The organism is Blastopirellula marina (assembly GCF_002967715.1).
Lineage (GTDB): Bacteria > Planctomycetota > Planctomycetia > Pirellulales > Pirellulaceae > Bremerella > Bremerella marina_B.
Genome location: NZ_PUIA01000035.1, coordinates 344209 through 400445, shown reverse-complemented (window position 1 = coordinate 400445; position 56237 = coordinate 344209). Strand labels below are relative to the sequence as shown.

General features: G+C 57.3%; 54 protein-coding genes (2 of these 54 only partly in view). 30 read left to right on the top strand and 24 right to left on the bottom strand.

The features are described 5' to 3' along the window. Positions 1 to 222, bottom strand: partial view of a hypothetical protein gene (locus C5Y96_RS11585; protein ID WP_105353265.1) — the 5' portion only. The gene continues 348 nt to the left of window position 1, outside the view; 222 of the gene's 570 nt are visible here — the first part of the coding sequence; it begins with the start codon at positions 220 to 222; its stop codon lies beyond the left edge, outside the window. An 87-nt stretch (positions 223 to 309) separates the two neighbouring features. On the opposite strand from C5Y96_RS11585, the gene C5Y96_RS11580 reads away from it, so the two are divergent. The 3 genes from C5Y96_RS11580 (at position 310) to C5Y96_RS11570 (ending at position 3209) form a co-directional block, all read left to right on the top strand. After that, a complete protein-coding gene (locus C5Y96_RS11580) occupies positions 310 to 1332 on the top strand; it encodes a non-reducing end alpha-L-arabinofuranosidase family hydrolase (protein WP_105353259.1) in 1023 nt (340 codons plus the stop codon). 74 nt (positions 1333 to 1406) lie between these two features. Further along, positions 1407 to 2360, top strand: coding sequence for a sensor histidine kinase (locus C5Y96_RS11575; protein WP_233198922.1), 954 nt, complete (start codon positions 1407 to 1409; stop codon positions 2358 to 2360). Positions 2361 to 2417: 57 nt separating this feature from the next. Further along, complete coding sequence (locus tag C5Y96_RS11570; RefSeq protein WP_233198921.1) at positions 2418 to 3209, top strand: response regulator transcription factor; 792 nt, start codon at positions 2418 to 2420, stop codon at positions 3207 to 3209. Positions 3210 to 3274: 65 nt separating this feature from the next. Here C5Y96_RS11570 and C5Y96_RS11565 read toward each other — a convergent pair whose 3' ends face one another. Next, entirely contained in the window at positions 3275 to 4252 is a 978-nt protein-coding gene (locus C5Y96_RS11565) for an acyl-CoA desaturase (protein WP_105353256.1), read from the bottom strand. Between the two features lie 340 nt (positions 4253 to 4592). Continuing rightward, the gene (locus C5Y96_RS11560; protein ID WP_199188681.1) at positions 4593 to 5483 is read right to left on the bottom strand and encodes a DUF1080 domain-containing protein; all 891 of its coding nucleotides are present in this window, start codon (positions 5481 to 5483) and stop codon (positions 4593 to 4595) included. A gap of 140 nt (positions 5484 to 5623) precedes the next feature. On the opposite strand from C5Y96_RS11560, the gene C5Y96_RS11555 reads away from it, so the two are divergent. The 4 genes from C5Y96_RS11555 to C5Y96_RS11540 all read left to right on the top strand — a co-directional run bounded on the left by C5Y96_RS11555 (position 5624) and on the right by C5Y96_RS11540 (position 9174). Next, positions 5624 to 6073, top strand: coding sequence for a TraR/DksA C4-type zinc finger protein (locus C5Y96_RS11555; RefSeq protein ID WP_105353254.1), 450 nt, complete (start codon positions 5624 to 5626; stop codon positions 6071 to 6073). Positions 6074 to 6108: 35 nt separating this feature from the next. After that, on the top strand, positions 6109 to 6792 hold the full coding sequence (locus C5Y96_RS11550; RefSeq protein WP_105353251.1) for a hypothetical protein: 684 nt from the start codon (positions 6109 to 6111) through the stop codon (positions 6790 to 6792). 95 nt (positions 6793 to 6887) lie between these two features. Further along, positions 6888 to 7772, top strand: a complete 885-nt coding sequence (locus C5Y96_RS11545) for a phytanoyl-CoA dioxygenase family protein (RefSeq protein ID WP_105353249.1) — start codon at positions 6888 to 6890, stop codon at positions 7770 to 7772. A 148-nt stretch (positions 7773 to 7920) separates the two neighbouring features. Then, positions 7921 to 9174, top strand: coding sequence for a tetratricopeptide repeat protein (locus C5Y96_RS11540; RefSeq protein WP_158261189.1), 1254 nt, complete (start codon positions 7921 to 7923; stop codon positions 9172 to 9174). Here C5Y96_RS11540 and C5Y96_RS11535 read toward each other — a convergent pair. Next, on the bottom strand, positions 9171 to 10055 hold the full coding sequence (locus C5Y96_RS11535; RefSeq protein WP_105353245.1) for a CBS domain-containing protein: 885 nt from the start codon (positions 10053 to 10055) through the stop codon (positions 9171 to 9173). The two genes, C5Y96_RS11540 and C5Y96_RS11535, sit on opposite strands and share 4 nt — an antisense overlap. Before the next feature lie 368 nt (positions 10056 to 10423). Next, positions 10424 to 11314, bottom strand: coding sequence for an alpha/beta hydrolase (locus C5Y96_RS11530; protein WP_105353243.1), 891 nt, complete (start codon positions 11312 to 11314; stop codon positions 10424 to 10426). 177 nt (positions 11315 to 11491) lie between these two features. Here C5Y96_RS11530 and C5Y96_RS11525 point away from each other — a divergent pair, with 177 nt between their 5' ends. From C5Y96_RS11525 to C5Y96_RS11510, 4 genes are read left to right on the top strand one after another with little or no spacing between them, the layout of a single operon-like run. Continuing rightward, positions 11492 to 12526, top strand: coding sequence for a DUF3500 domain-containing protein (locus C5Y96_RS11525; protein ID WP_233198920.1), 1035 nt, complete (start codon positions 11492 to 11494; stop codon positions 12524 to 12526). Positions 12527 to 12559: 33 nt separating this feature from the next. Continuing rightward, complete coding sequence (locus tag C5Y96_RS11520; RefSeq protein WP_199188680.1) at positions 12560 to 13144, top strand: TIGR00730 family Rossman fold protein; 585 nt, start codon at positions 12560 to 12562, stop codon at positions 13142 to 13144. Positions 13145 to 13146: 2 nt separating this feature from the next. Beyond that, positions 13147 to 13731 (top strand): zeta toxin family protein, encoded by a 585-nt coding sequence (locus tag C5Y96_RS11515; protein WP_114322175.1) that lies wholly within the window; start codon positions 13147 to 13149, stop codon positions 13729 to 13731. After that, positions 13724 to 13936: a hypothetical protein gene (locus C5Y96_RS11510; RefSeq protein WP_105353239.1), complete on the top strand. Its 213-nt coding sequence runs from the start codon at positions 13724 to 13726 to the stop codon at positions 13934 to 13936. Before C5Y96_RS11515 ends, C5Y96_RS11510 begins: the two co-directional genes overlap by 8 nt. On the opposite strand, the gene C5Y96_RS11505 is transcribed toward C5Y96_RS11510, so the two are convergent. From C5Y96_RS11505 to C5Y96_RS11495, 3 genes are all read right to left on the bottom strand, one after another. Continuing rightward, entirely contained in the window at positions 13933 to 16782 is a 2850-nt protein-coding gene (locus C5Y96_RS11505) for a hsp70 family protein (RefSeq protein ID WP_105353237.1), read from the bottom strand. The genes C5Y96_RS11510 and C5Y96_RS11505 overlap by 4 nt on opposite strands. A gap of 331 nt (positions 16783 to 17113) precedes the next feature. After that, positions 17114 to 18901 carry an Hsp70 family protein gene (locus C5Y96_RS11500; RefSeq protein ID WP_105353235.1) on the bottom strand — a complete coding sequence of 596 codons (1788 nt, stop codon included), beginning with the start codon at positions 18899 to 18901 and terminating at the stop codon, positions 17114 to 17116. A 4-nt stretch (positions 18902 to 18905) separates the two neighbouring features. Continuing rightward, the gene (locus C5Y96_RS11495) at positions 18906 to 19451 is read right to left on the bottom strand and encodes a DUF2760 domain-containing protein (RefSeq protein ID WP_105353233.1); all 546 of its coding nucleotides are present in this window, start codon (positions 19449 to 19451) and stop codon (positions 18906 to 18908) included. A 362-nt stretch (positions 19452 to 19813) separates the two neighbouring features. Between C5Y96_RS11495 and C5Y96_RS11490 the strand changes: the two genes are divergently transcribed. From C5Y96_RS11490 to C5Y96_RS11470, 5 genes are all read left to right on the top strand, one after another. After that, the gene (locus tag C5Y96_RS11490) at positions 19814 to 21292 is read left to right on the top strand and encodes an MFS transporter (RefSeq protein WP_105353231.1); all 1479 of its coding nucleotides are present in this window, start codon (positions 19814 to 19816) and stop codon (positions 21290 to 21292) included. Continuing rightward, complete coding sequence (locus tag C5Y96_RS11485; protein WP_158261188.1) at positions 21222 to 23294, top strand: AAA domain-containing protein; 2073 nt, start codon at positions 21222 to 21224, stop codon at positions 23292 to 23294. The genes C5Y96_RS11490 and C5Y96_RS11485 overlap by 71 nt, the downstream gene beginning before the upstream one ends. Before the next feature lie 149 nt (positions 23295 to 23443). Continuing rightward, complete coding sequence (locus C5Y96_RS11480; RefSeq protein ID WP_114322174.1) at positions 23444 to 24718, top strand: Gfo/Idh/MocA family oxidoreductase; 1275 nt, start codon at positions 23444 to 23446, stop codon at positions 24716 to 24718. A gap of 385 nt (positions 24719 to 25103) precedes the next feature. Beyond that, positions 25104 to 25775, top strand: coding sequence for an SGNH/GDSL hydrolase family protein (locus C5Y96_RS11475; RefSeq protein WP_105353227.1), 672 nt, complete (start codon positions 25104 to 25106; stop codon positions 25773 to 25775). A gap of 234 nt (positions 25776 to 26009) precedes the next feature. Beyond that, a complete protein-coding gene (locus C5Y96_RS11470) occupies positions 26010 to 27158 on the top strand; it encodes a hypothetical protein (RefSeq protein WP_146115630.1) in 1149 nt (382 codons plus the stop codon). A 106-nt stretch (positions 27159 to 27264) separates the two neighbouring features. On the opposite strand, the gene rpsU is transcribed toward C5Y96_RS11470, so the two are convergent. Further along, positions 27265 to 27462 (bottom strand): 30S ribosomal protein S21, encoded by a 198-nt coding sequence (gene rpsU, locus C5Y96_RS11465; RefSeq protein ID WP_105336245.1) that lies wholly within the window; start codon positions 27460 to 27462, stop codon positions 27265 to 27267. 252 nt (positions 27463 to 27714) lie between these two features. Continuing rightward, entirely contained in the window at positions 27715 to 29202 is a 1488-nt protein-coding gene (locus C5Y96_RS27085) for a deoxyribodipyrimidine photolyase (protein WP_158261187.1), read from the bottom strand. 173 nt (positions 29203 to 29375) lie between these two features. Between C5Y96_RS27085 and C5Y96_RS11455 the strand changes: the two genes are divergently transcribed. Continuing rightward, positions 29376 to 30539, top strand: coding sequence for a hypothetical protein (locus C5Y96_RS11455; RefSeq protein WP_146115629.1), 1164 nt, complete (start codon positions 29376 to 29378; stop codon positions 30537 to 30539). 92 nt (positions 30540 to 30631) lie between these two features. Here the strand turns inward: C5Y96_RS11455 and C5Y96_RS11450 are convergent, their stop codons facing one another. Continuing rightward, complete coding sequence (locus C5Y96_RS11450; RefSeq protein ID WP_105353219.1) at positions 30632 to 31990, bottom strand: TIGR01777 family oxidoreductase; 1359 nt, start codon at positions 31988 to 31990, stop codon at positions 30632 to 30634. A 743-nt stretch (positions 31991 to 32733) separates the two neighbouring features. Next, positions 32734 to 33414: a hypothetical protein gene (locus tag C5Y96_RS11445; RefSeq protein WP_105353217.1), complete on the bottom strand. Its 681-nt coding sequence runs from the start codon at positions 33412 to 33414 to the stop codon at positions 32734 to 32736. Positions 33415 to 33751: 337 nt separating this feature from the next. On the opposite strand from C5Y96_RS11445, the gene C5Y96_RS11440 reads away from it, so the two are divergent. Then, positions 33752 to 34147 carry a hypothetical protein gene (locus C5Y96_RS11440; RefSeq protein ID WP_105353215.1) on the top strand — a complete coding sequence of 132 codons (396 nt, stop codon included), beginning with the start codon at positions 33752 to 33754 and terminating at the stop codon, positions 34145 to 34147. Positions 34148 to 34221: 74 nt separating this feature from the next. After that, the gene (locus tag C5Y96_RS11435; protein ID WP_105353211.1) at positions 34222 to 34635 is read left to right on the top strand and encodes a hypothetical protein; all 414 of its coding nucleotides are present in this window, start codon (positions 34222 to 34224) and stop codon (positions 34633 to 34635) included. 70 nt (positions 34636 to 34705) lie between these two features. Here C5Y96_RS11435 and C5Y96_RS11430 read toward each other — a convergent pair whose 3' ends face one another. Beyond that, a complete protein-coding gene (locus C5Y96_RS11430) occupies positions 34706 to 35719 on the bottom strand; it encodes an isocitrate/isopropylmalate dehydrogenase family protein (protein WP_105353209.1) in 1014 nt (337 codons plus the stop codon). A gap of 297 nt (positions 35720 to 36016) precedes the next feature. Beyond that, entirely contained in the window at positions 36017 to 36511 is a 495-nt protein-coding gene (locus C5Y96_RS11425) for a SixA phosphatase family protein (protein ID WP_105353207.1), read from the bottom strand. A gap of 146 nt (positions 36512 to 36657) precedes the next feature. Between C5Y96_RS11425 and C5Y96_RS11420 the strand changes: the two genes are divergently transcribed. Together C5Y96_RS11420 and C5Y96_RS11415 are read left to right on the top strand one after the other, a co-directional pair. After that, complete coding sequence (locus C5Y96_RS11420) at positions 36658 to 38298, top strand: Ppx/GppA phosphatase family protein (protein ID WP_158261186.1); 1641 nt, start codon at positions 36658 to 36660, stop codon at positions 38296 to 38298. An 11-nt stretch (positions 38299 to 38309) separates the two neighbouring features. Then, a complete protein-coding gene (locus C5Y96_RS11415; RefSeq protein ID WP_105353203.1) occupies positions 38310 to 39248 on the top strand; it encodes a CHAD domain-containing protein in 939 nt (312 codons plus the stop codon). Here C5Y96_RS11415 and C5Y96_RS11410 read toward each other — a convergent pair. After that, positions 39245 to 39811, bottom strand: a complete 567-nt coding sequence (locus C5Y96_RS11410; RefSeq protein WP_199188679.1) for a hydrolase — start codon at positions 39809 to 39811, stop codon at positions 39245 to 39247. The two genes, C5Y96_RS11415 and C5Y96_RS11410, sit on opposite strands and share 4 nt — an antisense overlap. A 320-nt stretch (positions 39812 to 40131) precedes the next feature. Between C5Y96_RS11410 and hslV the strand changes: the two genes are divergently transcribed. The 6 genes from hslV (at position 40132) to C5Y96_RS11380 (ending at position 45511) form a co-directional block, all read left to right on the top strand. After that, on the top strand, positions 40132 to 40671 hold the full coding sequence (hslV, locus tag C5Y96_RS11405; protein ID WP_105353202.1) for an ATP-dependent protease subunit HslV: 540 nt from the start codon (positions 40132 to 40134) through the stop codon (positions 40669 to 40671). After that, complete coding sequence (gene hslU / locus C5Y96_RS11400; protein WP_105353200.1) at positions 40671 to 42014, top strand: ATP-dependent protease ATPase subunit HslU; 1344 nt, start codon at positions 40671 to 40673, stop codon at positions 42012 to 42014. Before hslV ends, hslU begins: the two co-directional genes overlap by 1 nt. 46 nt (positions 42015 to 42060) lie before the next feature. Next, positions 42061 to 42399, top strand: coding sequence for a YciI family protein (locus C5Y96_RS11395; RefSeq protein WP_233198919.1), 339 nt, complete (start codon positions 42061 to 42063; stop codon positions 42397 to 42399). A 476-nt stretch (positions 42400 to 42875) separates the two neighbouring features. Then, positions 42876 to 43934, top strand: a complete 1059-nt coding sequence (locus tag C5Y96_RS11390; protein ID WP_105353196.1) for a DUF1559 domain-containing protein — start codon at positions 42876 to 42878, stop codon at positions 43932 to 43934. Positions 43935 to 44099: 165 nt separating this feature from the next. Next, positions 44100 to 44588, top strand: coding sequence for a hypothetical protein (locus tag C5Y96_RS11385; RefSeq protein ID WP_146115628.1), 489 nt, complete (start codon positions 44100 to 44102; stop codon positions 44586 to 44588). A 236-nt stretch (positions 44589 to 44824) separates the two neighbouring features. Next, positions 44825 to 45511 carry a hypothetical protein gene (locus C5Y96_RS11380; protein ID WP_146115627.1) on the top strand — a complete coding sequence of 229 codons (687 nt, stop codon included), beginning with the start codon at positions 44825 to 44827 and terminating at the stop codon, positions 45509 to 45511. On the opposite strand, the gene C5Y96_RS11375 is transcribed toward C5Y96_RS11380, so the two are convergent. From C5Y96_RS11375 to C5Y96_RS11365, 3 genes are read right to left on the bottom strand one after another with little or no spacing between them, the layout of a single operon-like run. After that, positions 45474 to 45848, bottom strand: a complete 375-nt coding sequence (locus C5Y96_RS11375; RefSeq protein ID WP_105353191.1) for a hypothetical protein — start codon at positions 45846 to 45848, stop codon at positions 45474 to 45476. The two genes, C5Y96_RS11380 and C5Y96_RS11375, sit on opposite strands and share 38 nt — an antisense overlap. 36 nt (positions 45849 to 45884) lie before the next feature. Next, a complete protein-coding gene (gene tsaE, locus C5Y96_RS11370) occupies positions 45885 to 46355 on the bottom strand; it encodes a tRNA (adenosine(37)-N6)-threonylcarbamoyltransferase complex ATPase subunit type 1 TsaE (protein WP_105353190.1) in 471 nt (156 codons plus the stop codon). 13 nt (positions 46356 to 46368) lie between these two features. Further along, entirely contained in the window at positions 46369 to 46584 is a 216-nt protein-coding gene (locus C5Y96_RS11365; protein ID WP_105353189.1) for a hypothetical protein, read from the bottom strand. 412 nt (positions 46585 to 46996) lie between these two features. Between C5Y96_RS11365 and C5Y96_RS11355 the strand changes: the two genes are divergently transcribed. From C5Y96_RS11355 to C5Y96_RS11345, 3 genes are all read left to right on the top strand, one after another. Next, positions 46997 to 48256 (top strand): hypothetical protein, encoded by a 1260-nt coding sequence (locus C5Y96_RS11355; protein ID WP_146115626.1) that lies wholly within the window; start codon positions 46997 to 46999, stop codon positions 48254 to 48256. A gap of 63 nt (positions 48257 to 48319) precedes the next feature. Further along, positions 48320 to 49168 (top strand): DUF1559 domain-containing protein, encoded by an 849-nt coding sequence (locus tag C5Y96_RS11350; RefSeq protein ID WP_105353186.1) that lies wholly within the window; start codon positions 48320 to 48322, stop codon positions 49166 to 49168. An 88-nt stretch (positions 49169 to 49256) separates the two neighbouring features. Continuing rightward, positions 49257 to 49571 (top strand): hypothetical protein, encoded by a 315-nt coding sequence (locus C5Y96_RS11345; protein WP_105353185.1) that lies wholly within the window; start codon positions 49257 to 49259, stop codon positions 49569 to 49571. Positions 49572 to 49630: 59 nt separating this feature from the next. Here the strand turns inward: C5Y96_RS11345 and thiL are convergent, their stop codons facing one another. From thiL to C5Y96_RS11315, 6 genes are all read right to left on the bottom strand, one after another. Next, positions 49631 to 50548 (bottom strand): thiamine-phosphate kinase, encoded by a 918-nt coding sequence (gene thiL, locus C5Y96_RS11340; RefSeq protein ID WP_158261184.1) that lies wholly within the window; start codon positions 50546 to 50548, stop codon positions 49631 to 49633. Positions 50549 to 50667: 119 nt separating this feature from the next. Continuing rightward, entirely contained in the window at positions 50668 to 52035 is a 1368-nt protein-coding gene (locus C5Y96_RS11335) for a S1C family serine protease (RefSeq protein WP_233198918.1), read from the bottom strand. 338 nt (positions 52036 to 52373) lie between these two features. Next, complete coding sequence (locus tag C5Y96_RS11330; protein ID WP_105353181.1) at positions 52374 to 52934, bottom strand: hypothetical protein; 561 nt, start codon at positions 52932 to 52934, stop codon at positions 52374 to 52376. A gap of 234 nt (positions 52935 to 53168) precedes the next feature. Beyond that, complete coding sequence (locus C5Y96_RS11325; RefSeq protein WP_105353179.1) at positions 53169 to 53942, bottom strand: 3-ketoacyl-ACP reductase; 774 nt, start codon at positions 53940 to 53942, stop codon at positions 53169 to 53171. Positions 53943 to 54518: 576 nt separating this feature from the next. Further along, positions 54519 to 55544, bottom strand: coding sequence for a flagellar motor switch protein FliG (gene fliG, locus C5Y96_RS11320; protein ID WP_105353177.1), 1026 nt, complete (start codon positions 55542 to 55544; stop codon positions 54519 to 54521). A 296-nt stretch (positions 55545 to 55840) separates the two neighbouring features. Next, a protein-coding gene (locus tag C5Y96_RS11315; RefSeq protein ID WP_233198917.1) for a chemotaxis protein CheX crosses the window boundary here: on the bottom strand, positions 55841 to 56237 show its 3' portion. The gene runs 122 nt beyond the window's last position; the window shows 397 of its 519 coding nt (coding positions 123-519); its start codon lies beyond the right edge, outside the window — the gene reads right to left on this strand; the stop codon is at positions 55841 to 55843.

Sequence of the window (56237 nt, the reverse complement as noted above, 5' to 3'; positions counted from 1 at the left end):
CAATGCCCCGAAGATCGGCCCTAACCACACAACCAGCGCCGGGTAAGGATTCGGCGAGACATCCGTTCGTGAAATAGCCACCGGGCTCAGAACGACCTTCGTCACGCTTCCGCCGCTGGCGATCGCTGCCGCGATGTGCCCCAGTTCGTGTACGGCCATCATCCCCAGCCAGCACACCCCAAGCCAGGCCAGGCAAAACAGCAGGACGAACAGCAGACGCATGAAAAAGGCTTTCCAAATATCGATTGACGGCTGCGTCTATGATAATGTGAAGAGCAACTCTCTTCCCCACTTGCGCCGAGAAACTTTATGAACCGTCTTCTCTCGCTGATACTGCTTCTATTGATGGGTGCGACCACCAACGCTCAAGAGACGTTCAAGCTACCCAAACGCTGGACGTACAGTGCTCCACTGATCGCTCCGGAAGTTCGCGAGAACGCCCCGAGCCATGCCCAGAAAGACCCGACGGTGGTCTATTTCGACGGCAAGTGGCACGTCTTCATGACGGCCAAATTGGAAGGGCGTTCGGTCATCGAGTACTGCTCGTTCGCCGATTGGAACGACGCCGATAAGTCTGCCCGCACTATTTTGCCGGTCTGCGAAAGTGACTACTACTGCGCTCCGCAGGTCTTCTACTTCACGCCGCATAAGAAGTGGTACCTCATCTACCAGGTGGGCATGCCGGGGCAAAAGAAGATGATGGTGGCCTACTCCACCACCGAAGACATCGCCGATCCCAATAGCTGGACCAAGGCCGCGCCCATTTGGGATGGCGGCCCGAATGATCCGCGGCCACAAGGGGGACTCGACTTCTGGATCATCTGCGACGATACCCACGCCTATCTTTTCTACACCACCCTCAACGGCAAGATGTGGCGATCACAGGCCCCGATCGAGCAGTTCCCCCACGGTTTCGAACACTGCGAGGTCGCCCTTGAGGACAAGATCTTCGAGGCCAGTCACACCTACCGCGTGCAGGGGCAAAACAAGTACCTGACCCTGATCGAGGAAAACGGCCGCCGTTATTTCAAAGCGTACGTGGCCGATCGCCTGGATGGCAAGTGGACGCCCCTTGCCGCGACCGCCAGCAATCCGTTTGCAGCGTACTCGAACATTAAGCCTGCCGAAGGTGTCGAACCATGGACCGACAACGTCAGCCATGGCGAACTGATCCGTGCCGGGCACGACCAGACGCTGACCATCGATCCGGCCGATATGCGGTTCATCTTTCAAGGGACGTGGGACAAAGACAAGCAAGGCAAAGCGTACGGCAAGTTCTTATGGCGGATCGGCATGCTGACGCCCATTTGGGAGCAGGCAGGTCCCAAGTGATGACCTCGGATTGCGGCCGATTCGCGTTATAATAGCGGCACGTTGATTTCGTGACTGAGCTTTCGTGATTGCCTATGTCCAGCCGCCGCACCCTGAGTTTACCGATTACGATCGCCGTGATCATGATCGTGCTGTTGATTGCACTGATCGTGGGCTGGGTGTTGATCACGGTTTGGGGGGCGACCGAGAACGAACAGGCCGCCCCCCTGTACTGGATCTTTCTGCCGATCGGGGCGACCTTTCTGGCCGCGATTTTGGCAGGCGTGATCTTCTACATGGTGCTGTCGATCAAGGCGATCAATCTCAGCCAGCGGCAGGCCAACTTTATCGATAGTGTCACGCACGAACTGAAAAGCCCGATCGCTTCGCTCAAGCTCTATTTGCAAACGCTTAACCGCCGTTCGATACCGCCCGAAAAGGTAGGTGCGTTCTACGAGACGATGCTCGAAGATATCGAGCGGCTGGATCACCTGATCAATCACCTGCTGGAAGCCGGTCGGTTGGATCGGCGGCGGGAAGATGCCGAAGAAGGGGACGTCCGGCTCGATAAGGTGTTGGCCGGTTGTGCCCAGTACGTCGCCCTGCTGTATCGTTTGCCGCCAGATACCATCAAGGTGAAGTCGGTCCCCTGCACCGTTCGCGGGCTGCATGGCGATATCGAAATTATCTTCCGCAACTTAATTGACAACGCCGTGAAATATTCCGGCAAAGATCCCGAAGTAAAAATACTTCTCCGCGTAAAATACAACGACGAAGCGGTCATTGAAGTAACCGACAACGGGCCGGGGATTCCTTTGTCGCAGCGGCGGAAGATCTTCGGCCGCTTCGTGCGACTCGGCCTGGAGCTACAGCGCGAGAAGCCTGGCACCGGGCTGGGTTTGTACCTGGTGCGAACGCTCGTCCGTCGCATGAAGGGGGACGTCCGCGTTAAGGATCCACCGAAGGGAACCGGTACCGTGTTTGTCGTCACACTTCCGGGGGCCAAGACCTTAGAAGAAGCCAAAGCCCCTGAACCTGTGCCGGCGTAAGCCCCTCCTGACCAACGTGCCGCTTAACGTCTTTACCACCTTAACCATGTCATGACGATGAAATCGAACGCCGACACGCACATTCTGGTGGTAGAAGATGAAGAGCATCTGGCCATCGGCATACGCTATAACCTGGAAGCGGAAGGATACCAGGTCTCGGTTGCGGAAGATGGCCGCACGGCGCTACGGATCGTGGAAGAAAACCCGGGTCGCGTCGACCTGGTGATCCTCGACCTGATGCTGCCAGGCATGAGTGGTTACGCCGTCTGCGAAACGCTGCGAAGTAACGGCGAGGATATGCCGATCCTCATTCTCAGTGCTCGCACGCTTTCCGAAGATCGTACCCGCGGGTTCGATGTCGGGGCCGATCAGTACATGATGAAACCGTTCGACTTGGACGAGTTTCTCAGCCGCGTGAAGAACCTCTTGTCGCTACGCAGGCGACGACAACCGCAAAACGATGTCCAGGAAGAACTCGTCCATCAGTTCAGCTTTGGCGACGTCGAGATCGACTTCGACAGCTTCCAGGCATTCGTCAGCGGCAAACCGATTCGTCTGACGCAGTTGGAATCGAAGCTGCTGCACTACTTCGTCAGCCACCCCAACCGCATCATCCCCAAGGGAGAACTGCTGCGAGAAGTGTGGGAGATGCCGGCGAACGTCTCGACCCGCGCGCCCGATCAGTTCATTGCCCGGCTGCGGAAGATGTTCGAGAAAGACAAGTCGAAGCCCAAACACTTCATTACCATCCGCGACGCCGGTTATCAGTTCATTCCCGATGGAGAAGTGACCAAGCCGGAAGAAGAGAAGAAGCCATCTTCCGACGAATCGGAGTCGCCGGAAGAGTAACGAAAAAAGGCCATGCGGTTTGCATGGCCTTCTTTTTGAATTCTATCGACTGACGATTCTGGCGGTTAAACCTTGATCGTGCCGTCTTTGGTCTTTTGCTTGTAGTCGACCACGTCCCAGACCAGGCCGCACGTCTTAAGGACGCGGATAACGTTCCAGGTCAGGTCGAATTCCCACCACTTGTGACCATGCACGGCCATGCGTGGGTAAGCGTGGTGATTGTTGTGCCAACCTTCACCGAAGGCCAACAAACCGACCCACCACAAATTGGTGCTCTTGTCGGTCGTTTCGTAGTTGCGGTAGCCCCACATGTGCGTTGCCGAGTTGACGAACCAGGTCACGTGCAGCAGCACCGTCAATCGCAGGAACATCCCCCATACGACCATCGAGATGCCGGTGTACCAGCCGCCGATCGCGTAGCCCAAAGCCAGCAGACCGAAGCCGAGTGCCAGGTGCCAGAAGATGAACGTCTTGTGCAAAAACCACAGCACCTTGTCTTTACGCAGGTCGGGTCCCCAACGCATGTGCAGTTCGTCCTTTTCAGGACCGGTATGATGCGGGAACAGCCAGATGATGTGGGCCCACAGTCCACCATCCAGCGGCGAGTGCGGGTCGTCTTCCTGATCGCTATGAGCGTGATGCTTACGGTGGGTCGAAACCCAGTCGATGGCCGAGCCTTCGCCAGAGAGTTGACCGATGAACGCCAAGGTCCACTTCACTGGCTTGGTGGTCTTGAAGCCGGCATGGGTCAGGTAACGGTGGAAGCCCAGCGTCACGCCGATGCAGCCGGTCAAGTAGAACAACACCACGGCGGCAATCAGGCCGCTCCAGGTGAAACAGAACGGTGCCGCCAAGGCACCCAGGTGAATCAAACCAATCCAGCCAATAATCGGCCAGGCACCACCGTGGCGGAAACGCTGAGCGTACGGCTTTGAATGGCGAGGCTTGTTGGGATCGGATTTCTTATTCTTGCTAGGTCGCTCTTTCGTGAGATTGCTCTCACCGAGTAGCGAATTCGTTTCGTTTTCGGTGACGATCGACATGGATAGGTCCTTACTTTCGATCCATTCGGGGGAGAGGTCCAAGTCGCGATTCTTTGGCAATGGCTCAAGGGTCGCGGGATTGAGAAGAATTGTAAGAGGAATCGTCGCCACGAGGGTAAATGGCGTGTCGAAGCTGTGTAATAGTTATGTAAATGCTGGCGAGAACTAGGGTTACCGCCTCGGCTCTCCTAGGAAAACACCCCGGTTAGGTGGGGCGATCTCCGCTGATTAGGTCAAATGGGACGCTAGCAGGAATTGGCAAGTTCAAGAAACAACGCGAGGGTGACCCACTGGGGTACCCTCGGCGTGATGGAATCTCGGCGAAATACGAAGTCTGGGCTTACTCCGGCTTCTCTTCCTTCTTCGCTTCTTCCTTCGGCGCTTCGGTCTTGGGGGCTTCTGCCTCGGCCGTTGCTTCGCTTTCCTTCGCGGGAGCGGCGGTGATCTTTTCGTTCGACCAGTCGGCACGCCAGCGGACCATTTCGGTGTCTTCCGGCACGAAGGTCGGTTCGATCGGCTGAATCTCGCGGACCCACATGTTACGGAAGCGGACCGGGTTGCCGTGGAACTGCAGACTGATGCTTTCGGCATCCTTGTGGCGATCGTAGGCCGGCGGCTTGTGCCAGTTGGTGCTGCCGCGGATCGGGTAGCTGTTTTGCACCACCACGCCGTTATGAATCACCGTGATGCGAGCCGGAGCGACGACGTCTCCCTTTTCGTTGCGGACAGGCTTGGTGAAGACGATGTCGTACGTGTTCCACTGGCCTGGCTTCTTCATCGCGTTGACCATCGGCGGCGACTGCTTGTAAACGGCACCCGCCTGGCCATCGAAGTACGTTTCGTTCTCGTACGAATCGAGCACCTGGATCTCGTAGTGATTCATCAGAAACACGCCGCTGTTGCCGCGTCCCTGGCCGGTTCCTTTAACGACATCCGGGGAGGCCCATTCCATGTGTAGTTGGATGTCACCGAACTTTTGTTTGGTGCTGATGCCCCCCTTGGCAGCCGTGGCGACACCGTCTTCAAACTTCCACTTTTCGCCACCTTCCCAGGCCGACATGCCATCAGCACCGATCAGTACGATCGCATCCGACGGGGCGTCCGAAGGCTTCTCGCCGGGGGTGATCACCTTCGGCTCGGGCCATTCGATACCGCTTTTGAACTCTTGGCCGCAGGCAACCGAAGCCACTGCCAGGCAACAAAACAGGGAAAGAAAACTACGCATCGACATCAGATGTCCTCTTCGGGGTGGGTGTTTTTTGCAACAATACAAAGATAGGGATGGCTGCGGATGTGGGTCCTTATTCTAACTTGCCCCGTTTTGAAAAACGATAGGCTGGCCATTGGGCCTCAATTTCCCCTGGATAAAGCATGCTGAAAGAGATTAGCTGCCCCGATTGTCACTGGCACCGATTGGTCGGAACGGCCGAGAAACTCCGCCTATTGCACCAGGTGGGGATGCTCCGCCGCGAAGAAAACCCCGATCAGGCGATCATCGAAGAGCTTTTCCAACGCAGCAGCCGCAAGCTGACCTGCGGCGAGTGTGGCCGGGTTGGCCTACGGATTGATTTCCCTCGCGACGAAGAGGAAGACTGGGGAGATGGCCGCGTCTGCGAGCAATGTCGCAAGACGATTCCGGCCGAACGGCTCGAGATCTTCCCCGATACCAAGATCTGCGTCGCCTGCCAGCAAAAGGATGACGACGGCCACGACGATACCCAGCCCGATTTTTGTCCTCGGTGCGGAGAGATTATGATATCTGGCACCTCCCGCGGCGGCGGACTGACCCGCTATCGTTTGCGCTGCCCTCGTTGCGGCTGACCTACCTACTGCACTTACTTTCCTGAGAAGATCGAATGTCGCGTCTCCTGTTTGTTGTTTTCGCCATCTCGCTGGCCGGCTGTTTCGTCAAACCACCCAGCCAAGAGGCTCAGCGGGCCGAGCCATCGTTCGAGCGGCAATTGCTGGACGTCTCGTCGGCGGCCACCGATAGCATTCACGTCACCACTTCCGCCGTGCCGCTGCAGCAACTACAGCACCTCAGTCAGGCTACCGACTTGCGTGAGCTTCGTCTCGATCAAACCCCGGTGACCGATGCCGAAGCGGAAGTCATCGCCGCCATCCCCACGCTCACCATTGTGAACCTGCCGGCCAGTGAGTTGACCGACGAAGGTCTCGCGAAGATCGCGGCGCTGCCCAAGCTGGAACTGCTGCGAGTTGGCTCGCCCAATATCACCGACGCCGGCATCGCCAAGGTAAGCGAGAGTCCTTCGATATTGTACCTGCATCTGCTCAACAGCCCGGTTACCGATGGCGCAGTTGACGCGATCGCCGGTATGGAAAAGCTCGAATCGTTCTACGCCGACGGCACGAAGCTGACCGACGACGGCATGTCGAAGCTGGTCAAAGCACGCCCCAAGCTGCATATCCATTTCAACGACATCCACCCGTCCGGCAGCCAGGCGGGCCATTCGCACGATCACGACGATCATGGCCACGACCACGATCACTCGCACGGCGATCACGATCACCAGCATTAGTCCTTAGGCGACTTGATTTTCGTGCTGCGGCTTGCGATAAACGATCCAACCGCACGAAACTCCTCCCCACGAACCTTCGCTCGAAGTGATGAACTATGGCCCGCGACTGGTCTGAACTGCATGAACTCGCCACCGATTTGTTTGCCTGGCCCACCGATGCCGCAGGCTGGGAGCAATATCGGCTTACGCCGGAGCAAGTCGAATTCTTTAACGAACAAGGCTACCTGCCCGGCGTGAAGATCTTGGACGACCAACAAATCGAAACGCTCCGCAGCGAACTGGCCGAGTTCTTCGAAGCCGATCATCCCGGGCACGAGCTGTGGTACGAATACCACACCAACGAATCGACCACGCCTGAAACGGTCCTGTTTCATGCCCTGGGTGCCTGGCGTTTGCGACCGGCATTCCACGATATTCTGTGGGCCCCGGGCTTTGTGATGGCGGCCAGTCAACTGCTGGGCGGCCCGGTTCGTTTCTGGCACGATCAGTTGTTCTGCAAGCCGGCCAGACATGGGGGCGTGGTGGCCTGGCATCAAGATTATTCGTATTGGACACGTACCAAGCCGATCGCGCACTTGACCTGCTGGATCGGGCTGGACGATGCCACCAACGACAACGGCTGCGTGCAGTACATCCCTGGCAGTCACAAGTGGGACCTCCTGCCGATCACCGGCCTGGCTGGCAATATGGAAGCCATCCGCGAGGTACTGACCGACGATCAGTGGGAACAGTTTCAGCATCCGGTGGGTGCCGAGCTGAAAGCAGGCGAAGCGACGTTCCATCATCCGTTGATGGTGCATGGCTCGTTTGAAAATCGCATCGATCGCCCGCGCCGCGCGACGGTGATCAATGCATTCCGCGATGGTGTCGTCAGCGATAAAAACGAAGAACTGCTGACCGGTGTTCCCCCAATTGCGCAAGGTCAGAAGATGGAAGGCCAGTTCTTTCCGCTGCTGTTCGACCCGGCCTCGATAGTCTAATTGCGAAAAATTCTTGTCATTTTCCCCGATCGTTCCTACGATACCAGTGGCTTCTTCTGGAAGAGCTTTTCGTTGGCTGATCGTGTGCATTGAACGTCTCGGGAGTCGTGGTATGGGGCATAATCCCCGTCGAATGGTATCTGTCTGGTTGTCGACTGCTCTCGTTCTCGCTGTCGGCCTGACATGGTCGGCTGGCCGTGCCCCTGCTGCGGAAGCGCAAGAGGTGATCGATCAACTGCTGCGCGAAGGTTGGCAGGTCGGTCCCGATGGAATGGCCGCTGCCCGCGAAGGAACCGCGGCGGCGCGTCGGCTTCAAAATGCCGATGCGATGTATGCCGCCGGTCTGGCACTGTTGCGACATCATCAGTACGACGAGGCGGCCGAAGTCTTTCAGGCCGCGATCGAGGTCGATCCGAAGCACTATCCCAGCTGGCGAGCCCTTATCTGGATTCGCACGCTGCAAGATAAATTCGACGCGGCGCTGGTTCAGGTGCAGCGTCTGTCGAAGCAACTTCCCCCCAACGAACTGGCCGCCGCCGAGGAAGCGAACGTGCTGGAAACGGTTCGCCTGTTGGGGCGGTTGTTCGGCTTCTACGAAGGCCCTCGCTCTGGTGACGTTTCCGCGGCGCTGGTTACGCGGGCCCGCGATGCCATTCGCCCTGCCCTGGTGGGGCAGCGTCAGACTGAGTTCGACAACAACTATCAAGACGTCGCCACGCTGTTCACTTCATCGTCAACCGACCAGCAAGATGCCAAGGACGACGCCAAGCTGAAAGAGCAAATGGAGAAGCAAAACAACCAGCAGCAACTGGAGATCCGCCGCAAGCAGATCCAGGTCGATCAGCAACAGGCCACCGATCAGATCGATAAGCTTCGCAGCGAATGGACGCAGGAAGAACAGCGCTTTGCCCAGTTGGAAGTCCCGCTGAACATCTCTATATCGCAGCTCGAGTCGCAGCAGAATGTCATTCGCCGAGAATTGGCGATCTTGATCGACGACGTCTTTCGCTTGACTGAAGAGCGGCGTCAGACGAACGACCCGGTACGGAAGGACCGATTAGATCGCGAGATCTTCCGGCTTGAACGATTGATCAACGACTACGAACGGGACCTGGCCCTGGTCCAGGCCGAAGGACGTCGATTGGTAGCCAGTCGTGATGTTCTGCGAACAAGTCGCTTGCAAACGCAGCAGCGGTTCGAGGCCGAGATCAAGCAGCATGCCGATCGAAAGCAAGACTTGGAACGAGCCGAGAAACGACTCACGCTAGAGACACGCCGCAATAACCGACCAGCCACCGGTAATTCAGCCAAGGTGCGTGTTCTGTCGGCGAAAACATCCAGTATTCGCACCTACTACGACTTCCCCTTGGAAGTCGAACGGCTGACCTTGCTAGGACGTTAGAGCGAAACGCCAGCCGTTTCCAGTTGCAAGGCCGCTTGTTCTACGTCGTAGATGCGCCGCAAGACGTGGTCTTCGGTAATCACGCCGAAGTATTCTTCCTCGCGCGGGCAGACCATCACGGCATTGATCTGCTGCTCGTACATCATCGTAGCGGCCAGGCCCAGGTTGCACGTCCGCTTCAGGCAACTGGTCGTCTTCACCAGGTCGATGGCGATACCGGTGTCTCCCAGTTGCCCATCGTAGAGTGTGCGTGCCATCTGACGGCAGCAGTGCCGGCGAAGATCGCGGGCCGTGATGACCCCCAGCGGGCTTTGCCCCTGAGCGACCATCACGTACGAGAGCCCTTTTTCGATAAACAACTTGCGTACGTCTTCGACGGACGTATCGATTTCGACCAGCAGTGGTTCACTGTCGTAGACCTCTTTTATGGCAACATCACCGACCATATGCGAGCTGTAAGCGAACTCGCGAATGAAGTCGGTCGTCGTTATCATTCCCCACAGGGCACCCTCTTTGGTGACCGGCAAGCAGTGAACGCCTTGCTCGAGGATCTGGTTCAAAGCCTCGCGAGGGCACGCCAGGTGATCGATCGTTTTTACGCGCCGTTTCATAAAACTACCGATACGTACCTGGTAGTTCTTACGGCATTGTTCGACCGAAGTGTTGGCAATGTAGCGCTCGGTCGCGGCGCGGACGATATCTTGATCCGAGATCATACCGATAACGTGCTGCTGTTCATCGACAACCGGCCAATGGTGAAAGCCGGTCGTGTAGAGCCGCTCGAGTAGCTCATCGAGTGTGTCGTCTTCATGAACGCTGATTGGATTAAACGTAACGAGCGTTTCCAATCCGCGTGTCAAAAACGATGGACTGACGATCATGTCAAAACTGTCCCAAAAGGTAAGCGATTGCGTAGGTCCTTTACCTAACGAAGCTTACTGCTTTACCCGTGGTTAAACCGGCATCGTGTAGGGCAGTTCATGGCAAATATGGGGGGAGATGCGTCGCCTGGTAACGGTTGTAGCGAACCTGTGGCCCTCGCCCAGGGGATTCGTTGCGGTTGCCCGTGAGATGTGGCAAGTCCCAAGAATTGGGGGGCACGTGATATCTAATCGTACCCTACAAGCACGGGCAAGAAAGACGTTTCGGCAGCTTACTGTAGATGTAGAGTCCACAGTAAGCTGCCGAAAACGATTGATTCGATTGTTAATTATCTACCCGCAAGAATTCCGCGTAGATAACGTGCGGCTTACTTCTTCGCGTCGAGCAGGCCGCGGTTCTTCAACCACAGGTAAGCCAGGTTGCCCCATTCGCCGGTGCCGGGGGTCGACTTGGCCAGACCCAGGCCGTGGCGACCTTTTTCAAACACATGCATCTCGGCCGGGACTTTGTTCTTAATTAAAGCCATGTAGAAGACCACGCTGTTCGCCGGAGGGACGGCGGTATCTTCGGTGGTATGAAACAGGAACGTCGGCGGCGTATCGGAAGTGACCTGCAGTTCGCTCGACATCGATTGAACCAACTCTTTGTCGGCGTCTTTTCCCAGCAGGTTATTTTGCGAGCCCTTGTGGGTGTATGGCTGATCGAATGCGATCACCGGGTAACACAGAATGGCGAAATCGGGACGGCTGCTGACGCGGTCGATCGGATCGGTTGCTTCAGGATTGCCGGCATCGAAGTGAGTGATCGCCGACGAAGCCAGGTGACCGCCAGCCGAGAAGCCTTGGATTCCCACTCGGTTTGGATCGACACCATATTCTTCAGCCCGAGCACGCACCGTGCGGATCGCTCGCTGGGCGTCTTGCAGTGGAATGGGGTGCTTGTAGCCGCGACCGGCATGGCGATATTCCAACATGAACGCGGCCACGCCCCGTTCGTTCCAGAAGTTGGCGATATCGAACCCTTCGTGGCTGGTGGCCAGGCCGCCGTAGCCGCCGCCAGGACAAACGACGATGGCGCAGCCGGTATTGATCTCGGATGCCGGCAGGAAGACGGTCAGCGTGGGAATATCTTTTTCTTCGGTTCCGTTGGCACCGGGGGCACCATCTTTCCAGAGCGGTCCTTTCTTACCTTCGCCCGCCCAAACGGCCGTGCACGAGAGAAGCAGAACAAGACAGCACAGCGCAAGATTCTTCAGCATGATGGTCTCCACAGGGTGAAATCGGTGAGAGTGGGGCCGAGTTTGGCAGGTTTGGCGGATAAGCGGGATGTAATTCGCCACCGCTCATGGTAATTTATATTACACCGAAACAATAGTTTCGCTTGATGGCCTGTCCGATATCCTACCCCCTATCCTTCCCCTACCAAAGGACTTCCTGTGCGAAAAAGTCTGCTTGCCGTAACCTCTGTGGTGCTCGCATTGGTCACCGTCTCGTCCGCCTACACGTTCTATCGCCTGGCCGGAACCGGCGAGAAAATGACCTCCGCGGCCGGTGCCCTGGTCGAGTCGCTCGATGCCGAGCAAAAGAAGGTCATGCTGTACCCCTACGATAGCGAGCAGCGCCTCGGCTGGCACTTCATCCCCAAAGACGAGCGTAAAGGCTTGCAGATGAAGAACATGACCGAAGACCAGCGCAAGCTGACCCACGCTCTGCTGCAGGTCGCACTCAGCGAAGCGGGTTACACCAAGACCACCAAGATCATCTCGCTGGAAGCCCTGCTGAAGCACATTCAGACGAAGGGCCCAATCCGTGACACCCAGCGTTACTACGTGACCATCTTCGGCGAGCCCACCGGCAACAACCGCTGGGGCCTGAGCTTCGAGGGGCATCACCTCTCGCTCAACTTCGTCGTCGAAGGAGACAAAGTCGTTTCCTCCACGCCGCAGTTCTTCGCCACCAATCCGGCCCAGGTCAAAGAGCAAGTTCTCGACGGTTACCCCAAGGGAATGGAAGTGCTGAAGGACGAAGAGCAACTCGCATTCCTGCTGGTGAACTCGCTGGCGAAAGAACAGCTTGAAAAGGCGGTCATCGCCGAGAAGTGCCCCTCCGAGATCCGCAACGCCGGCGAACCGCACCCACCGCAAACCGCCGCCGAAGGGATCGCCTGGAGCGACCTCAACGCCGACCAGAAGGCCACGCTGAAGACCCTGATCAACACCTACATCTCGGCCATGCCGCAGGATGTCGCTGCCAAGCGTTACGCCGATCTGGAAGCAGCCGGCTGGGACGGCATTCACTTTGCCTGGGCTGGCGGTTTTAAGGGGGGCGTGCCTCACTACTACCGCGTGCAGGGCGAAACGTTTCTGATTGAATTCGTCAACGCTCAGCCGGACGTCTCTGGCAACCCGGCCAATCATATTCACTGCGTATGGCGTGACATGCGTGGCGACTTCGCTTTGTCGGCGAAGTAACGCGTACGTGGTCATTCCATCCTAACGGAATTGATGATGGAAAGTTTGTGTGTCTTTTGCGGGTCGGCATCGGGAAGCCGGCCTGCCTATGCCCAGGCAGCCCAGCAGCTAGGCCACTTGATGGCCGAGCACAAGATTCAGCTCGTCTATGGCGGCGGCAAAGTCGGCATGATGGGTGCGCTGGCCGATGCGGTTCTCGCAGCCGGCGGCCAGGTGATCGGCGTGATCCCCGGGGCACTGGTCGAACGCGAACTGGCCCACCACGGCTGCACCGACCTGATCGTCGTCGACTCGATGCATCAGCGCAAAGCCAAGATGTCGGACCTCTCCGATGGCTTCCTCGCCTTACCAGGCGGATACGGCACGCTGGAGGAACTATTCGAGGTCATCACGTGGGCCCAACTCGGCTTCCACCACAAGCCGTGCGGTCTGTTGAACATCGAAGGCTTCTTCGATCCGCTGCTGGCGATGCTCGACCAGGCCACCGACCAGCAGTTCATGTCCACCGACTGCCGCGGCCTGCTGCTGACCTCGGACGATCCCGCCGAGGCCTTACAGCAACTCATCGCCGCCCACCCGCACGAACAACCGCGGTGGATTGATCGGTCGGAGACGTGAGGATGGCGCCAACCGTCTACGTAATCGCAGGCCCCAACGGAGCCGGCAAGACAACGTTCGCCTCGAAGTTCCTGCCTGACTTCGTCCACTGCAAAGAGTTCCTCAACGCCGACCTGATCGCCGCCGGTCTTTCACCGTTCGATCCGGAATCGCAGAGTGTGGCGGCAGGGAAGATCATGCTTCAACGGATGGATGAGCTGACGCAGAAGAGAGAAAGTTTCAGCTTCGAGAGCACCCTCTCTGGGCGTGGCTATATTAAGAAGTTTGATTCTCTCCGAGAGCGGGGCTATGAAATCGAAATCTTCTTTCTATGGCTGCCCCATGTAGAGAATGCCGTGATTCGTGTTGCTAACCGAGTGCGGCAAGGCGGACATAATATCCCAGAACAGGTGATTCGGAGAAGGTATAATTCAGGAGCAAGGAACTTTTGGAATACGTATCGCCATTCCGTTGATCGATGGCATTTGTATGATGGTTCTTGTACGCCGCCATCTTACCTCGCCAAATCTGCTCCTGGACATTTAACGGTGCTTGACGACGTTTCCTACAAGCAGTTCACATCATTCGCAGAGAATCTTCATGATTGAAAAGATGAATGACATCTCGGACAAAGCCGACGCTGCGTTCCGTGCTGCAATGGTTACCGTTATTGAAACGTGTCAACGTACGAAGACACCGCTGCTTGCAAAATTCGATGGTGAAATGCGCGAGATCCCGCACGATCAAATCGAAAAGTACATCGACGTAGAAGCCCTGCGAAAGCAAGTGGAACAAGAACGCCCCAATAGTTAACGCACCAGCGTCAAACCGGTCGGCAGACTCTCGCCAAAGATCTGCGACTGTTCTTCCTCATCCAACTGCCCCCCTTCCCGCACGATGCGGACCCAGTGCTCGGTTGCTTGCTGCTTTTCAAGCCATGCGGCGGCCTCGTCGCGGGCATCTTCGGCCAGGTCGCGGTAGCGGTCGTCGGTGCGGCGGGCTAGTTGCATCACCGCCAGTAGGTCGGCGCGGTCGGTCGTCTTTTGGGTGGTGATCGCTTTCAGCCACTGGGCGGCAATCTCTTTGGGAACCAGCGTATTGAGCGGCCCGTACACCGGCGTTCGTGTGCCGAGCCGGCCGATCGTCCAGGCCATCGCTCCCCGCGCCGGCTCCAGTTTCTTCTTCCCCAGCAAATCGACCAGCATGCGGCCGATCTCGGTTTTCTCTTGGGCTCCCAGCAGTTCCAGGCTCCCCAAAAGTCGCCACACTTCGATTGCTTGTTGTGGGGTGAACGTCGCTGCGGCCGTCCCTCCGCCGCCACCGCTGGTCATGCGCTTGTGCATCACACGCGTCGCGACCAGAAGGGGTTCGGCGATGGCCAACTGCTGCCCTCGATTGAGCCCGCCCGCGATTCGCCGCCAGAGAATCAGCGACTGGTTGCGACAGTTATCGTCGTTGTGAATAACTTTGCCCTGCAGCAGCTTCCACGTTTCCGAAACGCGCCAGTCATCCAGTGCCAACCCATACCCCGGCCGCAAACAGTAGCCGGTCAGGTTCAACCAACGCGACTCGTGCGTGGGGTCTTTGCCGCGGCCTGCTTCCAGGTCCATCAGGTGCTCCCACATCCGCCGCAGCAGCGACGTTGGCCATTGGTCTCGGGGCATCTCCAACGCCGCATCCAGGTCTTTCATCAGTGGCTGGGGTTTGCGGGTCGCCTCGCTGCCGAACGTTTCGCTAAGGATCTGGGCCGCATCGTTCCACAGCGACTCGTCGAGCATCCCTTCCGCTTCCTTGGCCGACTCGTGCGCGGCGACGTCGGTTTGCGTGGCGCTGCGAATGTCGAACTGCAGCCGCCAGGTGCGGTCGCTATCGACCTCGGCGCACCATAGTTCAATCGTGCCGATCTCAGTGAGCTTGGCGTGCAGGTGAACGGGGATCGTCTCTGCTTCTGCCCGGCGGCGTGCCCGCAGCACGGTGCGAATCGGCGGCAAGGCTTTGATCTGCTGCGGATCGATCGGCACCAACTGCCCCGGCTGGTCGATCAGGCGTGTGCTGGAAATGAACAGCGGGAACTCGACCGGCTCCGACACACGCAGTTGAAACGTCAGATCGAGATCGATCTCTTGCCCTGGCTCGGTCGTCGCAGGCAAAAGACACATCGCCTCAAGCGTGTCGCCGCTGCCGATCCCAATGTAATACGTGCGGGCCAGGTTGGCTGTGATCTTCACGCCAGTCCCGCGGCGAACTTGACCGTAATAGGTCGCCCCGCGCGAAACGGCCAGGTCCAGGTTCTTGTTCTCAAGTAGCACCGGCTGCCAGTTGGTATCGTCCTGGGTGAACCAGCGAGTCAGCACTTTCAGCAGACGCCCTTTGAGTACCGGCGATTCGAAGAAACCACCATTGAATAAAACGAGATCAGGCCGCACGGCCCCGCTCGCGTGACGACTTTCCTCTTCGATCACCTCGTGGTGCGTTGTCAGGAAGTGGGCCAGCCAGCGGGTAATCGCCGCGTCGGGGGCATACGGCAAACCAAATTCTTGAAAGCCAGACGTCCGCGTGTCCGGCATGTCTGTAAGCTCGCACTCCGGCAAAAAACCTTCGGCCAGCACCTGGTGGACTTCGTCGCGTGTCACCTCGCACTGCAGCGCACCACCAATCAACTTCGAGCCGAGTGCCGGCAGGCTAACCGTCTGCGACTGCGGCGCATCGGGGCCCAGGAACGACTCTTTAATCTGTCGACACCGCCGTACCAGGATCGACCACCGATCGGCCGGCAGTTTGTCCTTGGGCGAGAGCTTCTGTTCCAGGTGATGGGCCAGCGCCAGGTCCAAGTTGTCGCCACCCAGGATCAGGTGTTCGCCGACCGCTACTCGGTGGAACTGCACCAGGTTCTCTTCGCCGGCCCGAGCACGGATGAGGGTGAAGTCGCTTGTGCCGCCACCGATGTCGCACACCAGGATCGTTTGCCCTGGCGAAACGTGCTGCTGCCAGCTGTCGGCATGCTTGGCCAGCCAGTCGTAGAACGCGGCCTGCGGTTCTTCGATCAGCACCACGCGGTTGAGCCCTGCCTGCCTGGCCGCTTCGACGGTCAGCTCCCGCGCGATCTCATCGAACGATGCCGGAAGCGTCAGCACAATATCTTGCTGCTCCAGCGGTTCCTTCTGGAAGCGGTGATTCCACGCTTGCCGCACATGTTGCAGGTAACGGCTGCTCACTTCCACCGGCGAAAGCTTCTCGACATCGGCGCTGCCATGCCAAGGGAGTAACGCCGCCGTGCGGTCGACGCCTGAGTGCGAAAGCCAACTCTTGGCCGAGTTGATCATCCGCCCCGGCACGCTCGTGCCGTGATCGCGGGCAAACATGCCGACCGCGGAGTTCTCGTCCGATTTGCTCCACGGCAACCGCAGCGCGTCTTGGGGAAACTCTCCTTGCGCCGCTTGATAGTGGAACGACGGCAGCGTCGACCGGGCTTCGATCTGCCCCGGCGCGATCACCTGCGGAACCGCGAACGTTTCGATCTGCGCCCCTTCGGTCTGCGTATCGAGGAAGGTCACGGCCGAGTTGGTCGTGCCCAGGTCGATACCGACCAGATAACGACTCGGAAGTTCCTCTTCGTCGCCAGGCCGCGGCTGAGCAGAGGTTGCTTTGACGATTGACATGGTGGGAGTGATTTCTTAATTAGTCACAGGGCAGATAGAGATCGCAAAGAGGGAATCGAACTGCGGATTACGTGGATGAACGCGGATAGTAGGAGATGGAATCGTGTGTCAATACTGGCTTGTCCAGCAGTGGCACACGGTTGTGTTGCTTCATCTCTTATCCGCGCCTATCTGCGTAATCCGCGGTCGCTCTTCTTCTCTTTGCTCAGCGTTCTCTGTGAACTCTGTGGCTAAGTCTTCTCTGGTTTCGTAGGCCCCTCACCCTAACCCTCTCCCCTCGGGGGCGAGGGGACAAGAATGAGAGTAAGCGTGCCTGGTCCTCTTCGCGAACTTAGTCTTCTTCGCGGACGTTGAACTCTAGTTTCCAGCGGCCCGATGTTTTGCTGCTGACGCACCACAGTTCGAGCATCCCCAGTTCGGTCACTTTGCTGTGGAAGGTCACCGGTACGTAGGGCTCGTTGATCTTGTCGTCGCGCGGCAAAGAAGCTTCCAGGCTGTCGGTCTCCGAGATCTCGGCTTCGTCCCAGCGCTGGATCATCTGCCCTGGCTTGTCGTCTTTGCGGATCGGCGACGAGAAGAAGCGGAACTTCGTTGTCTCGCCTACCACCAAGCCGACCTCGGCGCTGGGGACATCGGTCTCGGTTCCTTCTTCCATGCCGATCGGCACGACGTTGAGCAAATGCAATGGTCGCGGAGCACCGGGAATAGCCAAGCCGGAGGTTTGAATCCCGACGTAATAGGCCTGGGCCGTACCGCCGCGGATACGAATGCCCCCCTTCTCTTTCTGATAGCCGTAGAAGGCCGCACCACGAGCCACCGCGTAGTCGAGGTCGTGATCTCCTTCTAACCGCTGCGGAGGTTGATCTGGCTGCCACGAGGCGATCGTTTCCATCAGACGCGTCTGGAATGGTTCGCTCTTGAACACGCCCCCATTGAACAGCACATGCGTCGGATGGATCGCGCTGCCAGCTTTCTCGGAATGCTGCGCCAGAAACTCGGCCAGGTGCCGCGTAACGGCTGGGTCCGATTCAAACGGCAACCCCAGTTCTTGAAAGCCTGAGACGAACCCGCGTTCCGGTTTATCTGTCGCACCACATGCCGGGAAGAAGCCTTCCAGCAGCATGGCTTTGATCGGCTCGCGCTGGACGTCGACCGAAACGGTCTTGGCGATCAGCTTGCTGCCGCGACCGAGAATGCTAACCGGGTGCTTATCGGGCCCGCCTTCTTGCAGCAGTTGTTCCTTCGCCGCCCGGCAGCTATGCCACAGCGAGACCGACTGCCACGGATCGAGCGTGACGTTCTTCTCTTTGAACAGTTCCGCCACGTGAAACGCCAGGGCGAGGTCCATGTTGTCGCCGCCGACGAGCAAGTGGTTGCCGACCGCCATCCGTTTGAGGACCAGTTCGCCTGCTTCTTCTTCGACGGTGATTAGCGTCAGGTCGGTCGTACCACCACCGACGTCGCATACCAGCAGCTTGTCGCCCACCTTCAGGGCCTTACGCCACTTTTCGCCCATGTGACCCAGCCACGAGTAGACCGCCGCTTGCGGTTCTTCCAGCAGGGTGAAATCGGCCGGGAAGCCAGCACCGCTGGCCGCTTCGTGCGTCAATTCGCGGGCACTGGCATCGAACGAAGCCGGCACCGTCAGCACGACCGCTTGCTGGGCGAAGGGATGCTCGGGATGGGCCTCGTTCCACGCCGCGACCATGTGTTGCAAGTAGCGCCGCGATGCTTCGACAGGCGAAACCTTGCCCACTTCTTCGGGCGCGTTCCAAGGGAGGATATTGCCTTGCCGGTCGACCTTATGATGCGAGAGCCAACTCTTCGCGCCGCCGACGGTGCGGTCTGGCGTATCGGCCGACTGACGACGAGCCCACTCGCCGATGGCGAACGATTGGCTTTCGTCCCACGGCAACCCGAGCTTGCCCCCTTCGGCGTCGGCTTGGGTAGCAAGGTACAGGAACGAGGGTAGCGACTTACGGTTCTCGATGGTGCTGGCCGCGACCAGCTGCGGAATTTCCAGCAACTCGACAACCGGCTGCTCCGCTTCCAGGTCGCTGAAAGCGATCACGCTGTTGGTGGTACCGAGGTCGACACCAATGACATATTTAGCTGCCACGTGGTTAAACCTCCACTTCCGCCGGGTTGAGAACCTGGGCCTGCTCTAAGGTGCCGTTGAACTTGGGGACGTCGCACTTGGTCGCACGCCAGCCGCGATGTACGAGCGTTCCGCCGGATGGCTTCTCGTTCTGCACGTTCCCTACCAGGCGAATCTCGCTGGCGTCGAAGGAGGCTGGCAGTTCGATGCGTCCACCTTCTTCTTCGCTAAGTACCGGGCTGATGGCAAACAACCGGTTGAGGGTCGCCTTGGTGTCGCGCTGCACGTCGCGAACGGCGGCACCGATCTGGGCGTCGTCGTACTCGCTCAGGTCTTCCTGAAACAGATCGAGGAAGCGGGCCTCGCGCTGCAAGGTTGCCAGCAGCACCAACGCGTCGATCCCATCGGGCCGCGGCGGCTTGGCCTTCGGTGGTGGTGGCGGCGGAGGAGGTGGCTCCGGCTTCTTCTCTTGCTGCGGGGCAGGCAGCGAAAGCGATTCCGCTCGCTGGGCGACTTCAGAATTAAATAGTATTTGGAAAAAGAGCTTGAAAGCTAAACCAATTCGGCTCATTCACTTCACGCTGTGGTTAAATGACTACTACGTATAACGGGTGCCTGGGGCGATGCCCACATCTTCTAATTGGGCGTGGCACCCAGTTTGATTTCTTCGTTCCTCAAAGTCACACCCAGACGGGTGTCCAAGACGTTCCAACGTATCGGTAATGTTATTTGCTTGCAATTGGCCTGCACGTGTTGGCGAAGATGCCGACGGTAACTCGGCTTACGGGCGTAAAGATGGGTGCTAGAAAATACGGTGAACCCGGCGCTCTTTAGACGTTTCCTAGGTGCGGGCCCATTGTTAGTATATGAGTCCGCGCGGGCAATGATTGACCTGCTTACCTTCGTTGGAACAACTTCAGGCATCCCTCCACTATGGCCACCGACGCCGCCTCGCTTGAGGCAGCATCTTTGCGACGCGATCCGATCGTTCGAGCAACGCCGTTCTTTTATGGCTGGGTCATGCTGGGGGTCGCGATGATCACTCAGTACTGTACCAGCCCTGGTCAGACCTACGGCGTGGCACTGTTCAACAAGCACATCGCCACTTCGCTGGCGACCGAAACGTTCAAAGCGGCCCACCCAGGCCAAGAGGTCGTGCTGACCAAACAGCTGATCGACGCCGAGATTGTGACGGTCACGACCGCCTATTTGTGGGGGACCATCCTGGCCGCGTTTCCCGTTCCCTGGATCGGAGCACTCGCCGATCGCTGGGGGCTGCGTAAGACGGTGACCCTGGTCATCGTGCTGTTCGGCCTGGCGTGCATGTTCATGTCGCAGGTCGAAGGGCCGTATGCCCTGTTCGTGGCATTTCTGGCGATCCGAACTTTGGGGCAAGGCTCTCTCACGCTACTGGCGACCAACACGGCCGACATGTGGTTTCAGCGGAAGCTCGGTTTTGCCAACGGGATTCGCAACCTGTCCGCACCGATCGCGTTCGGCACGTTCCCGGTCATCACCATCGCCCTGATCAGCTGGTTCGGCTGGCAGCAGGCCTACTTCGCATTAGGGGTGGGCGTGTGGGCGATCATGTTTCCGATACTGATCTTCGTGTTCCGTAACCATCCCGAAGAGGTCGGCCAACTGCCCGACGGAGAGAAGCGATCGGCACGCAAGGATAGTGAATCGGAAAGTCGCGGGTCGTTCTTCATGATGCCGCAGCTGACGTTGGGTGAAGCCCTCACCGAGCGTTCGTTCTGGATTGTCCTTTCCTTCATGACGATGTGGGCCATGATCGGCACCGCGCTCATGTTTATGGTGGTGCCGTATGTCGAAAGCCGCGGTCTTTCGGAAGAAGATGCCCAGGTGATTTTCTGGACGATGGCCATCAGCATGGCCAGTTGCCAGTTCTTCGGCGGCATCCTGGCCGACTACTTCAAGCTGAACTACCTGATGGTGGCGGGCTCGGTGATGCTGGGCATCGGCGTGCTGGTCTACCTGTCGATCGATTCGGTTTGGATGGCCGGTGCGTATGGGCTGACGTTTGGGATGGCCCAAGGGGTGGCGGCTGCCGGTTCGAACTCGCTGCTGGCTCGCTATTACGGCCGAGCCCACCTCGGGAAGATCAAAGGGTTTCAGATGATGTCGGTCGTGGGTGGCAGTGCCGCCGGACCGTTTCTGATGAGCCAGGGGAAAGAACTTCTGGGCAGCTATGACTCAGTGCTGTGGTTGTTTGCTACTATGTTGTTCGTTCAGGCGGTTGCGTGCTTCTTCGCGACCCCGCCCGCCGCACGCGAGGAAGTGGCGGACCCCAGCAAGTATTCCCATCCGCAAAGCACTACCCATGGCACGGCTCCATTTACGGGGACTTCCTCCGGGGACCAACCGCAACCAGCTCTTCAAACTGCTGATTGAACAGGCGGATATCCCCGGCAAAGAAATCGGCGCGATCGATCTGGTCCGCCGTCAGGCCAGTGTCGAAGTCGCTGAAGACCGCGCCAAACGCGCCGCCAAGACCCTCCGCGAAACGCTGCCGGAAGTCGACGCATTCTTCGAACCCGATCAGATCGAATGGCCGCAACGATTCGTCGACTTCCGCCGCTGGATGGCCTTGGAAGCGAAAGAAGAATCGCAGCGTCTGGCCGATGGCAAGCAGACCGATGGGATGCTCAAGGGGCTGAAGCTGCACGAACAGTGGTCGGCATTGGCGGGCCGCGTCATCTGCCAGTTTCGCCCCAAGACCCAAGGGGCCACGCTCCCGCCACATCGCTTTCGGACCGGCTCGCCGGTGGTGGTGCAGGACGTCGAACAAAACCAGGTTCGCGGGCTCGTCGCTTCGGTACGCGACGGCTCGATCGAAGTCGTCACGCAAGACTTTCTCGAGAACGATGACGACCCTTACAACCTCATTCCCAGCGACGACGAAGTGACGCGTCGCCGAATGGAGTTCGCCTTGAAGCGAGCCGCCAGCGCGGCTGGCAATCGCCTGGCTGACTTACGTGACGTGCTGCTGGGGGAAGCTGCCCCGCGGTTCAACGCCGCCGCAGTCACCGGCGATGCCCCGCGTAGTTTGAACCCATCGCAGTGGGAAGCCGTGGAGAACGCCCTGCGTGCCGAGGACGTGGCGATCATTCATGGTCCGCCTGGGACTGGCAAGACGGTGACGCTGGCGCATCTGATTCGCAGGCTTGTCGATCGAGGCGAGAAAGTTCTGGCGTGTGCCCCCAGTAATCTCGCGGTCGATAACCTCATGCTGCGGGTGATGGCCCAAGGATGCAACGCCGTGCGGCTCGGTCATCCGGCTCGTGTGTCTGAAGAACTGCACGACGCGACGCTCGATTACCTGGCTCGCTCGCATGCCGATGCCAAGCTGGCCGAGAAGCTCATCCGCGATGGCCAGGCCAAACTGCGAAGTGCCGGACGTTATACGCGAGCCAAGCCAGCCCCCGGCGAGCGGGCTGCCCTGCGCGATGAAGCCCGTCAACTGTTCGACGATGCCCAGCGAATCCAACGGCAGACGCTCGATCAGATTCTTACCAGTGCCCAGGTGCTGTGCGTTACGTTGACTGGTATCGACGACGATCTACTCGCCGGACGCATGTTCGATACGGTGGTGATCGACGAAGCGTGTCAGACAGTTGAGCCAGCTTGCTGGATTCCCCTTGCTCGTAGCGGGCGCGTGATCCTCGCCGGCGACCACTGCCAGCTTCCGCCCACAATCCTTTCGCAGGAAGCGGCCAGTGCCGGCTTCGCCGAGAGCATGCAGCAGCGACTGGTGAAGCAGCGGCCAGAGATCGCCCGACTACTCAAGCGGCAGTACCGAATGCACTGGTCGATCATGGATTTCAGCAGCCTCGAATTTTACGACGGCCAGTTGGAAGCGGACGAATCGGTCGCCACGCACGACTTGCAGCCGCTGCTTAATGGCGAAGTCTACGTCGATCCCAAGCCGTGGCAGTTCTACGATACCGCCGGGGCCGACTTCGTCGAGCAGGAAGACGACGCGAGCTCAAGCCGCTTCAACGATGCCGAAGCACGGTTCGTCGCCAAGAAGGCGGCCCAACTGATCGAGGCCGGCATTGAGCCCTCGGCGATCTCGGTCATCTCGCCGTATGCCGCCCAGGTTCAGCGGCTGCGGAATCAGTTGCCTGCTGGGGTCGAAGCGGACACGGTCGATGGGTTTCAAGGCCGCGAAAACGAAGTGGTAATCATCTCGCTCGTCCGCTCGAACACCAACGGCGAGATCGGTTTTTTGCTCGATACACGTCGGATGAACGTGGCCCTGACCCGCCCTCGACGAAAGCTGATCGTGGTGGGAGACAGCTCGACGATCGGCGGTAACTCGTTTTACGAAAGGCTGTTACAGTACGCCGAGTCGATCGACGGGTATCACAGCGTATGGGAAGAACTCGATTAATCCGATAACCGGCTGGTAGCGGTGTCTTCTTTGACTTTGCGCGACAACAGATTTCAGCTATTATAAGAAGTTTACCGCCTCGGCTAATCTTCCTACCTGGCTGCCGGGGCCTGCGTGAAGCTTGTTCGCTACGAACCCCAGAGGATTCCATGACCGCAAATCATCGCGTTTCGCGACGTACTTTCTTGAAGACATCGAGCGTGGCTGCCGGTTTGGCCGCGGCTCCGATGTTCATTCCTGCGACTGCTTTTGGTGCCAACGATCGTGTTCTGACCGGTCACATTGGTGTCGGCGGCATGGGCCGCGGCAACCTGGGAAAGTTCCTCGATAACGCCGTCGCCGTGTGCGATGTCGACTCGAAACATGCCGAGAACGCCGCGAAGATCGTGCTAGACAAGAAGGGTCGCGAAGTCGAGATCTTCGGAGATTACCGCAAACTGCTCGATCGTAAAGATATCGACGCCGTCGTGGTGAGCACGCCTGATCATTGGCACGCGATCACCACCATTCATGCCTGCCAGGCCGGTAAGGACGTCTACTGCGAAAAGCCGCTGTCGCTCACCATCGCCGAAGGTCGCAAGATGGTTGAAGCGGCTCGCGCGAACAAGCGCATCGTGCAGACGGGTTCGATGCAGCGATCGTCCGACAATTTCCGCCGTGCGTGCGAACTGGTTCGTAACGGCTATATCGGCAAGGTTCATACCGTGCATGTCGGTCTGGCCAATGCCAACGACCCTGGCAAGCTGCCTGCCGATAGTGAAGCCCCGGCGAACCTGAACTACGACTTCTGGCTTGGCCCAGCCAAGGTGCGTCCTTACAACGAGAAGCGTGTGCATTACAACTTCCGTTTCTGGTGGGACTACTCCGGCGGTCAGATGACCAACTGGGGTGCCCATCATATCGACATCGCCCACTGGGGGCTCGGCAAAGACGATAGCGGCCCGCTCTCGGTGCATGCCGAACAGGTTGCCTACCATCCCGAAATGGCTCACGAAGTGCCCGAAGCCTGCCGTATCACTTATGACTATGGGGACGGCGTGAAGATGATCGTCGGCCAGGGTCAGAAGGATATTAAAATGGGTACCCGCTTCATCGGCGACAAAGGCGAGATCTACGTCAACCGTGGCGTGTTCCAGCCATCGTCTGAAGAGATCGGTGCGATCAAGCTGAAGGATTCGGACATTCATCTGATCGACAGCAACAATCATCACCAGAACTTCCTGAAGTGCATGGAAACCCGCGAGCTACCGATCTGCGACGTCGAAGTCGGCCACCGCACGGCGACCGCTTGCCACCTGGGCAACATCTCTTGCCGGTTGCAGCGGAAGATCGAGTGGGACCCGGTTGCCGAGAAGATCAACGGCGACGACGAAGCGGCCGAAATGACCCACCGAGCTCACCGTGCCCCATACGTGCTCGGTTAAGCACTTTCGCAAAACAATCGCAAAAGCGGGATCGATTCGATCCCGCTTTTCTTTTGGAATAAACTAAGTCAGGATTCGGTGTCGTTTCCGTTACTATTGCTGAGCCCCAACGGGGCGGAATGTAATAGCCAGGGGCGTGAGCCCCTGGAAAGATTGATCAAAAAGCGATAGCCCTGAAAGGGCGACATAGTTCTGGCACGCTGGATAGGTTGTGCTGCTATGCCGCCCCGTTGGGGCTCGCATCGGGTTTAGTTCGTTGACCAGGGGCTTACGCCCCTGGCTATTTCATGTCGCCCCGTTGGGGCTCCACATCGAATTTGCCAATGCGTATGTCGCGTTCACTGGCCCTACTTCCTACCGCGATAACTTGTCAGGACTTCACCTCATGATTCGAATGCTCTCCAGTCTGTCTCTCGTATTGGTTCTCTCTGCGATGACCTTTGCCGCTGAAAAGGAAGTGCCTGCGAGCATTGCCAAGTGGAAAGGGGAAATGGACAAGTTCGCCAAGCAGGACGAAGCCAATCCCGTTAAGCCTGGCGGCGTGGTCTTTGTCGGCAGCAGCAGCATTCGCATGTGGGATCTCGATCAATCGTTTCCCAAGCTGCATGGTCTGAACCGTGGCTTTGGTGGTTCGCGCCTGGAAGATTCGGTTTACTACGCCGATCGCATCATCCTGCCGTACAAGCCACGCACGGTTGTTGTGTACGCCGGCGATAACGACATCGCTGCGAAATACACCCCCGAACAGATTCGTGAAGACTTCCAGGAGTTCGTTTCGACGATTCGCGAAGAACTGCCGGAGACAAAGATCCTGTACATCGCCGTGAAGCCGAGCCTGAGCCGCTGGAAGCTGATCAAGGAAGTTCGCGAAACGAACAAGCTGATCGCCGAGCAGTGTGCCAAGACCGACAACTGCGAGTTCATCGACATCGACGCCCCCATGCTCGGCGAAGATGGCAAGCCGCGTGCTGAACTGTTCAAAAAGGATGGCCTGCACATGACCGATGCCGGTTACGCCATCTGGGCCAAAGCCCTCGAGCCGCACTTGAAGGACTAAATAGCTTGCCTGCGGCGGCAGCAGTGCTGTCGCCGCTCTTCTTTACGGTATCGTCAAAGTCTTCTAACGACCCAGAAAAACTTGCCATAGCAGGGATTGGTGCCCCTCTTTCAGGTTGAGTGCGAGCTATGCATCGCACGATCTTTGGTAACGTTTTAACTTCGAAATCTTCCGGGTTGCGACGACTTCGTGGGCGGCGTTGGCAATCCTTGACGATGTAAGAGGAGCGTTGCCGTGCGATACATGAATGGATTAATCGTTGTTGTGTTTGGGGTATCTCTGTGCTTGGGCTGCACACATACCCAGTTGCGAAAAAACGCTGTACGGCAAGCAGGAACACTGACAGATATCTACGAGCAACAGGTGCTGGACAATCTGGCCCGGTTTGCTCATGACCCGAATGTGGCTCCATCTTTCATGTACCCTACCCAAGGCGGACAGGATGTTGTCGATGGGGCGGATGCTTCGAGTACAACCAATTGGAGCAAGGCAGGCTTCGCTAGTGAAGCCTTGGGGTTCCGAGCAGCTCGATCGATGAAAGAGGCCTGGGTGATGACCCCAGTGCACGATGTTCGTCGTCTCGAATTGATGCGGTGTGCTTACCAGCATGCGATGTATTGTGCCGGCCTCCACTCAACGATGAGCTCGTGCCCTGATTGCGACAAGCTACAGAGGAAGTTCTATCTTGGGTCTGCGTCAGGAAAGTACAACAAGGACGATCCATCGCTGGATAACCTTGCCTACTACAGTCGATCACAAGGTCGCACGACGCCTGCGTGCTTCGAACAAGTGTGCTGGTTGGGTTATGGGGACAAAAGTTGTGTTCCTAAGAATTGTGATTGTTTGAAGGTGGGCGAATATTGCGGAACTTATGTTTGGGTATTGCCGTGCGGTCAGAGTGAACTGACCAAACTGACGTTTACCATTCTCGATTACGCTTTGACACCTCAGGCACCTTCTCAGTCGAAGAAGGTAACAATTTTCTACGACGCCCAGGGGCACCAGATCGCTAACCGGGATAACGCTTCCTTCGTCGAAGAATTTACGACTGGTGGTGGCCCAGGGGTCGATGATTACGTCTTCAATCCCAAGGCAGACGCCGTTCGCCAAGAGCTGCGTCAGGCACGCGAGTCGAGAGCGATGCTGCGATTGCAAATGTCACAACAGCAGGACAATGGGGCGGCGAAGGCTGTACAGTCACAACAGCTGCAATCGATGGAGAGTCAGATAGATTCACTGCAGAATAAGCTGAATGCCATCGAGCGTGCTCAACCTCGGCCCGCTCCGGAAACGCCACCGATTCACGCACCTCTGCAAGGTCCATTCAACTACCAGCCGCTGGAGTTGCAACTGTATCAAGACCTACTGACGCCTCGCTTTTAGTAACGAGGTATCAACACTCAAGAAACGACAACGCCCAGTGTATTCACTGGGCGTCCTCTTTTATAGACTCGACTTTAGGTAAGTCGTGGGCCGTGCGGCAGGAGGTCTAGTCCTGAACCAGCAGGCGTTCTTTCATGGCGCGACGTTCGGCACGCAGGCGGGCTCGACGCTTCAGGTCGCTCGGCTTTTCGTAATACTTGCGGCGGCGCATCTCTTTCTTGAGACCGCTACGCATAACCAACTTACCAAACCGACGAACTGCTTCTTGAATCGATTCCCTGTCGCGAACGAGTACCTTAACCATTGGTTACCTAAAGATTTCCTTTGTTTCGATAGCCCGACTTGCTGCCGGAAAAATGTGGTTTATGGGAAGCACTACTTCAATATCGGTGGCGCTTGTCCTCTAATCAAACAAGTAATATACCGCCAGAGCAAGCGATGCATCTAGTCCATTTAGAAAAAATCGCCCCTCTATACCCTGATTCTTGGGCAAATCTTGGTCAATTTAGGAGGAATGCGGCGAGTTGGGGCCGGTTTTTCCGCGTCAAATACCCCCTCAGCCGAACAGCTTCGCCTCGCTGTACTCCTTAATATACCCCTTCAGGTTGAGCTTTCGCATGGCACTATCGCTGGTCATGTAGCGGATTTTGCCGAAGATCTCCCGCTCGGGACCCCAGGCCCGGTCGTACCGTCCGAAGCACCAGAAGATGCCGCTGTAGCTGTTAGGGTTCCGACCATCCAGGGCATACTTGTTGTTCAGGTGAATGAGAATCTTGGCGGCGTACTCCGGCGTGTTGGTCCAGTGCAGTACCTTCTTCCCCCATAGCATTCGCAGGTAATTGTGGATTCGCCCGTCGCGCACCAGTTGCCGCTGGGCCGCGTTCCACAGCGGATCGTGCGTCTGCGCTTTCTCGAACTGCTCGAGCGTATAAACGTACTCGCGGTCGTCCTGCTTATGCTCGCCGAGCGTTTGCTGAGCCCAGTCAGGCAGCGAGCTGAACTGGTCGTAGTCGTCTCGCAGGTGACACATGTTGTACCCCAACTCGCGCCAGGTGATGATCTCGTCGAGAAACGACTCGGCGTTGGAACTCATGTTCCACCACCCTTCCCGGCTGCCGGTGACCTTGGGGCTGATCTGGCTCGGTTCCCACTTTTCCTGCTTTGTCAGCTCGTGAAAAACCTCGTGCACCGAGAGATGACCGAAGTGCAAATAGGGGGACAACTGGCTCACGCATTCGCTCTCGACGTCGTTTCGCTGCTCGGCGTATCGCGGCAGGCCCTGTTTCAGGAACCACTGCATCTGCTGGCGGGCAGCGTGTGATCCTCCGTGCGTCTCGACCGGGCCCACCTCGTGATCGATCGGCAAGCTGGCGACAAAATCGGCCGGGCTCTCAAGCGTGCGTTTGTCGATCGAGGGCCACTTCTGCAGCACATCGGCAATCAGCTTATGGTTGGTGGCTGGGAACGACTTCTTCGCCAGCGGGTTGGCATTGGGGGCGATCTCCAGGTGCGGCGGCAATTCCTTCTGCAGAAATCGGCGGAAGCTGTGAGCCCGGGGGAAGTCGCGGTCGGCGGCTCGCATAGGTAGCAAACCATTGCTGTCGATCGCTTCGAGCTTTACCTTCATCCGCTTGCCAACCGCCGCGACCATCCGCGGCAGGAAGAAGCACGGGAAGTCGTCGGTCACCACCACGCACGCATCGTGGCCCAGCGCTTTGAGCAGCCCCTGGGCGGCGTCCGGCTTGGGTTCGACATAGGGATAGTACACGACGGGGCTGTCGGACAATGCGTTTAAGTTGTCGAGCATCCCCTGCAGCACGAATGTGTGCAGCCGATCGCTGGCCCACTGATAGCCCACGCGTAGGGCTTCGAAAACGATCAGCGGCTTCTTGAGCTTGTCGGCCCACCATGCTGCCCGCTGAAGCGAGAAGTTCCACTCGGTCCGCCGATTGGCGATCATCCAGTACACGACATACTTTCCGTCCTGATTGACGGGGGCATCGTTGATGTCGCGAATTCGCAGCTGCCAAAGTTCGGCGGACAAGGGAAATCCTTTTCAGGTGGTACGTGGGAAACGAGTCAGCTTATGGGAACCGGAAAAGCTTTGATCAATTAACGGCTCGTTCTCAAGAAAATGCTGGAATCGCCAGCGGGCAATTGGTAATTTGCCGTCAGTTGGATTCTAACGATTCTCATCTCAACTGGGCTCGAAGCGTTATGCAACTATTCTTACAGATCGTGGGCGGAGCGTTTGTCGCGTTGGTCCTCTTTGTGATCGTGGCCTATTTCCTCATTCGCTGGAAGCTGCGAAGTTGGCTGAAATCGCTGGGGGATTTGATTGCCCAGGGCCTGGGTGGCGGGGTGCCTCCCTTTCGGATCAAGCTCACTCGGCGCAGTGAACTGGGCGATCCCGAAGAGGAGTGGGTGCAGGACGAACACGCGAAAGCGTTCGAATCCCTCACCGAGCAGTTCCAGGACCTCGGATTCACCAAGCTCGAAGACTACGTGATGGAAGAGATCGCCACGCAGATGCGGATTCTGCTCGATCAAGATCAGGCGACCACCGCGGTGGTTTACTGCCATCCGGTGATTGGTGTCTGGTCCGATGTGACCCGCCGTTACCAGGACAAAACGAGCTGGACGTTCAGCAGCACCAAGTACCACGGCATGGACATCCCCCCCTACACGACGCAGAAATTCTTTCCCGACGAATCGGTCGAAGAGATCTTGGCCAAGTTCCGCGCGGAAGCTCCCGAAGCAGGCATGATAACGATCACCAAGCAGGAGTTTCCGAGCTTGTTCGAGAAGGCGTATGCTCGGGAAATGGACTGGCGGATGGAACGTGGCGGCGCGACCGAAGAGGAAATTCGCCGCATCGCCGAGATGAACGGCGACCAGTGCACCGACGAAACGGTGCGTCAAATCCAACTTCAGTGGCGGACTGCCATTCATGAGTTTGTCTCCGACAAGGCGCTCAAGCGGTATCGCAAAGATGCCGAGCTCAATTCGTTCGAGTGGGACCATGTGCAAAATTATGGAGTCGTCATTCACGAGCGGATGCAGGGGGAACAGTTGCTGCAGGTCTACGACGAAGAGTACTACCCGGACATTCTCGGCCAGTCGGACGACGACGATGATGAAGACGCCGCCGAAATGCGCGAGCAGCGGCAAAAGTGGAATCGACGGATCGACGAACTGAACCAGGCCCTGACCCGAGGCAACCCGCAGCAGGTCTTTCGCGACATGATCGCACTGCAAAACGGATCGGATACGCCGAAATTGAAATGGGAATACAAATCGTCCGTCACCGAACCAGTCGCCGCCGACATCTGGACACGTACCTACGAAGAGGAAGATGAAGACGAAGGTTGGGACGACTAGGATTTTTTATCCGTTGGGGCCGTCTCGATTCATCCGGTCCCCTCTTCACCGTCTGCGAGGGAGAGGGGACAGGATTTCGACACACAGGCTACTTATTGCCGGCCTAGTAGCTTTCGCAGGCACCGTTCCAGGTTCGGGTCGCGGTAGTGGTACTCCGTTTCTTCCAACACTTGCGGTTCCATCCGGCAACTGGAAAGGAGCATCTCGTCGGCCATTTCTCCCATCGCCAGTTTCGCCGCGAAGGCGGGCACCGGCAGAAACGTTGGGCGGGAAATCACTTTGCCCAGTGTTTTGGTGAACTCCTCGTTGGTCACCGCTTTGGGCGTACACAAATTGACGGGGCCTTGGATGGCGTCGTTCATCATCATGTGATGCAGTGCCCCCACGACATCGTCGAGCGAGATCCAGCTCCACCACTGCTTGCCGCTGCTGATCTTGCCGCCGACGCCCAGCTTGAACGGCGTGAGCATCTGAGCCAGCGCGCCTCCTTTGGGCGAAAGCACAATGCCCAGTCTCGCGTGGACGACGCGAATGCCGGCATCGCGAGCAGGCTGAGCGGCGGCTTCCCACTCTTGGCAAACGTCCGCCAGAAAACCGTCGCCTGGGGGCGAGGCCTCGGTGAGGATCTCGTCGCCGCGATCGCCATAGAAGCCCATCGCCGAGGCGCACACCAGGACCTTCGGTTTGTTCTTGAGTTTGGCCAGCGACTCGCATAAGAGGCGCGTCCCAGCGACGCGCGAGCTGCGGATGGCTTGCTTCTTTTTATCGGTCCAGCGGGCGGCCACGCTTTCGCCGGCCAGGTGAATCACCGCATCGAGCCCTTCGAGCTTCGCCGCGTCGATCTCTTGTTTTGGGATGTCCCACTGGATCGTGTTTTCGCCCGCCGAACGCGAAATGGAAACGACCTGGTGCCCGCCGGTGGTGAGGAACGGCCCCAACTGCGAACCGACCAGGCCGCTGGCACCGGTAATGGCAATCTTCATCGTGGGGCGTTCCTGATAGCGGGCATGGGCGATCAGATCGTAGGTGGTGGTATCGTGGCGGTAACGAAACATCTGCAGCAGCATCTTCTCGACCTTCGACCGGCCGAACCGCTGCCCCAGACTTCCGCCGGGGATATTGTAATCGACTTCGTCTTCCAGCACGCAGTAACCGTCGTCGCTGGGGAGGAACCGATGGGTGTGCTCCCACTTGGCAAAAGGGCCGGAGACCTGGCGATCGTGAAAATAATGGTTCGGTTCAAGGGCCGTGTGCTCGGCAACCCATCGTACCGGAAAGCCCCCGACGTGCATCTTCAGCACGACGCGGCTGCCAGGTTCGATCGAGCGGCTACGCTGTTCGATCTGCACGTCTTCCCACGGAGGAATCAACCGGTCCAACGCCCCAGGCTGCTCGTGCCAATGAAACGCGGTGGCGACCGAAACGGGAATTTTGCTGCGATAGGTAAACATGGGAACCCCTCCGAGAAGAAATACTCTCCTGCGGAATGACCGCGAGTTCCAACCGCGGTTAACCAACCCCCCTGATTTTACAGTAAATTGGGTAGGAGTGGTTACCGAGCCCATATGTCTGCCAAGAACGAAGCACGCACCTGCATCCAGTGCAAGATGCAGCGCGCACACATCCGGTCCCCTCGCCCCTGCGCACAAGAGGGGTAGGTTGAGGGGTTTCTGCGCGAGACGAATGCACATGGCAAACACACACCCAAGAAGACTTGAGGGTGGCACCCGGAAGCTTGTTACTGATGTGCCGTAGGGTGTGAGTAGCGCAGCGAATCGCACCAAGCAGCGCGTTCACGCATACCAATCAAAATAGAGACCGCATTCGGTGAGAAACGAGAGCATCGCGTTCGTGAGAACGCAACATTCACGAACGCGTAACGCTCACGAACGCGTAACGCTCACGAACGCGTAACGCTCACGAACGCGTAACGCTCACGAACGCGCAACATTCACGAACGCGTAACGCTCACGAACGCAATCTTCTGCCAGCCCCAACGGGGCGACCGTTAATAGCCAGGGGCGGAAGCCCCTGGTACCCGTGTCACAAACCATGAGTCCTAAGCCCCAAGGGGGCGGCCGAGTGCGCGCAGCATTTCGGCCGCCCATTCAGGGCTTAAGATGTCTTTAATTCGATCACTTTCCAGGGGTTTCCACCCCTGGCTATGAACGGTCGCTCCTTTGGATCTGACGAGTCAGGGTGGTCCGCGCTCGCTGGCTTCGGATGATACTCCCGACAACACCCCGGGGGCCACGCCCAAGTCCGCTTGGGCGTACTCTTCGATGGGTTGAACGGATGGTTTGCGCGGGTCTGCTGTGGTGGCTCCACTCGCACGCCCAAGCGGACTTGGGCATGGCACCCGGATGGTTGATTCGGTTTTGCGTCGTTCGGTTTTCAGTAGCTTCTTCAGCCGCTTGAATTCGCTCTCTTGGCGGTCGATCACCTTCAGGTGATACGTGATCCACTTGAAGGCCTGGTCAAGCTGTTTGCCGGTGGGGACGGGGATTCCGTCGACCGCTTTGCCGGCCCATGTGGGAAGTGTCGGCTTCTGGGGACGTTGGGGTTGCGGCGGCCGTTTGGGCCGTTGTTGGGTCGCCGCAGGCGGCGCTTGGGTTCGTACGGGGAAACTGAAGTCAGGCATCACGCGGACGCATCCTTGGGAGGACGCTTCGCCGGTGGCGCCATCTTCGGCAGAGGGTTGCTTGGGCAACTGCTGTTCCGCCCAGCCCAGCTTCCCGACGACGTCGGCCGGGATTTCGACGAGTGTTCCGCACGACGAACACAGATAGACCTTCCCCGCGCGCACGAAGGCCTGCGGAAGGTTCTCTGGCGAGAACGATCCGTCGGGATTCGGTTGTGCGCTGGGTGAAGACATTGGGGGAATACTCGTGATGGTGTGCGTTTCAGGGAAGCGTCCCTGCGTGAGATTTAGTTATAGATGAATACGTGAACACATGTCCAGTGTTTTTCTGGAAAAGCTTTTCCGGAGCGTGTGGCACTGCTGAGGGGAGCTGTGGCATACCGTCGGATCGAGTGTTGATGAGGAGCACAGGCACGCCCAAGAAGACTTGGGCGTAGCACCCGGCGAGAATCGCTTGCAGACGACTGGCATTTTATTTGAATTTTAGGCTAACATAGCAGCATGCCGAAATCGAATGCTCTTCGAGAGAACGTTTGCGTTGCCCCCAAGGATAGATCGGCCTGAGAATTCAATGAACCATCCATGGACCTTCCCCGAAGAGGTGCTGGCGATTCTTCGCCAGACAACGTGGGACCCCAAAGCGATCTGCATCTTCGATGGAGTCTCGGGCGGGCTGTTGTGGAGTGACGAGTATCCGCCGGAAGCGATGGCGGTTTGCTTTTCCAGTAACAACTGGGCCTTCCGGTATGTGCTGGCCTACCGGGCGTCGTTGATCCAGGGAGAACCCCGCGAGGAATTTAGTGCTCCGTGGGATCAACTGGTCGAACAGTGCCCGAACTGGCCCGGCCTAAGGCCTGAACGGCAATCACCGACGCTGCGAGATCATCTGATCGAGGCGCATGCCCGCTTCGCGCGGAAGTTCCAGGAAGTGGATACGAAGTACGGTGATACGCGGCGCGAGATGTAACGTCCGGAATCTTAGTCGCGAAGCAGGTGCAACCTCGTTTATTCCCAAGATCTTACTTTCGTTGGATGCATTGCATGAGCGATCCACGATTCTTTCCCGAAAGTGCGCTGGTGATCCTGCGGCAAACGAGTTGGGACCCAGACGCGAAATTCGATTACGAAGGCATGTCAGGCGGACTTGTCTGGAGCGACGAGTTTCCTCGCGAAGTAATTCGGGCGTGCCGCTGCGAAGATAGCTGGGCGTTCCGATACATTCTCGCGTACCGCGCGTCGTTGATACGAGGCGAACCCCGCGAGCAGTTCGGCGTGGTTTGGGATCAGCTCGCTCGCGAATGCCCGAATTGGCCTGGGCTGCGACCCGAGCGGCAATCGCCGGCGCTGCTCGAACACCTGAACGCGAAAGAAGATCGTTTCGTGCAAGAGCTGGAAGCATTTGACCAGTCTTGCCAGCAGACTTCGCAAGATGACCAGCGACCGGAATTTCCGTAGGGCCTCGCGCTAGCGCGGGTCGTATCGCTGGTACTTGGTATCGGACCCGCGGCAGGCAGGCTCTACTTACTTAGACCGTCAAGGAATCCAGCTTTCCGATAATCGCTTCCGCGAAATCGGTTGTCGAGGCCGAACCCTTCAGGTCGCCGGTTAGGGTGGTGCCTTCTTCCAGGACGGCGAACAGCGACGCTTCGATCTTCTTGGCGGCGTCGGTTTCTCCCATGTGTTTGAGCATCATCGTGGCGCTCAACAGCAGGGCCGTGGGGTTGGCCAGGTTTTTGCCGGCGATGTCGGGGGCCGTGCCGTGGACGGCTTCGAAGACGGCGGCATCGGTGCCGAGGTTGCCACTGGGGGTCACACCCAATCCGCCGACCAGGCCGCTGGCCAGGTCCGAGAGGATATCGCCGAACAGGTTCTCCATCACCAGCACGTCGAACTGGTGCGGGTTGAGGACCATCTTCATCGCGGCGGCGTCGACGATGCAGTCGTCGTACTCGATATCGGGGTAGTCGCGGGCAACCGTATTGCAGGTGTCGAGAAACAGCCCGTCGCTGAGCTTCAGGATGTTGGCTTTGTGGATGCACGTAACGCGCTTGCGTCCGAGGCTGCGGGCCGTTTCAAACGCGAACTGAGCGATGCGTCGCGAGCCGGCTTCGGTGATCACGCGGAGGCTTTCGACCACGCCAGGAACAACGGTGTGCTCGAGCCCGCTGTAGAGCCCTTCGGTGTTCTCGCGAACGACGATCAGATCGACGTCCTTAAACGGAGCAGGCACTCCCTTGAGCGACTTGGCCGGGCGATAGTTGGCATACAACTGCAGTTCTTTGCGCAGCGAGACATTCACGCTACGAAAGCCGGTGCCGCTGGCGGTGGCCAAGGGGCCTTTGAGAGCCAGCTTGGTGGTGCGGATGTTATCGAGGGTCTCTTGAGGGAGCGGGTCGCCATTTCTTTCGTATGAACTGAGACCTGCTTCACACGGAATCCATTCGATCTTCACGCCTGCTGCGGCGATGATTTCCTGCACGACATTGGTAATTTCTGGACCGATGCCATCGCCGGAAAGCAGACAGACTTGGTGTGACATGTGAGTGCTCCTCAAAGTTTTTTGCCGGTTCGCCGTAATCAGCCCCATGGGGCTTGGCAGCGGACGTAACGATTGTCTACGAACCTATTTTGGGCATATGCCGGGGGATGTCGAGGCTCTGGATGCCTACAGGCATTTTGCGCTTCTGCCGTGAAATGGCCAGCGGCGCGGCAGCGCACCGCAAGCAGGTTGATTGCGGTCATGCGAATGCCCTTGGTGATTGTTGGGCGACTGGGTTTCGGTTGAAAAAAATCTCGATGCCGACTCAGGTTGCCACTTCTGAGGGTGATGCAGGCGTTACGCGTCTAGTTCTTTGGGACGCAGTACTTCGATCAATTGCCACGGGGTGTGCTCGGCGAAAGCGGTCGACCAGTCCTGGGCAACATTCTCAAATAACGCGGCGTTAGCGGTTGTCATGCGGACGTTTTGGCTTGACAATTGATGAACCGCTAATTCCCACCCTGGGTTGTGCCCGATGATTAAACAGGTGCCGCAATCGGCAGGCAATGCTTCGGCGACCTGTCGAATATCGGACGGCGATCCGTGATACAGGGACTTCGCCGAAACAACCTGACGTACCTCGGGAAAATGGCTTGCCATCATTTGCCAGGTCTGGGTGGTTCGCAAGGCGGCAGAATGCACCACCACATCGGGGCACCAGCCTCGATCCGATAGTTCCGCAGCGATGCGAGGGGCATCTCGCAAACCGCGACGATTCAAAGGGCGATCAAAATCGGCGACATCATCTTCCCAAGAACTCTTGGCGTGCCGCATCAAAATCATGCGTATCATCCGTGGTCTCTTTCGGCCATCGTGTGGCGGATGAGGAGTCTTACGGTTGGCTTTGGCCAACAACGACAGGTGGGTCCTATTGTGCCGTGTGCTGCGATCTTTGAATATGCACCTCGACGAACTTTTGACGTAAGGATGGCATGCGTATGAGCCAACAACCGACCGAAATACGTCTGACCGGAATCGATTCGGATGGCCCAACGCCCAGCAGCGACGAACCGATTCGCTGCGCCGCGATCGATATCGGCTCGAACAGCATGCGGCTGGTGGTCGCTCAGAAGCTGGCCGGGTACGACTACCGCGTGCTCGACGAAGAACGCGAATCGACCCGCCTGGCCCACAGCCTGGCCGTCAACGGTAACCTCGATCCGGAGGCGATCGATAATTCGATCAACGCCTTGCGACGGTTCAAGAAGATCGCTGAAGGCTTTGGCGTGTACGACATTCGCACCATCGCCACCTGTGCGGTGCGCGAAGCGGGTAACGGCGGTTACTTCTGCGAGCGAGCCAAGAACGAAGTCGGAATCGATATCGAAGTGATCTCGGCCGATATGGAAGGGCAACTGGCGTTTCGCAGCGTGGCCCAGGCGTTCGACGTGCGCGACATGAACGTCGCCATCGCCGACATCGGGGGCGGAAGCACCGAGATCGTGTTTGCCTGCGGTGGGCATATCGAAGAGATTCTGCCGACCCGGCTGGGGTGCGTCCGCGTGACCGAGCAGTACGGTATCAACGAAGAGCTCTTCTCGACGCCGGATAGCTTGAAGAAGATGATTTTCGGCATCGATCGAGAGCTGAAGCCGCTGATCAAACGCCGTCCTTTCGTACCACAGGTTCTCTTTGGCACCGGGGGGACCTTCACCACGCTGGCCAGCATTTTGATGATGCAGCGCGGCGAAGTGGGACAAATGGAATGGGGCTATCGTATTCACCGCGCCGACGTCAGCCACACGCTCGATACGCTGAGCAAGATGACGCTTAAGGAACGCAAGAACGTTCCGGGGCTGAGTGCCGATCGGGCCGATATCATCGTCGCCGGCATCGCGATCATCGACCGCCTGATGCACCGCTTGGATGTGAACACGCTGCGGATTCACGATCGCGGCATTCGCGACGGGCTGATGCTGACGATGATGGAAGAACTGGAGCCTGGCTCGGCGGAAGACAAAGCGGCCGAAGAGCAGCGTCGCCAGGCAGCGATGTCGACCTTTGCCCGCAGCTGCGGTGTCGACATGATCCACACGCAACACGTGGCGAATCTGGCTATCAGCCTGTTTCGTCAGATGATGCCGCTGTTCAATCTGCGAGAGACCGACGACGAAACGATCTACGCGGCAGCCATGCTACAGGACGTGGGTTACCTGATCAATTACGAGAAGCACCACAAGCATAGCTACAGCTTGATTGTTAACAGTCAGCTACCAGGCTTCTCGCGTCATGCGCTGGAAATTGTGGCCAATGTGGCGCGGTATCATCGTGGGGCGAACCCCAAGAAGAAGCACACGAACTTCACGCGTCTGAGCGAAAGCGATCAAACGCGGGTCAAGCAGTTGGCGGCCATCTTGCGCGTGGCCGGGGCGCTCGATCGCAGCCACCGCCAGCAGGTTTCCAAGGTGGAAGTTACCAAGCATCCCGACCACGTCTATGTTTCGATCGAGGCGACCGGCGACCCCGAGGTCGATTTGTGGGCAGCCCGATCTCGCACCGAGTTGTTTTGCAAGGCATTCGAAACCGACATTCGGTTCGGGCTGCATCGCCCCGCCGTCGATCGTGTTATGAATGACTAGAGTTTAGCTCCATGGGAAAGAACACCAATTGGCTGGGTACCATCGAACCAGGGCACCCCATTTCTGAAGTGGCCAAGGAAGCGATCAGCACGCGTTCTGCCCGCATGCTCGAGTACTTGCCGCTGGCCGCGAATCGCTGGAAAGAAGATGTCGAGTATGTCCATTATTTGCGGACATGGTCGCGCCGCACGCAGGCCGCACTCCAGTTGTTTGCGACGCTGTTGCCGCTGAAGCGTTCGACGCTCGTTCGTAAGGCAACCCAGAAGCTGCGCAAAGCAGGCGGCGATGCCCGTGATTTGGATGTTTTCACCAGGCGGATTCGCAAAGCCAAGTTCGTTATCGGCGACGACGACAAAGCCGAGGTGCTGACGTTTTTGAAGGGCCTGCGTAAGGCCGCGCAGCCTGCGTTGGTGCAAGCCTGGGAGTGGGCGAAATCAGAAGACCTGGCCAAGAAGTTTGAAGGGGTCGTCCTGCGGACCCGGTGGCGCGAAGTCGCCGAAGAAGAAACGTTGCAGCAGATGGCACCTACGTTGCTCGAACCGCTGGTGGTTCGCTTCTTTCACTTCTCGCAAATGCTGGGCGAATCGCCTGAGTCGCTGCATCAAATGCGAATTGAAGGAAAGAAGGTCCGCTACGCGATGGAGCTGGTCGAAGGGGGCTTTCCCGATTGTTTTCGCGAAGAGCTGTACCCGGCGTTCGAAGAGGTGCAGTCGAAGCTCGGGGCGATCAACGACCATCACATGGCCGTCGAGAAGATCCAACGCTGGCAGAACGAAACGGCCACCAAGAAGTTCCCGGCGTTTCTGTTGCAACTGGCCGACCACGAACGTATCCAGTTCGACGAGAAGGCCGAAGCATTCCGGGTCTGGTGGACCGAGGCCCGAGCCCAAGAGCTGAAAGAGCGCTTCGACCGATACCTGGGCGGGCTCGGCTTGGCACCGATCGCTTAGGGACGCTCTTGGCGTACCAACTGGCTGATCTGCTTAAACTGCGGCGTGCCAGCGACGCGGCACCATTCAAACAGCGCGGCCTCGGTGGTGGTCAGCGTGACGCCGGTCGATTCCATCCGCCGCAAAGCAATCCGGCGATCGTGCTTGTAACGGGAACTCACCGCATCGGTCGCCAGGTAAACATCGTACCCCAGCGAAAGCAGGTCAAGTGCGGTCTGCTGCACGCAGACGTGGGCTTCGATACCGGCGATCAAGATTTTCGGCCGGTTAAGCTCTTCCAGCTTGGCGATCACCGATTGGCAGCTGCTGAAGTGGAGCTTGTCGGGCATGTCGCCCAGCTTGGCGGCTAGTGGCTCGACGGTTGCTCCGAGCCCTTTGCGATACTGCTCGGTACCCAGGGCCGGAATGCCTAAGATCTCTGCCCCATCGAGCAGCCGGCTTGCATTCCAGACAACTTGCTTGGCATCGGGAATCGACGGCAGTAATTTTTCCTGCATGTCGATCATCAACAGCACGGTGTTCTCAGGCGTCATCAACAGCGGATTAGGAAGTGGTTCAGACATAAGGTGTGATGGGGATAGTTTGCGTTTGAATTCGTTCTTAAGCACAGGGGCGCGAAACAAGGTTGAAGTCGTTCGTGCAGTTTTCACTGCGATATGTCGCCCCCTTGGGGCTGACGAAAGAGGCTGGGGGCACACAGTCCTTTTTTCTTTCTCTTATCCGCGCCCATCTGTGTAATTTGTGGTTTATCCTCTTTCTTCTTCCCTCGGTGCTCTCTGTGACCTCTGACGCTAGTCCTAGCCGACTTGCTCAAATTGGGCCACAATACAAAGCCAAGACCTTTAGCCTAGCAATTGCATAGAAAGCTCGCGAGGACACCCTCATGCGAATTCGTTCGACGACCATTCTGGCCGTGCGCCACAAAGGTGAAGTCGCTATCGGCGGCGATGGCCAAGTTACCATGAACACCAGCGTAATGAAATCGGACGCGTCGAAGATCCGGCCTCTGCTGGGCGGGAAAGTGTGGTGCGGTTTCGCAGGCTCCACGGCCGATGCGTTCGCGCTGATGGAACGCTTCGAGTCGTTCCTCAAAGATTTTCCCGGCAACGTCCCCAAGGCTGCGACCGAACTGGCCAAGCAGTGGCGCACCGATCGGGCGATGCGGCGGTTGGAGGCGCTGATGGTGGTGGTCGATGCGAATCAGACGCTGCTGCTCTCTGGCACCGGCGATGTCATTCAACCGACCGACGGCATTCTGGGGATTGGCTCAGGGGGCAACTACGCCACCGCGGCGGCCAAGGCGCTGGTCAAGCATAGCGATCTGTCGGCCGAAGAGATCGTCCGCGAAAGTTTGCTGATCGCCGCGGCGATCGACATTTACACGAACGATAACATCAAAATTCATCGCGTGGAGATGGACTAATGTCACAAGCTAATCAGGAACTCACGCCGCGCGAAATTGTGAAAATGCTTGATGCCGATATCGTTGGGCAGAACGAAGCGAAGCGGGCCGTCGCCATCGCGGTGCGTAATCGATGGCGGCGCAAGCACCTGCCCAAAGAACTGCAGCAGGAAGTTTCGCCGAAGAATATTATGATGATCGGCCCGACCGGCGTGGGGAAGACCGAGATAGCCCGCCGCCTGGCGAAGCTGACCGGGGCTCCGTTTATCAAGGTCGAAGCAACCAAGTTCACCGAGGTGGGGTACTACGGCCGCGATGTCGAAAGCATGGTCCGCGATCTGGTCGAGAACGCAATCGGCATTGTGCGCGAGACCGAGCGCGAAGCGGTGAAAGAGGAAGCCCACCAGCGGGCTCAGCGGCGGCTGCTCGATCAGTTGATCTCTCCCCGCCCTGCCCTTTCGACCGGCGAAGCGGACGAGCAAGAGAAGCACGAGCGTTCGCGCCAGCGGATGAAAGAGATGCTGGAATCGGGCCAGTTGGAAGACCGCACGGTCGAACTAACCGTCGAGCAAAAGGGGACGCCGGTGATGATCGGCGGGATGGGCATGGAGCAGATGGACATGGATCTGCAAGGGATGCTGGAAAAGATCATGCCTAAGAATACGACCCGCCGCGAAATGACCGTGACCCAGGCTCGCACCGTGCTGATCGAACAGGAAACGGAGGCGCTGCTCGATAAGGAACGGATTTACGAAGCGGCAATCGAACTGGCCGAGAACCTGGGAATGATCTTCCTGGACGAGATCGACAAGATTGTCGCTGGCGAAGGGAAAGCCGGGGCTGACGTTTCCCGCCAAGGGGTGCAGCGCGACCTGCTGCCGATCGTGGAAGGCACGACCGTCCAGACAAAGTATGGCTACGTGAACACCGATCACGTGATGTTCGTCGCCGCCGGTGCGTTTCACAAGGTAAGCCCCAGCGACCTGATGCCAGAACTGCAAGGCCGCTTCCCGATCCGCGTCGAACTATCGGACTTGACCAAGGAAGATTTCGTGCGGATTCTGACTGAACCGAAGTCGTCCCTCACGCGGCAATACGTCGAACTGATGAAGACGGAAGAAGTGGCCGTGCGCTTCACGAGTGACGCCCTGGAAGAGATCGCCTCGTACGCGTTTCAGATCAATCAAACGACGCAAAACATCGGAGCCCGGCGGCTATACACGATCATGGAGCGCCTGTTGGAAGAGCTGAGCTTCGAGGCCCCTGACATGAAATACAGCACGGTCGAGATCAACGCCGCGTACGTGAAGCAGCGGCTGGATGACGTGAGCAAGGATGAGGACCTGAGCCGGTTTATTTTGTAGGTGTGTCGCGTTAAAGCCGCGGAATTCTAAGGGAAAGAAGATCATCGTGAAGTATCTCATTTCATTCCCCAGTGCTGCCATGAAGGTACCTGACAGCGAGATGGAAGCGGTCAGTCACGACTCGCATGCCGTTGTTCGCGAGGCGAAGGAAGCAGGCGTCTACGTTTTCGGCGGTGGCGTTGATGAAAGCGTGACGCCTGTTCTCGTATCGGCCGATGGCTCCGTCACTAAGGGAGGCTATACGTGGGCACCTCCGCTCAACGGTGGTTTTCTGGTACTCGAAGTGCCATCACGTGAGGAGGCGATCGCCTGGGCCGCACGTATCGCGAAAGCGTGTCGCTGTGATCAAGAGCTGCGAGTATTCGGGTTTGATTCCGAGTCGTAAGGTCGGAGCATTGCTATGCACCCTGCTAGAGGTCGTTTCACAACCTCCTGAAAACCGAAAAACCAGCGAGTGGTCGTTACCGCCGACTGATATAGCTTCGCTTCGACGCCAACACCAACCGCCAAATAAGCCAAGTCGAAACGGTGATGAGCATGATCAAACGCCGCCAAGGCAACTTCGTTTGAGGCAAATCCGGCTGAAGTCGACACAAAGAATTGCACCGGAAGTCACTGACCCACAATGGACGACTCTCTAGTGGGGTTGAGTTTTCTATAGTGCCTTTCCATCTCATTTTTCGCCTTCTCCTTGTATACTTTGCCCGAAATGCAATTTTTCTTTTCGCATTCTATTGACCCTCCATGCGTTTTTTTGCATATTTATTTAATAGTCCGTAAAGTACTTCCTTTGGGTGTTTTGCAGGCAGTGGTCGTCTTGTTTTATTTCCTTTTCTTTCTCAAATACAAGGCAATTAATCAATGTTCTTATCTCGAAATCGGTACGCGTTTACACTTGTAGAATTGCTTGTTGTGATAGCAATCATCGGTGTACTTGTTGCTCTGTTGTTGCCAGCGGTGCAACAAGCCAGAGAGGCAGCGCGAAGAGCTCAGTGCACGAACCATCTCAAGCAATGGGCACTTGCCGCACACATGCATCACGACACGTACAGCGAATTGCCGGCACTAGGCTCTGGACTTCAAAATCGGGTCAGTTGGATTGTCTATCTTCTTCCATTTATGGAACAAAAGAACATTTCGGAAATGATCAAGGCCGGTGGAACGGCTGCTTCTGTGAACGGAACAACAAACTATAGTTCCGGACCTGCAGTTCCATGGGATACGAACTATAAGCCGTGGGTAACTCGATTTGAAGTTCGCACGTGTCCCTCTGATCCTGAAGGCTCACGGGAAGATGTAGCTCAGCCAGGTGGGCTGAGCTACAGGGCAAATATCGGCGACAGAATTGTTGACTATGCTAGAGCGGACTACATCCAATATTATCGTGGGGCGTTCCGTTTCCGAGATCCATTAAAATTCCGTGACTTTACCGACGGCTTGAGTAACAGCATTCTTCTTGGGGAACGTGCCATCTGTGCGCCAGGCGATGGACGTAACGCCAAGACGGGTACTTATCTTCGGGCTGACAAGCCTGCAGGCTGTATTGCGAACTTAGATCCTAATAACCCCAAACAATTCCAAGCCACGGGAACGGCTTGGGACTTTAGTGGTCGCCGATGGGGTGACGGGACCTTTCTTTACAGTTCGATAACAACCACAGCCCCTCCCAATTCTCCCTCTTGTTTAGGTTGGGGGTCCGGCGAACACAACTTTGCTGGCTATCCTTTGTCAAGCTACCACCCAGGCGGTGCTATGGTGGCATTCGGTGACGGATCAGTTACGTTCATCTCGAATACGATCGATGCAGGAGATCCGACACTATCCATGGCTTCAGCACCACCAGCTGGCGGCGGAAGCAGCTTTGGAGTGATTGGATCACTTGGCTCTATTTCTGGCGGAGAAACAATTCCTGCTTTGTAGGGATTGCTTTTCGCATAACTTTGCCCGATATGAGAATTTCGTTGTGACAAAGCAGAGCCAAAGGTCTCTGTTTTGTTGCACGTCTCAGTTCAAGTTCAGATTTGAAGGCAAACCATTCACGCGATTTGTATATTTCTCCAAATAATTAACAGGGCATGAGCAGTGATGAAATCATTCGTAGGATCAAAAGGGAGAATTGCTTTTCCGCTTCTAGTCGGATTTATTTGTCTTGTTCATCTCACTGGATGTTCCTCCTCGGGGTTAGATGTTCAGCCAGTAACGGGAACAGTGACAATCGATGGAAAAGAAGTGGGAGGCGCCATGGTTATCTTTAAGCCCAAAATGGAAGGCAAGACTGCATCTGGGATAACGTTAGCGAATGGAAGTTTTCAGCTTTTCACCTTGAATGCCGATCGAGATGGTGCCTTAGAGGGCGAGTACGTGGTGTTGATCTCGAAAACCATTGAGGTCGATGAGAAAGGAAACGAGATTGACTACGACAGCATGCAGAATCTCGATCCTCTTGCTCCTCTCCAAAAACCAGGGAAAACGGTTTTCTTGATTCCTGAAAAGTATGCAGCCGTAGATTCTTCTGAGTTATCGGTCACGGTTCAACGTGGTAAAAACCATTTCGATTTTAGTCTTGAGCGGTGATGCTTGGCAGCATAAGACCGCTTGGTTTTGAGGTTCATCCCCTTCTTTTCATTTTATGTGTGACATAGCCACTAAGCATGATCGCTCTAAATTGGTTTCTCAATCGAGTGACGAAGTTGCCTTTTATGTGCCTCTGCTTGGCTTTGGCTGCCCAAGTTGCTAATGCCCAAGTGATCGGCCAGGCTGAAATCGGGCCAAACGGGTGCGGGCCTTGTGCTGTCGTCAATAGTCTATCGATGGCAAAAAATGCCAAAGTGTTGGCCTTGCTCGAAGGGGATAGTCTTCAGGATCAGGCCCAGTCCTTCATCAACGATTTTGGCGACGGAGAATCCATTCCGTACGGCGCGCGGAGAGCGGCTTACACCAAAGAGAACGGAGTCGCTGACGTCGATTTGCTGCAAATGTTGCAAAAGATATGGCCGCAAAATCAAACGCCCAGCGTCTCGGGCACCTACCTTAACCGCGAAGATGACGAGTCGCCTGAAGAGTTTGTCAAGCGTTGCCACGCTTTGATGTCCGCATCGATCGACCGGGGCTTCCATCCTTTGCTGAGTGTTCGCGCCATGGCTGCCGAGCATAACAAGAAGGATGACAAGTATGAATGGAACAGCAAAGGTGGGCACTGGATCGCCATTCATGCGGTGGGTGAAGTCACAAGCGATCAGCGCGGTTTCACGTTTTCTTTCTCGGATTCTTTGTCGGGAAAGATTTGCACAGGCTACCTGTATATTGACCTGGAACGTCCTGCCGTTGTTCCACTCGACTTTACGGCCGACGACAAGGGAACCGAAAAGTGGAATTGGGTTAGCAACAGTAAGACGTTGACTTTGATTGCCCCGGACATGCCTTTGGGGACAAAGAGAGCGAAATGGCATGAAAGGACGTTTATTGCCGTTCGTTATCTGATCTCTGCGGAAGATTAATTGGCCGGCGGCACTTGATCCAATCAATCGCGTATGGAATCGGTTGCGGCTGCCAGGTGCCGATTTCCTCGTGCGTTGTCTTGTCCCAAACGCAAATCACCTCGATGTCCGGGTCGAGCTGCACGCCGAACTGGATGGGACCTTGCTGGCAGATGGCCCACAGGTCGTCAGTTCCATCGGTGTTGCGATAGAACGTGAACGACCTGGCAAGGCTCGGAAGTTGGTTGTATAGCTCCGAGAAGAAGTCTTGCCCGAAGCCTTGGTACCGCCCGGTGGCCTCGGCGTGGCTTTCTTCCACGAAGTTCAGCGAGGCAGGCAAGAGTTCAGAGCGGTTCATGGCCCAATCCTTGGTCTATCGGATTTGGCGAAAGAATTACAGCGCGTCCTTCACCAGCAGCGGAACGTTTTCCAAGTCGGCCCCGACGGACGAGATCGTGAACTGCCGGGCCGTTTCTCCCAGCACTTCGATATCGATCCGCAGGTAATCGTGGGGCAGGCAGTTGACGACGCGGTCGGCCCATTCCAAAAGGGTGATCCCTTCGGAGTCGAAGTATTCTTCCGGGCCGAGTTCCAGGAACTCGTCGTCGTCTTTGATGCGGTAGACGTCGAAGTGGTAGAGTGTTTTGCCGCCAAAGTAGCGCTGCATGATGACGAACGTCGGGCTAATGACATCTTCGGCCGGGATGCCCAGCTTATCGGCCATCGCTTTGACCAACCGCGTTTTGCCGGCACCCAGCGTGCCGTTTAAGGCCACGACGGTGCCTGGCGGGATGGCATCGGCCAGAATGCTTCCGAGCTTGGCGGTATCGTCTTCGCTGGTGGCTTCCCAGGTAATGGTGCTCATGGCGGCTTGCTAATTAACGGTGCGAAAAACCTTCAGGCTTGAGGGGCAGCCGCTGGCCCGATTCGTCCAGCAGGTACATTTTGGTGCCTGGTTGCATGGTTCCTATTTTTGTCACTCGCGTTGCTTCCGTCCATTGGGCTTGCAACGGGTCGGCTTCTGCCGCAGGGACAGTGAATAGCAGTTCAAAATCTTCGCCGTTGTCGATCTCGGGGCCTTCTCCTTTCGGCAATTGTCCATGGTCACACGACGCATTCGTCGATTACGTGAAATGGCCAGGCATCGTGAAATGCCTTGTCTATTTTACTGTCTGACCGGTCATGGATTTATTTCATTAGTTTTCAATGGTTTCTTCTTTGTCGTTGTGGGGTGAAATAATGATATCACGTGACAATGGCATTAATGTTCGATGAATGCGTTCGTTCTGGCTGGACGAAATAATGGCAATGGTTACCTTGTACGTTCACGTGCTGATGACTGGAAGTCAAATTTGTTGATTAAGCCAGGGGTGTTGATTTCGATCGGCGCGCCCCTTGATTCGTGCGTTGCAATCGTTTGTTTGTGGCTTGCTTAACGGATCGAATGGACTTGAGAAGTCATTGTGCTTCTTGCGTTTCGCACTCCCTCCCCTAGCGATGAACTTCATGCCAAAACGTTCCTCGATTTCGCCGTCGCGACGCAGTTTTCTTTCGGTAACCCCCCTGGCAAGCATGGCGTTGCTGTCCGGTGGCTATGCATGGGGCGATGATTCAACCACGCAAACGCGGACACCCTACGCTGATATCGATTGGGATTCCGTTGAGGCGATTGGCGGGGTTACGCACGCCCATTGCCGGTCTCAGCGTTCGCTTGACATGCTTTGCCGCCGAGGGCTTCGGCACTTGGCGATCTCCAACTACTATCCTTCCGCTCCTTGCAAGCCAGACGAGCGAATTGGCCAATACAATGTTGGCCAAGATTTCTGCACCATCCCAGGCGAAGGCTACGTTTATCGCCAGTTTCGCTGGAACGAAATCATTCAAGATCCCAAGTTGGGTTGGTACGACAAACTGCCGGTGTCGTTGCAGGAAACGATTCCATTTGAAGTCGGGGGACCTTGCTTCACGCAGATTCCATCCGATGTCGTGATCTGCCCCAATGCTGAACATCACTCGATGACCGATTCAAATGGTCATTTCAATGCGGTCGGTTCCGAGTTCTGCAGCGGCACATTCGATGCTCGTAGCAAGTACATGCTCAATAAGTATGGCTACAAGATGGGAACCGGCATGCCTTGGAAAGAAGCTTTTACAAGAATGTTCGCGGATCTTCAGTTTGCCGACGGCGGCGGCGTGACGATCAATCATCCAACCTGGAGCGGCACTTCGCATGAACAATTGCTTGCTTTGCTTGATTTTGATCCCCGCGTTTTAGGAATCGAGATCTGGAACAATACGGCCGAGATGCTAAACGGCAAAGGATGGTCGCTATCAGAGTGGGACACCATTCTGGCCAGCGGGCGTCGCTGCTACGGCTTTGCGGTTTCCGATCATGCTCATAATTCGGATCCGGATTTCCGTGGGCAAAACGTCCTTTTGGTCGATGCCAAGACGCCAGCGAAGGATCTGCCGGCGGCCTGCTTGAGAGCGTATCGCAATGGCAATTTCTACGCTTCGCTCAAGGGGCGGATCAAATTGACTCGCTTGGAAATAACCAACGGGCAACTTCGAGTTGAAGTCTCTACGCCATGTAAGATTCGCGTCGTATCTGCCAAGGGGAGACTGCACGAGCAGTCGGGCCAGGTTTGCCATTGGAGTTTACCAGAGGGTTCGGCCGTGCTGGGAAAACACACGTACCTGCGCGTCGAGGCGGCAGAAATAGATGGTGACGACCAGATCTTTTCTCAGGCGTTGCCTTTGGCATAGCAATGATTCGGCGGATTTGTAAAGCGTTTATCACTTTCAGTTACTACGTTTTAGAAGAGAGCAATGAAAGTCACTAAAAAGAAATCGGCGTTTACCTTGGTGGAACTGTTGGTAGTCATTGCGATTATCGGCGTTCTTATTGCCTTGCTTCTGCCGGCCGTGCAACAGGCTCGCGAGGCGGCTCGCCGTACCCAGTGCAACAACAACCTGAAGCAATTGGGATTGGCGATGCACAACTACCACGACACCTTCCAGTCACTGCCGGCTGGTTGGATTGATGTGGGTAGCAGCAACAACTACATGGGCTGGGGAACGTTCCTGTTGCCGTTTGTCGAACAGTCGGCCCTGTACGACGAGATGAAGGCGGCCGGTGCTTACAAGCAGGCCTGGTTCAATATCACCGCCATGGATCCTTTCGCGAAAACGGTCGTGGATGCGTTCATCTGCCCTTCAGATCCTTCCGGTGGACTGAACAGTCACCTGCATGACTATGGCAAGTCGAACTATACCGGTGTCGGTGGTGCTCACTATCTGAAGGGAAGCGGTGCCAACGGGACTTTCTACGACAATTCCTTTGTTAAGTTCCGAGATATGACCGACGGTTTGAGCAATGTTGCCATGGTCGGTGAACGCAGCACCCTGTTGAAGTCCGGTTGGACGCAAAAGAAAGGAACGCTTTGGATTGGCGGCAGCACCAGCAGTGAGTACTACTTGAACAACGCAATCGTGTCTTCTGGTTATTACTCGATCAACGGTGCGGCAGGTTCCTTCAACTTTACCAGTGCCCATCCTGGCGGAGCGATATTTCTGTTCGGGGATGGTTCGGCTCACTTTCTGAGCGAGACGATCGACGGTACCACCTACCGCAATCTCGGCTCGATCAGTGACGGCAACGTCCTGGGCGAATTCTAAGCGAAGACAAACAGTGCGCCCGCGCCGCTTGAAGTTGACGCGGCATGGGCGTTGTTAAAGAAGACAAACAGATTTAGGAAACCTGAAGATGCTTATTCGATTATTCATGTTCGTGATGCTCGCCTTGGTTCTCGGTTGTACGTCTAGCCAGACTCCGGCCGTACCAGATGGCCTCTCATCGGATCAATTGGTTGCTGCGATCGACGAGATTGCGGAAACGGGCAGATTCGAAGAAGAGACCTTGGTTGAATTGACGATCGGGCTTGAAAATGCCGGCCTGATGGGAGAAGCCGCATCCGCCCAACAACTTCCTACGATGACCGATGAGCGGCAAATCAAGCAATTTGCCAAACGCCTGTCGGCTACCGTAAAGAAAGGCCTCGCGTCCAACGGTGCCAAGTAGTTGACATCATGTCGATTGTTGCCAGGTTCCTGGTAGTGACTTGGCTGATCGCTTGCTGGTTACTTGTGCGAAAAACCTTCAGGCTTGAGGGGCAGCCGCTGGCCCGATTCGTCCAGCAGGTACAGTTTGGTGCCTGGTTGCATGGTTCCTATTTTTGTCACGCGCGTTGCTTCCGTCCATTGGGCTTGCAACGAGTCGGCTTCAGCCGCAGGGACAGTGAATAGCAGTTCAAAATCTTCGCCGTCGTTCAGGGCATGCCACCACGGTGGCTTGCCGGTGGTTTGGCTCATTTGCCGGGCGGCGTCTGAAATAGGAAGGAGTCGTACGTCGATCTCGGCCCCGACGCCGCTACGCTCGCACAGCCGGGGGAGGTCGATCGAGATGCCGTCGCTGATGTCCATGCCTGCGGTCAGCCCGCAGATCTCGCGAAGGCGGATCGCTTCGCGGATGCGAGGATGGAAGCTGATATGATCCCCCAGGATGCTACCACCGAGGGTACCGGTGACGAAGATCGCGTCCCCTGGCTGGGCACCGGAACGCAGCAGGGGTGTGCCGACGGGGCAGCGGCCAAGCACCGTGACGCTGACGGCCAACTTGCCGGGCCAACTGTTGGTATCGCCACCGAGGATCGGGCAGCCGTACGTCTGCCCTAGCTGGGCGGCTCCCTCGTAGATTCCCTTGGCCAGGTCGAGTGAAGTCTCGCCTTGGGGAAGCAGCAGCGTCACCAGCGCTCCTACGGGCTCGCAGGCCATCGCTGCGATGTCGCTGAGATTGATGGCCAACGCCTTGCGGCCGATCTGCTGCGGGGTGACGTCGGCCAGGTGGAAGTCGGTCTCGTCCGAGATCAGGTCGGTGCAGACGACCAGCTTCTGATCGGCTTGCCATGAAAGCACCGCCGCGTCGTCACCGATGCCAATGCTGTCAGGCGAGAGCGTTTGCTGCTGGGTGGCCAGGTATTTGAGGAACGCTTGTTCCACGAGCAGAGACTTTCACAGGAGTTACTTGTTTGCCTGTGAATTATAGTTGGGCGGTGCGGCGAGAGAGAGCCCCTCACCCCTCAGGGACCAGAGGCTTTTCCTGTCGCAGCGAGTGAGTCTTATCGCTGTGATACCTGTTGGATGGCGGCGAGGCTGATGTCGCCGTACAGGGTGTCGCGTTCTCGCAGGATGTAGAAGCGAATCGCACCGCGAGTGGTCACCGACTTGTTCTTCAGGATGTAGTCGAGGTTCTCGTACGAGATCGTTTCCCAGTCGTGCATGCCGACCAGGATGTCGCCGATCTGGATCCCTTCGACTTCGGCTGGGCTGCCAGCACGCACGGCGGTGACCTGCAGGCCGCCACGGTATCGGCTGGAAAGCTGAGCGAAGTCGTTCTCTGGCATCGGCTTCACGCGGACACCCATCGTTCGCCAGGCGAGGTCGGAAACGTTGGTCGCTCCGCTGACGCTCTTGGTGACGATGGCCAACTGCTTGCCAGTTTCGCCAGCTCGGTCGACTTCCAGAGTCACCTCTTCGTTGAGCGTGCGATTCAAGAGAGCCAGTTCGACGTCCAGTTGACGTTGGATCTTCTGTTGGCCGATCTTGGTCAGCGTATCGCCGATTCGCAGGCCGGCTGCGTCGGCAGGGCTGTCCTTTTCGACGCCGGTGACTTTGAACGTGGCGACGTCCCCTTCCCACATGGTCTTGCCGCGAATGCCGTGCGACTGATCGCTCATGCGTTCGGTCGACATCATGCGGGAAGAGATTTCCATGACGTTATCGACCGGGATGGCGAAGCCAATGCCCTGGGCACCGACGCGAACGGCCACGTTGATGCCGATCATCTGGCCGTCGATGTTCAGCAGCGGCCCGCCAGAGTTGCCGGGGTTGATGCTGGCATCGGTTTGAATGAGGTCGTCGTACTTCTGGTTCTCGGTGACTTGAACGCTGCGGTGCAGAGCACTGATGATGCCGCGAGTGACCGAGTTTTCGTATCCGTAGGCGTTACCCACCGCGATGACCGTTTCGCCGGGCATCAGGTCGGTCGACTTGCCAATGTTGATGCAAGGAAGATCTTTATGGGCATCGACCTTGATGACGGCCAGGTCGGTCGTCAGGTCGTGAGCAATCAGGCGGGCAATCAGCGTTTCGCCGTCATTGAACGTCACTTGAATGCGACGGACGCCGTCGACCACGTGATGGTTGGTGACAATGAAACCACGGCGATCGATGATCACGCCGGTTCCCATGCCGTTTACCTGGCGTGGAGTATCGCCACCAACAGCACTAACGGTCGAGACCGTCTTGTGGCCGTGAATGTTGACGATGGAGTCCTTGGCCGCCTGAACCGCTTTGACAATGGGCGTCATGCGAAGTTCAGTGGCATTGGCAGATGGCCCGGAGAAGACCGGTGAATAACACACCATCGTCGCAAGCAAAAGCGAGCAAAGACGAACGGCGAGCATATTCAAGGAGGGTGAACGCATAGATCTCTCGTCTTTCGGCAACCCGGAGCGTCTTCAGATACCAAATATTGATAGCACCGCAGCTCCGATCATTGCTTATGACAGGCGGAGAGATGGATTAGCGGGCCGAAAGGTGTCATCGGAACACACGGCTACCTTGCTTCATCCCTCTCGGGTTGGGCCGTAGAGTCAACCTAGTTTGCCACCGAGATTGTGCTTCATGCGCTAACTATGCGGTTTAGGGGAACATGCACAGCAAGCATTTCGCGGATCGGATCGGAGCACGCCAATGGGATGATCGGTTCGGGCAAGAGAACCAGGCCAAGTGACGCTGGCAGGGGGTTCGGTCAGAGCGTGTGCTAGTCCTGCTCGTCCGTTTCCCAGTTGTTGGGAATCGGACGCACGGGGCCTTCCAGCGAAAGAGGACGCGCGATGCGGAGATCTTCTTCCAGGGCCTTGGGAATATTGGCTTCCTGGTCCATGACATCAGGCGGGATGCCGGTTGGTGGCGGAATCGGTATCGGCTTGCCAACCTTGGTCGGCAGCGGACGCGGGATGTCGTCGTAGGAGGTCACCGGCTGCGCGAAGACCGGTCGCGTGGGGACCGGGTGGAACTTCGAGTGGGGCGGAATTACCGGGGCTACCGACGGTGTGTGCTCTTTGCTGTGCAGCCAGGTCTTCCAGCGATGATGAAAGTTGAAGCCGGCCATGAAGCTGGGCGGGCAGAACTCGTCCATGATCGTTGCCGGTTCCGCTTTGGGAGCTGCTAGCGTGGGTGGTTCTTCCGCGTAGGTCGTATCGCAGGCAATCGGCATAGCTGGCGTGGGGAACTGGGCATCGTCGTAGCGCACCGATACGCAGCCGCCTGACAGCAGCAACGCAAAGGTGAGAACGAGAGCCAGCTTCCAATTCAACCGCATTGCCCAAGGATCCAGTGGCAGACCGTGTTAACGAACGGACTCCTACGATAGAGGAGTGCATTCTCATGTATCGGTGTGTGCGATTGGAATCTTTTGCGTAATCGGCAAAGTTTACCAGTTGTGAGTCTTGTCCCCTCGTCCCTGCGGGGAGATGGCGAAGCTGGTACCCTGCGGTGTATCAATGTGGGCGTTTGAAGTGGTGGCAACGGGTAGCTAGGGGACTTGGCGGAGAGATTACAACCGACGGAGGTGGAAGCCTCCGTCGACATCGATGCGTTGGCCGGTGCTGAAGGGGAAGTAGTCGGCACAGATGGCCGAGACGGCCTTGGCGACGTCTTCCGGCTGGCCCCAGCGTTTGATGGGGGTGAGCCCTTCGGCGATCTGTTTGTCGTATTTCTCTTTCACCGGGCCGGTCATGTCGGTGGCGATCACGCCAGGGCAGACCTCGAAGACCTGGATGTTTTCGTTCCCCAGCCGATCGGCGAAGAGCTGGGTCATCATCGCGAGCCCTGCCTTGGCGATACAGTAGTCGGCCCGGTTCGGGCTGCTCGCGTACGACGAAAGCGACGACAGGTTGATGATCTTGCCGCGCGGAATCGTGCCGTCTTCAATTTCCGCTAGCATGCACTTGGCGGCATCTTGCGTCAGGAAGAACGGTCCCTTCAGGTTCGTGCCCAGCACCAGGTCCCAGTTTTCCGAAGTGGCTTCCAGAATATCGAGCCGCCCTGGCGAGGTGATGCCAGCATTGTTGACCAGCACATCCAGGCGATTCCATTTAGCCAGTGTGTCTTGAATGAGTTGTGATCGTCCCTGCTCGGAGGAAACATTGGCCTGCACGGCGATCGCCTCGCCCCCGGCGTCTTCGATGCCAGCCACGACGTGCATGGCGGCATCGGGGTTCGAGTTATAGTTCACCGTGACGCAGTATCCATCGGCGGCCAACTGCTCGGCAATGGCCCGGCCAATACCACGGGAGCTGCCAGTGACAATCGCAACACGTTTCGACATGGGGCTTACTCTCAGGAGAAAGAAACTTCAGCGGCAGTCTTCAAGCTAGGTAGGGCGGCGGGTGCTGTCAACGCAAGGGGAAGCAGGCACGAACGCGGCTTCGCCCTTCTCCGCTTCCACCAGGCATAAAAAAACGCGGCGAGGATTCTTCGTGAATCGCTCGCCGCGTCGGTGGAGGCGACCTCTGGAGCAAATGACCCAAGCTCCAGAGGTCTAACCGGAAGCCCTCTGTGAAGCACTTGCCAAGACGGCCGACCCAGTAGCCGTATACCTTGACAAGCATGAGCTTCAGCCCAGGAGGGGGGCAGGCAGTTCCCGCAAACTACCAAGTGACAAAGGACTTCCGATGTCCGTTTCCTGTGACCTCGTCGCCGTTGTTTCAGCGACGGGGGAGTAAATACGAAATCCCAAGGACCGTGTCACGACCGATTTAGAAAATTTTTTTGGTAGCTAAGCATTGGCGAATTGGTCAGATGGGGCCTGAAGTGGGAAGTTGGCCGTCGATCGGCGCTTGACGGTCGCCCCTTGGGGCTGATGGGGGAATTAAGATCAACGTCGTTGTCGACTACCAGTCTATTACTGGATCATCATCTCTTCTTCGTCGTTGGCACTCAGTTGGATTTCGCCGGCGTCTTCCAGGCGGCGGACGATGTCGACGATCTGCTGTTGAACCGCTTCGACTTCCGATAGTTTGACCGATCCGAGGAAGTCCATTTCTTCCAGCAGCATTTCGCCGGCTCGCTTGGACATGTTGCCGACCACTTTGTCGCGCAGGTCTTGGCTGGCACCTTTGAGGGCCATCGCCCACTGCGAGGTCTCGACGTTCTTGAGCACCGCCTGAATGTCTTTGTCCATCAGCTTCTGGATGTCGTCGAAGACGAACATCAAGCGGCGGATTTCTTCGACCAGGTCGGGGTCTTCCTGCGAGAGGTTTTCGAGCAAGGCCTTGCCGGTGCTGCGATCGGTCACGTTGAGGATCTCGGCCACGCTGGGGATACCGCCTGCGTTTTCAAACGACTGGCTCATCACGCTGGCCATTCGATCTTCCAGGCCGCGTTCGACCTCGCGGATCACCTCGGGGTTGGTTTGCCCCATGTTGGCAATCCGGCGGATGACCGATAGCTGGCGTTCCGCTGGCAGACCGGCGATCAGCTCTGCCCCGTACGATGCTGGCAGATGCGAAAGAATCAAAGCGATGGTCTGAGGGTGCTCGTCCACAATGAAGGTGAGCAGGTTCTGGCTATCGACTTTCCGCAGGAAGCCGAAGGGAACCGATTCGACCGACTGGCGAACGTTATCGAGCGTTTCGGTGGCGTTCTTCCCCAGGGCCTTGGTAACGAGCGACTTGGCCAGGCTGATCCCGCCGCCGCCGCCACCGAGTTGGTTGGGGTTTTGTTCGGCGAACGCGAGAATGGCCGTTTCTTGTTCTTTTCCGTCGAGATTGTCGAGCTGAGCGATCTCGATGCAGACCAGTTCGACCTGCTTGGGCGTCAGCTTCCCCATCAGCTTGGCCGCTTCATCCTCAGGCAACGACATCAAAATAATCGCTGCCTTGCGGAGCGAAGGATTCGAGAAGTGCTGGCTGGGATCGCGTTTGCTCATGGCTGCGGAAAGCGTTAACGGCTAAGGCTTAATGTCGTAGGCTGGGTCGAGACCCAGCGGTGGTGAATCGGTTGTGGTGTTTTGCTGGGTCGCGGCCCATCCTACGCATGAACACAACCGGTCATCCTCGTTTATCGACATGTTCGACTTTGACGATTAGCGAAATTTGGACGGCTGGTTAGTGCTAGCGAGGCTGGTCTGCTGTCAAGAAACGCAAATGGCGACGAGAACGCGTGTTCTGGCCGCCAGTAGAGTTCCTTCGCCTGGCGAAGGAACGGTTGGAATTGGATGACCCTTTAGATCATCGCGTGCACAGGCGTGAAGCCAACTTTCAGAGCCATCGGGCCCCAGGGGCAAGCGAACGTCACGGCGATGGGCTTCACCTGCGAAGGGAAGCGAATGTCGGGAGGGTGCCCCAGCACGACGTTGGGCAGGCTGATCGAGAGGTTCAGTTCTTCGAGTTCTGCTTTGGCCGAGCCAGCGACCATGTTGGCGATTTCGCCGACGGCATCGATGACGTCTTCGTTCAGGCCGTCGAATTCACTGGGTTCCATCATCAGCATCGCGGCGGCACCCTGGATGGCGACTTCTCGCGACAGGCTCACGACGACCGAGCCTTGGGCACGACCGGAAAGGCCGATCACACCGCTGATCTCGTACTTGTCACTGACCTGGTCGGCCATGCACAGCTTG

What these genes read in the sequence shown, in the direction of transcription:
- rpsU (WP_105336245.1), bottom strand. Translation starts at nt 27,462, where the DNA reads ATGGTTAAGGTACTCGTTCGCGACAGGGAATCGATTCAAGAAGCAGTT.
- C5Y96_RS11570 (WP_233198921.1), top strand. Translation starts at nt 2,418, where the DNA reads ATGAAATCGAACGCCGACACGCACATTCTGGTGGTAGAAGATGAAGAG.
- C5Y96_RS11420 (WP_158261186.1), top strand. Translation starts at nt 36,658, where the DNA reads ATGAGCCAACAACCGACCGAAATACGTCTGACCGGAATCGATTCGGAT.
- C5Y96_RS11385 (WP_146115628.1), top strand. Translation starts at nt 44,100, where the DNA reads ATGAAATCATTCGTAGGATCAAAAGGGAGAATTGCTTTTCCGCTTCTA.
- C5Y96_RS11325 (WP_105353179.1), bottom strand. Translation starts at nt 53,942, where the DNA reads ATGTCGAAACGTGTTGCGATTGTCACTGGCAGCTCCCGTGGTATTGGC.
- C5Y96_RS11350 (WP_105353186.1), top strand. Translation starts at nt 48,320, where the DNA reads ATGAAAGTCACTAAAAAGAAATCGGCGTTTACCTTGGTGGAACTGTTG.
- C5Y96_RS11560 (WP_199188681.1), bottom strand. Translation starts at nt 5,483, where the DNA reads ATGTCGATGCGTAGTTTTCTTTCCCTGTTTTGTTGCCTGGCAGTGGCT.
- C5Y96_RS11480 (WP_114322174.1), top strand. Translation starts at nt 23,444, where the DNA reads ATGACCGCAAATCATCGCGTTTCGCGACGTACTTTCTTGAAGACATCG.
- C5Y96_RS11545 (WP_105353249.1), top strand. Translation starts at nt 6,888, where the DNA reads ATGGCCCGCGACTGGTCTGAACTGCATGAACTCGCCACCGATTTGTTT.
- C5Y96_RS11565 (WP_105353256.1), bottom strand. Translation starts at nt 4,252, where the DNA reads ATGTCGATCGTCACCGAAAACGAAACGAATTCGCTACTCGGTGAGAGC.
- C5Y96_RS11435 (WP_105353211.1), top strand. Translation starts at nt 34,222, where the DNA reads ATGAGCGATCCACGATTCTTTCCCGAAAGTGCGCTGGTGATCCTGCGG.
- C5Y96_RS11425 (WP_105353207.1), bottom strand. Translation starts at nt 36,511, where the DNA reads ATGATACGCATGATTTTGATGCGGCACGCCAAGAGTTCTTGGGAAGAT.
- C5Y96_RS11530 (WP_105353243.1), bottom strand. Translation starts at nt 11,314, where the DNA reads ATGCTGAAGAATCTTGCGCTGTGCTGTCTTGTTCTGCTTCTCTCGTGC.
- C5Y96_RS11515 (WP_114322175.1), top strand. Translation starts at nt 13,147, where the DNA reads ATGGCGCCAACCGTCTACGTAATCGCAGGCCCCAACGGAGCCGGCAAG.
- C5Y96_RS11440 (WP_105353215.1), top strand. Translation starts at nt 33,752, where the DNA reads ATGAACCATCCATGGACCTTCCCCGAAGAGGTGCTGGCGATTCTTCGC.
- C5Y96_RS11490 (WP_105353231.1), top strand. Translation starts at nt 19,814, where the DNA reads ATGGCCACCGACGCCGCCTCGCTTGAGGCAGCATCTTTGCGACGCGAT.
- C5Y96_RS11485 (WP_158261188.1), top strand. Translation starts at nt 21,222, where the DNA reads ATGGCACGGCTCCATTTACGGGGACTTCCTCCGGGGACCAACCGCAAC.
- tsaE (WP_105353190.1), bottom strand. Translation starts at nt 46,355, where the DNA reads ATGAGCACCATTACCTGGGAAGCCACCAGCGAAGACGATACCGCCAAG.
- C5Y96_RS11415 (WP_105353203.1), top strand. Translation starts at nt 38,310, where the DNA reads ATGGGAAAGAACACCAATTGGCTGGGTACCATCGAACCAGGGCACCCC.
- C5Y96_RS11575 (WP_233198922.1), top strand. Translation starts at nt 1,407, where the DNA reads ATGTCCAGCCGCCGCACCCTGAGTTTACCGATTACGATCGCCGTGATC.
- C5Y96_RS11535 (WP_105353245.1), bottom strand. Translation starts at nt 10,055, where the DNA reads ATGATCGTCAGTCCATCGTTTTTGACACGCGGATTGGAAACGCTCGTT.
- C5Y96_RS11430 (WP_105353209.1), bottom strand. Translation starts at nt 35,719, where the DNA reads ATGTCACACCAAGTCTGTCTGCTTTCCGGCGATGGCATCGGTCCAGAA.
- C5Y96_RS11330 (WP_105353181.1), bottom strand. Translation starts at nt 52,934, where the DNA reads ATGCGGTTGAATTGGAAGCTGGCTCTCGTTCTCACCTTTGCGTTGCTG.
- hslU (WP_105353200.1), top strand. Translation starts at nt 40,671, where the DNA reads ATGTCACAAGCTAATCAGGAACTCACGCCGCGCGAAATTGTGAAAATG.
- C5Y96_RS11380 (WP_146115627.1), top strand. Translation starts at nt 44,825, where the DNA reads ATGGCAAAAAATGCCAAAGTGTTGGCCTTGCTCGAAGGGGATAGTCTT.
- C5Y96_RS11505 (WP_105353237.1), bottom strand. Translation starts at nt 16,782, where the DNA reads ATGTCAATCGTCAAAGCAACCTCTGCTCAGCCGCGGCCTGGCGACGAA.
- C5Y96_RS11510 (WP_105353239.1), top strand. Translation starts at nt 13,724, where the DNA reads ATGATTGAAAAGATGAATGACATCTCGGACAAAGCCGACGCTGCGTTC.
- C5Y96_RS11335 (WP_233198918.1), bottom strand. Translation starts at nt 52,035, where the DNA reads ATGCGTTCACCCTCCTTGAATATGCTCGCCGTTCGTCTTTGCTCGCTT.
- C5Y96_RS11455 (WP_146115629.1), top strand. Translation starts at nt 29,376, where the DNA reads ATGCAACTATTCTTACAGATCGTGGGCGGAGCGTTTGTCGCGTTGGTC.
- C5Y96_RS11375 (WP_105353191.1), bottom strand. Translation starts at nt 45,848, where the DNA reads ATGAACCGCTCTGAACTCTTGCCTGCCTCGCTGAACTTCGTGGAAGAA.
- C5Y96_RS11550 (WP_105353251.1), top strand. Translation starts at nt 6,109, where the DNA reads ATGTCGCGTCTCCTGTTTGTTGTTTTCGCCATCTCGCTGGCCGGCTGT.
- C5Y96_RS11495 (WP_105353233.1), bottom strand. Translation starts at nt 19,451, where the DNA reads ATGAGCCGAATTGGTTTAGCTTTCAAGCTCTTTTTCCAAATACTATTT.
- C5Y96_RS11555 (WP_105353254.1), top strand. Translation starts at nt 5,624, where the DNA reads ATGCTGAAAGAGATTAGCTGCCCCGATTGTCACTGGCACCGATTGGTC.
- hslV (WP_105353202.1), top strand. Translation starts at nt 40,132, where the DNA reads ATGCGAATTCGTTCGACGACCATTCTGGCCGTGCGCCACAAAGGTGAA.
- C5Y96_RS11475 (WP_105353227.1), top strand. Translation starts at nt 25,104, where the DNA reads ATGATTCGAATGCTCTCCAGTCTGTCTCTCGTATTGGTTCTCTCTGCG.
- C5Y96_RS11345 (WP_105353185.1), top strand. Translation starts at nt 49,257, where the DNA reads ATGCTTATTCGATTATTCATGTTCGTGATGCTCGCCTTGGTTCTCGGT.
- C5Y96_RS11445 (WP_105353217.1), bottom strand. Translation starts at nt 33,414, where the DNA reads ATGTCTTCACCCAGCGCACAACCGAATCCCGACGGATCGTTCTCGCCA.
- C5Y96_RS11410 (WP_199188679.1), bottom strand. Translation starts at nt 39,811, where the DNA reads ATGTCTGAACCACTTCCTAATCCGCTGTTGATGACGCCTGAGAACACC.
- C5Y96_RS11390 (WP_105353196.1), top strand. Translation starts at nt 42,876, where the DNA reads ATGTTCTTATCTCGAAATCGGTACGCGTTTACACTTGTAGAATTGCTT.
- fliG (WP_105353177.1), bottom strand. Translation starts at nt 55,544, where the DNA reads ATGAGCAAACGCGATCCCAGCCAGCACTTCTCGAATCCTTCGCTCCGC.
- C5Y96_RS11520 (WP_199188680.1), top strand. Translation starts at nt 12,560, where the DNA reads ATGATGGAAAGTTTGTGTGTCTTTTGCGGGTCGGCATCGGGAAGCCGG.
- C5Y96_RS11450 (WP_105353219.1), bottom strand. Translation starts at nt 31,990, where the DNA reads ATGTTTACCTATCGCAGCAAAATTCCCGTTTCGGTCGCCACCGCGTTT.
- C5Y96_RS11355 (WP_146115626.1), top strand. Translation starts at nt 46,997, where the DNA reads ATGCCAAAACGTTCCTCGATTTCGCCGTCGCGACGCAGTTTTCTTTCG.
- C5Y96_RS11580 (WP_105353259.1), top strand. Translation starts at nt 310, where the DNA reads ATGAACCGTCTTCTCTCGCTGATACTGCTTCTATTGATGGGTGCGACC.